This window comes from Vibrio sp. 1401 (genome assembly GCF_033340295.1).
Genome location: NZ_JAWOWF010000037.1, coordinates 1 through 52588, shown reverse-complemented (window position 1 = coordinate 52588; position 52588 = coordinate 1). Strand labels below are relative to the sequence as shown.

Here is a 52588-nt window from a genome sequence, read left to right as displayed (position 1 = left end):
CTGAAACTCAGTATATTGTATAAAAGTCGGTCAACTTTAGGAGGTTTGGTTTCTCGTCTGAATTACGCAACAAAGCCCATCGCACTATCAAAAATAATATCAGAACGCAATTAATGCACTCTGTAAGAATTATCTGAATCAAGCTGAAGTAAAGGCTGAATATAACGTCTAATTAAAACATCTCTCCTAATTAGAACCGTCAATACAATTAAATATTTTCTTTGTTTAGGTCGCCTTTTCTTATAAGGAAATTACTTTTTCCATGGAGGAAGGCGGAACAAACAAGGTGGAAACACCACTTCCTCCCAAGAAAACAAAATAGCTTTAAACCTTTGTTTTAATTGAATTTAATATACGGCACGCATCTTGCCACTGATAATTAAACTAAGGCGTAGCATTCAAAGTATTCAAGCCAATAAGAGATGAGAGGAGCACACCTCATGAGTTCTTTAGACCCAGTAAAAATGGCAACCCAATTCGCACAATTGGACACAAACCCATTCAAAAACCGTTACCAAGCGCAAGCTAATGTGTACCAGTCACAACTGTCAGCTTTTAATAAAGTTGAAAGCGCACTACGTGATTTTCGTACTGCAATGAAAGAGATGAATAACAGCACAAACAGCATCATCAAAAACAGTGCGACACTCTCTCAAGAAGGTAACTTTACTGCAAACGCGGATGCTAAAGCGCTAACGGGTAACTATCAGATTTTTGTAGAAAAAGTGGCAACGGCGCATCAAGTATCTACAGGAATGCCTGCAGACCTTGAGGCGACGACAGAAGTACCAACTACTGGATCTTTAGAATTCACCATCAACGGTGAAACAATGACTCTAGACTTGTCCTCCGTTGATGTTAATGGTGACGGCACTGCAACGATCAGCGATTTAGCCAGTGCGATTAACAATCACACGGACAACCCTGGCGTTAACGCCACTCTAGTTCGCTCGAATGGTCAAACACACTTTATGCTATCGAGCACTGAGACTGGTGTCGAAAATAAGATCAACGTATCTGCATCGGGTACTGGCCAAGCGTGGTTTGAAGACGCCTTCACCAACCTCAAGCAAATCAACGCTCCGCAAGATGCGGTTATGTGGCTAGGTGCAAAAGACTCAGGCCTGAAACTAACCAACGCAAGTAATACTTTTGAAGGTGTCATCGACGGTGTTGACATTACCGTATCTAAACCGCAAGCCGCGGGAGATTCTCCAATCGGTTTAAAAATTGGAGCTGATAGCGAAGGCACTAAAGAACAACTAGATAAGTTTGTGGAAACCTACAATGCCCTTGTTTCGACTATCGATCAGTACACCCAAATTGGCGGTGAAGATCAGAAACGCGGCGTGCTCGCTAGCGACTCGACATTGCGTTCTATTGAGAGTCAGTTAACGGGGTTAATCCGAGGTGAACACAATGGTATGCGCCTAAGCGAAATCGGCGTGAGCCTAGACCGCAACGGTAAAATGAAAGTTGATCAAGAAAAGTTCAAAGAAGCTCAACAAACAAACAGCGCAGGCTTAGAGGCGTTGTTTAATGGGGATGACGCTTTGCTAGATTCTCTTGACGCGATGGTAGAGCCTTTCTTGAAATTCTCATCAGGTACCTTCAGCACGCGTAAAGACGCAATACAGTCAAGCTTAGACCGAATCAAAGATAAACAAACCAATTTAGAGCGTAAGTACGAAATGTCGTACAACCGCTATCTCAAACAATTCACTCAAATGAATTCAATTATGACCCAAATGAACCAAACCATGTCCATGTTTAATGCTCAAAAATAAGACATTTGGTTCCAAATTTAGGAGAAATATTCATGCTTATGGATTCTGGTTACGATTCGTACCAACAAGTCGATCTCGACGCTCAAGCGGCAGCAGCAAATCCACACCAATTAGTCATCATGTTAATCGATGGCCTACTCGATGAAGTTGAACGTATTCGCGGCCACCTAGCCGCAAATCGTTTGGCCGAGAAAGGGAATGGAATCAACAAATGCATGAACATCTTGATTGGACTAACAAGTGCTCTAGATGATGAAAACGGCGGTGAAATTGCGGAAAACCTACGCCAGCTTTATGACTTCTGCCAAGTCGAACTTTATTACGCTAGCGTGCAAAACGATGCAAATCGCTTGGTTAACGTTGAGCGTGTAATGGGTAACATTCGTGAAGGTTGGATGAATTTTGGACAACAAGCATAAAGTATCGCCAGAGCGATTCCGTCATTTATCTCAGCTCATCCAGTTCGCCGCAAAAACGGCCGATTGGCATGCGCTCAAGCGGTACGACTTGCAGTTGCGAGAGCTTTTGATCAGTCACAAGCCTTTTTTGAAAGATCCTAAGCTTGCACCTGAAATCCAGCGAGCGAAAACAGTGCACGCTAATGCCTTCGCAGTATTAGAGAAGTCGACCAACGAGTTGAAAAAAGAGATGAACATGGTCAATGACCATCAAGAACGCGCTATGGCCTATCAATTAGCAATGACCATGGAGCTAACTCAATGATCATACCTTCTTCAACTCAGCACTCGGGTAATTCGCCAGCTAACAATGAGGGTCACATCAAGCAAGCGAACTCGGTACACGGCTTTTCTCATGGTTTTAAATCAGGGAACAAGCAGAATGGTGAGCAAGACTTTAACTCTGCGTCAGCGGTACCGAGTTTTCACCTTACGGCCTCTACTTTGAACAACGCAAACAAAGTACAAAGTCATGGTTTTGATACTGATGACCGCTCAGCTTCAGATCCGGATGCCAACTTGACCAGTACACCAGGGTTAACAGAATCGACTGATCTTGCAGCGCAAGCTCAAGCTTTAACCCAGGGTATGATTACCATGGCAGAGAAGCAGGCTGAGAAACTAGGAAAAGCGTCATCTTTAATTACTGCGAGCGAAGTTAAGTCTGTTACTCAAGATTCGTCTAACGCTATGTTAAACACATCATCAAAACAAGATGTGAAGCAAAGTCTGCCGACTTCATCGAGTTCGCGTTTGCCTATCTCCGGTGCTGAGTTTCAAACTCTTTTGAATCAACCTGTTCAAGGGCAACCAACCGCATCTCTACTTCAAGCACAAGCCCCTACAACACAATCTGCACATTCACCGGTTGCGACGAGTCATGTTCAAGCTCAAGGCTCTGAGTGGGCAGCGGTGCGTGTTGATACCACTGCCGGAAAGTGGGGGGAGCAAATGATGCAAGTATTACATGATCGCGTGACGCTCCAAGCTCAACAAAATGTACAAGAAGCAAAAATCCGCCTAGACCCACCAGACTTAGGGAAATTGGATTTACTTGTACGTGTTGAAGGTGACCGATTGAGTGTCCACATCAACGCCAATGCCGCAGCAACACGAGAAGCTTTAATGCAAGTTTCGGAACGATTGCGTACTGAGTTACAAGAGCAAAACTTCGTTCATGTCGATGTCAATGTTGGCTCTGATCAAAACCAAGGTCGAAATGACCCACATGCAAACGAAGAAGACGCCAATATTTTCGCCGCACGAGAATCTGGTGCATTCCAAACCACGACAACAACTAACTATTCAGAACACTGGCTAAGCACTCAAGCTTAGTAAATCTTCGAGGAAAAAGGTTATGACCAAACAACAAATGATCGCCCTGTTTATCGCCATGATCATCACCAGTGCCCTCGTTTCGGCCGTCACAATTATGGGCGGAATCTGGTACTTAAACAAACACGCTCAAGAGTCACCTGACTCTGGTTCACTGATCGAAGACTCTCCACTGTCTTTTTTGGTCACAGAACAACCGACAAGTAAAGGTCCTAGCTTCCATCCTTTGGACAAAGTCGTTTTGACCGTTAAAGGCAAGAAACAGACTCACTTTGTGATGCTAGAACTGGCAATTGAGACACGCCGTCCAGAGCGTATCAAAGAGATCGATGAATACATGCCTATGGTACAAAACTCTCTATTAAAACTGTTTAGCGACAAAACGTTTGATCAGTTACAGCAAGCGGGTGCCATCGATATTCTGCAAGACGAAGTGAAGCAAACGCTTCTACTCGCTTTTGCCAAAACAGACATCGTCCGAGAAATCGACGATGTTTTGTTGACTAAATATGTTGTGCAATAACGGAGCACAACCATGTTAGACATGAATGTACAAGACACTTACACCACAGAAGAGGAAGTGACAACACCGTCACGACCAATTGATGAAAACGCATTGCTACAACGTCATCAGGTCATGGTAAAACGCGTAGTTAACCAGCTGCGCGTTCATGCCACTTCTCACTGTAGTATTGAAGATATGCAGCAGATAGGCCTTATCGCTCTAGTCGAGGCTGGACGCCGATATGGCGATGTTGACGATCCTCACTTTCCTGCTTTCGCCGTTTGTCGAGTTCGGGGAGCTATTTTAGACGAATTACGCCGACTAGATTGGCGTTCACGTAAGACTCGTCAACAAGCCCACGAGCTCAACGACGTGACTCGAGATCTCACTCGAACGTTAGGTCGAATGCCAACGGATGCCGAAATCATCCAGGCTTTAGGGACGAATGAGCAAGATTATTACAACCGCCAAAATGCCGCTCTCGCAGGCGAGATGCAAAGCCTTGACCAACTGATGGAGAGCAGCGGTGATAGCTACATTGGCGGACAATACGATGGCATGGAACATGAACATATTCGTTATAGTTTAGACAGTGCTTTGGGTAAGTTACCTAAGCGCGATCAACTGCTCCTGACTCTGTTCTATCAACATGAACTCAACTTACACGAAATAGCTCTGGTATTGGATCTGACACCACCTCGTATATGTCAGCTTCACAAACAAGCGCTGAAACAACTCAACCAATTAATGTCCTCTTAGGAGTCACAAGATGCAAAAGTTTTTTGGAGTGCTCACTATCCTGGTGTGCGTCTTCGGTGGATATATGTGGGCCGGTGGTAGCTTAGGTGCTATCTGGCAGCCAGCCGAATTCCTTATCATTATTGGCGCCGCTGCTGGTTCTTTGATCATCGGTAATCCGCCTCATGTACTAAAAGAAATGCGTCGACAAGTGCCAGCGACCATTAAAGGTCCAACGGAAGAGCATGAGTACTACATGGAATTAATGGCACTACTCAACAACTTGCTAGAGACAGCGAGAAACCGCGGATACAAGTTTCTGGATTCTCATATTGAGGCTCCGGAGCAAAGCTCTATGTTCCTCGCTTACCCGACGATCGCAGAAGATCATCGCCTAATTTCTTTCATTACTGACAATTTACGTTTAATGGCAATGGGACAGATGTCGCCTCATGAATTAGAGGGACTGCTAGAGCAAGAAATCGAAGCAATACAGAACGAAATGCTTTTACCTTCACGCTCACTACAGCGTACAGCAGAAGCACTACCTGGCTTCGGTATTCTTGCAGCAGTTGGTGGCATTATTATCACCATGCAAGCTATTGATGGCTCAATCGCTATGATTGGGTATCACGTTGCGGCAGCTCTCGTTGGTACATTCATTGGTATTTTCGGTTGTTACTGTGGCTTAGATCCACTAAGTAACGCCATGGCTCAGCGAGTAAAACGTAATATGACTGCTTTTGAGTGCGTTCGTGCAACCTTGGTTGCCTACGTAGCGAAAAAGCCGACATTGCTCGCCATTGACGCTGGTCGTAAACATATTCAGCTAGACATCAAACCAACATTCAACCAAATGGAGAAGTGGTTAGCTGAACAGGAGGGATAATGCAAAAACAAGAGCATGTAGTGTTCAAACGTGCCAAAGTATACAGCCATGATGAGTCGTCTCATGGCGGCGCGTGGAAAGTCGCGTTTGCTGACTTCATGATCGCCCTAATGGCGCTGTTTCTTGTACTTTGGGTTATGCAGGTGGTAGACAAAGAAGAGCGTAAAGCGATTGTTGCCCACTTGCATAGTTCAAGCGTATTCGACAAGAGTTACGGCAACCCATTTGATACGTCACAAAGTATTTCTCCTATCGACTTGGCACAGGACTCTTCTGTGCCAAGTAAACACAACTCCAACCATGTGGTAAGCTCTTACTTCAAAGGTGATGGGGATGGACCAGAAATTGATTCTTTGATTCCTGGTAACTTCGATACTCAAGAGCAACTTGCCGCACTAGCGAAAGTAATTGAGCAAATGACTGCCCAAATTAATGCGCAGGGAAATGTAAACGTCACGGTGACATCACAAGGTTTGCGTATCGTCCTTCAAGATGATTACAAACAGCATATGTTCAGCCGTGGTGGTGCAGAACTTACTCCTTTTTTTGAAGATTTACTGCTCGCACTAGCACCTGTATTTCATCGTGTTAACAACCCTCTGATCATCAGCGGACACACAGATGCAATTCCATTTAAAAAGCGTTTTGGTCGTCAATCTAACTGGGCGTTATCAGCCTCTCGAGCAGACGTAGCAAGAAATACGTTAGTTGAAGGCGGTATGCCGGATGATAGAGTAATGCAGGTAACGGGTATGTCAGATAGAGCGCTGCTTAATCCTGATGAGCCAGATTCTAGCGAAAACCGTCGTATTGAGCTGTTTGTTTTAACGACTCCTGCCGCTAAAGTGCTTGAGACCCTTTTTGGCAACCACCAAGAAAGCGAACTGCAAAAAGCGAAAGATAAGGCTGAATTCAACCAACCAGTCATTCGTCAAGAAGTCATCAATTACTCCGGCGATACCGCCACCAGCGAAGTAAAAATTCAAGAATTATAATCTTAAAAGGTCACCACTCTGATGGTGACCTCTCTAACCAAAGCCTCTGTTACTGTGACTTTTTAGTTGAGTTCTATATGCACATAACATCATCCGAAAAAAGAAAAAGCGACTTACTGAAGAAAGCCTTTTTATGGCTCATTGTCTTCGATTACCTTTTATTGGCGTTTTTCTTAACTCAGCTATCAAGTATGACATTAAACAGCGGAACCATGATCAGCTTGTTACTTGTAGTTTATAACGTCTTACTTGTTTCGCTATGTTTTCAACGAACCAACAAGCAGGACTCTTACATTATCTACCCTGTTTTGTCCGCAACGTTATTAGCATTTGTCTGCTTTCTTTACTTCTTTTTTTTAATTTAGCTCCCCGACTCGACCATTGATTTTACTTTTACTGCTTTTTCGAAGTGGTCGAGCTGATGAGTCTGAATCCACCACGTAGCCGCTTCCATCAACAGCTCTGGGTCGTCATTTTTATTAGCGAAAAACGCATAAAATGAGAGACCAACCAATTCACCTTTACTCGCGAGCTTTTTGTCACAGACCTCTATAATTTTGTCTCTCAGCGAAGCTCTCATTTCTAATCCCTTAACCTAGTACATACTCACTAACCATACGGTTGAAAGAAATCAAATCAAACGAGCCTTTAATTTCAAAACGCACTCTTCCCACCTCACTCATGAAGAACTCGATTTCACAATCCAAATCAAAAGTACCAGAGGTCTCGATAGAAAATGCATTGATCTTACTGTAAGGCAAAGAAGTGTAATCCACTTTTGAGCCGGTAATCCCTTGCACATTTGCCGCTATCACTCGCTTGTTCGTAAACACCACTTGGTCACGAACTGTTTTAAAAGCAGCGAAAATAGTCTCACCATCAATCAAGAACTTAAGGAAGTCTTCTCTGGCATTAGAAACGTCAATCGGCTTAAGCTTAAATACAGAGGAATTGTCGAAATCAATCATAATTAATCCTTTGAGTGGGCGTTAGAACGAATTATCAACGTATCAGATAGCACCACTTTTGCCTACTCGCAACGCACGTTTCTGCTTGATTCGCCCAACAACGAAGCGTCACTCACTTCCACCCTTGCATCCATTGCTCAGAGTCTTTTAGGTCTTGCCAGTTCATCTCTCGGTCGCGTTTACTCATGACTGCCTCGATGACACATCTCACAACGTTACCATCTTCATCTAGTTCCATTTCTGTCACGACAAAATGCTTCTCTTTGTTTTTAGGTGAAATTGCCGTCCATTTACTGTGCAATAGTTTCTTAGGGTGGATTCTGTTCATCGCATTGTACCAATTTAACTACCATGTTGATGTATACGACTGAATACCAAGAGAGAATCAGATTTTGTTTTTGCAAACCGACAAAAGATAAAACCGCAAAAGAGATCACTCCCTTTCGCGGCTCTAACTACAATCCGACTAGGTCTTCTGACCATTCAGTCGAGGGTTTAAGTACTGACTTTGTAGCAACTGTAACCCTTTACCGACCAGAACAATCACTACCGCGCCAATCAGGACAGGCGTGAAGAGAAAACTCCATCCCTGCCCAGACGCCATGATCAAAATTGGATTTGCCCCCGCAGGTGGATGAGTGGTCTTCGTAATCAGCATCGCAGACACACCTAGCCCCGTCGCAATCGCGAGCGTGACCGGCGTGACGTCAACATACTGGCTAAACGCAATACCGATAGATGCCGTAATGAAGTGACCAATGATCACGTTTTTTGGTTGAGCGAGAGGGCTGCTAGGCACCCCAAACACCAGTACTGCGGTAGCACCAAATGGTGCCATCAGGAGTACAACCTCAGTCAGTGATACCTCAGCGTAGGACAATACGCCAATAGCCAACGTAGCGCCAAGCCCGGCAACCAACGATAAAATTAAATTATTCATAAACACCTCAAAGTAGACCGAATTGTCTACAAAATAAAATAGACAAATCTGTCTACCTTTGTCAATATGTGTTTATGGAACTTTTTGAGGACGTAGTTATGAACAAAAAGAAACAGTTATTGATCGACACAGCTTTGTCACTGTTTTATAAACAAGGCATCAACTCTATTGGCATCAATGAAGTCCTCAATGTTTCCGGCGTGGCTAAACGCACGCTATATAACCATTTTGAGAGCAAAGAAGCGCTTATCATCGCCGCATTAGAACAACGCCACCAAGTATTTATGGAATGGTTGGAGGAAAAGCTTTCTTCAGCACAAACGTGCGCGGAGGTGATCGATCAGTTATTTACAGCACTCAACGGCTGGTTTCATGGCTCTGAAGAAAAGTTGGGCGAGTTTCGCGGTTGCTTTTTCATCAATACGTCCGCGGAATTCAGTGACGACAGTGGCGAGATCGCAACGTATTGCCGCTACCATAAGCAGCAAGTCAGAGAGCTAATTCAACGCTATCTCAAATCAGACAACGCTGCATTACTCGATGCCATTTGCATCATGAAAGAGGGCGCGATCACTACCGCTTACATGACGAAAGAGTACGACAACGTCACGAAAAAATGCGTGACCATTTTGCACAAGCTGTAATGCGGTCAGGTATAGTCATTTGCGGATTAAGTATTCAAACCAAAGGCACCAATCGGTGCCTTTTGTTTTACTTAGTGAGTCTACTTACAGCTCGTGCTCGGTGCGTGCGATGATGTCGTCTTGCGCGTCTGGTGATAGCGCGGTGAAAAACGCTGAGTAGCCTGCAACTCGCACAACAAGATCACGATATTGTTCAGGGTTCTTCTTCGCAGCTAGCAAGGTCTCACGAGAGACGATGTTGTACTGCACGTGCCAACCTTTGTGGTGGTTGAAGAAGGTACGAATCAACATAGAAAGCTTGAGCTTATCCCCTTCAGACTCAACCGCTGCAGGGCTTAACTTCTGGTTAAGCAGCACGCCACCAAGGATCTTATTCGCTTGAATCTTACCAACCGAGTTGTACACTGCCGTTGGACCTAAACGGTCTGAGCCAGATGACGGGCTTGCACCTTCTGCCAATGGCGTTTTCGCTTTACGACCGTCTGGCGTTGCCATGGTTGAAGCACCGAATGGGACGTTTGCCGAGATACTTGATGTACCTGCGTAGTAACCGCCGCCAATTGGACCACGCCCATGACGTGTATTAACGAACTGCTCTAGCTCATCAATGTACACTTGGTACGCGTCTGCCAGTAGTTGGTCTACTGCGTCATCATCGTTACCGTATTTTGGTGCAAAGTTGATAAGACGTTGGCGAAGCTGCTCGTTCTCCATGCCGTCGAAATCTTCAGCCAATGCTTTTGCTAGCTGTTGTTGTTGTGAGATAAGGGGTTGGGTGATTTGCGCATCATCGAAAACAAGGTGCTTGATGGCGGCTAGGCTGTTACCCAAGTTTGCGATACCGACTTGCAAGCCAGATACCCAATCGTATTTCGCGCCACCTTCTTTCACGGTTTTACCGCGAGCTAAACAGTCATCCACCAGCGTTGAACAGAATATGTCTTGCGCTTGCTGTTCAAGCACGCTGTCGACGACTGTATCAATCTCAATCGATTTACGGGTGTAGTAGCGGATTTGCTCTGCCCAAGAAGCTGTCACTTGCTCAAAGTTCTCAAAGTTGCCTTTTGCTAATGACTTATCGTGCGGCAAGAAAGCTTTACCCGTTGTTGCATCCACACCTTCGTTCAATGAAGCAAGCAAGATACGAGCGAAGTTAATGAAGCTCATGCCCGTACAACGGTACCCCCATTTGCCCGGAACCGCCGTTTCGATACAGCCGATAGATGCGTAGTTGTAAGCGTCTTCTTTCTCTACGCCAAGCTTGATGAATTCAGGAATGACAATCTCATCGTTGTTGAACGCAGGCATACCGAAGCCGCACTTAATCACTTCGATACAACCCATTAAGAACTCTTGGTTCAAACCTTCGTGGTAACGCACACTTAAGTTAGGTTGCGTCGAACGTAACTGGCCACAAGATTCCAGAATCGCCCAAGAAAGTGGATTCACTGCGTCTTCTGGCTCACCCTTTTCATTCAACTTCTGACCGCCAATACACACGTTTTGGTACAGCGGAGAACCTGCGGAGGCTTTAGAGTGCGCACCAGAGCGAATCTTGTTAACTTCAAGCAGCTTCAACCAACAGCTTTGTAAAAGCTCTAATGCAAAGTCTTTCTCAATTGTGCCGTTTTCGATATCACGAACATAAAATTCGTTGAGGAACTGGTCCATACGACCGAAAGAAACCGAGTGACCATTCGATTCGATTTGTAGCATCAACTGAACGAAGTAGCTCAATTGCAGTGCTTGCCAGAAGTTTTCTGGTGCGTGGCTCGCGACATGACGACAGTTTGCCGCAATGCTTTCTAACTCAGCTTTGCGTAGCGGGCGCGTCTCTTCTAACGCCATTTTTGCCGCCAATTCAGAGTAGCTCACTATGTGGTCTTGAATCGCAAGCAGCACGATTTCGACCGACTTGTAGAACTGCTCTTTCTTCAAGCCTTCAAAGGTCGAAACATCATTGTTAACACGGTGCTGACGAACATCCTCTAACAAACCGTTCATGCCTAGCTTAAGGATTTTCTCGTTATCCACCGCAAGGTGCGCGTCACCCGAAGTCATGTTGCCTTCAGCTTTAATGATGGTGCTGGCTAAGATTTCTTGCTGCTCATCAGTGAACAAGCCGTAACAACGGTCTTGAACGGTTTTACCACGCCAATACGGTGTGATGCTGTGGATGCTTTGCTTATCTTCTTCAGTGACAGCAAAGCCAGCACCTGGTCGGTCGGCTAGCTCATCAATTTCCGCTTCAATCCAACGCACTGTGTATTCTGGGAAAATAGGCGCAGCGCGCACTTTGCTTGCTTGGTTACCGACGATCAATTCATCGTGTTTAATCCAAATCGTTCGAGTGCGTAAGTGCTCTTGCAGTGCTAGCGCACGTTGGACAATTACAGGTTTGTCTTCGTTTGCTTGATAAGCACGAGTGTATGCCTCTGCACGCTCGGTACAGACAGGTGGCGTTACGATATTTACCAGTGCCGATTTGTGCGCTTTGATACGCTCAGGAAGGTAATTCAGGTCCATAGTTAACCTCTTACAATCACGTTAAATTGGGTGTTTTCGCTTGCGTATTGCATGGCGCTTTCTAGCAGTTCTGGTTTGTTTAATGGCTTGTCAGAACACTCGTAAGGCATATCGAGCAAACGGTATTTATTGATGCCGAGCGTGTGGTACGGCAGCAAGTGAAGTTCTTGGCAGCTTTCTAGTGAAGCCGCAAAATCGATGATGTCTTTCAACTCTTCGATGGTGTCATTGAACCCCGGTACCACTGGAACGCGAATCACAATGCGTTTCGCGATAGGTGCCAGTTTTCGGAAATTGTCTTTGATGCGTTTTAGTGAACCTTTCGCCCAGCTAAGAAACTTCTCTTCATCGGTATGTTTTAAATCCGCCAACCAGCAATCAATATGCGGCGCGGCTTTTTCGACGTTCTTCCACGGCACATGCATGCACGATTCAATAGCGGTAGAGACTTGGTTGTCATGCAGACGCTGCGCGAGTTCTGCCACCAAATCCGCTTGCATGAGAGGCTCACCACCTGAGAAGGTCACGCCACCTTGGCTTTGGTCGTAGAAAGGTTTGTCTTTCATCAAGGTGTCGAACAGCATGTCTGATTTTGCTTCTTCACCGCAGACAGTCAGTGCTTGCGTAGGACAGACGTTTCGAAGCGCGATCAGTTGGTCTTCTTTGATGGTTTTGCGATTAATGATGATCTGGTTGTCGATACGTTGAATACCATCACCCACCGTTTCACTATCCGCTGTAGATTGAGTTGTGGCTTGATAAGCAGAAACGCACAGCTGGCAATCTTCCATGCAGCTTCGCTGATCAAACAACAGTGAATGCTTTTCGCTGCGGCTTTCTGGGTTTTGACACCAAGGGCAAGACAAGCTGCATCCTTTAAGAAAAAGAATGGAACGAATGCCATCGCCATCATGGGTAGAGAATCGTTGGATATTGAAATACATCTCTGCTTGCCTCTTGGTCTGTGCTACCGCTGTGTACCTAATTCGTTTCTTTCTTACTGGTTAAGTCTTATGAGCGGTTTTTCTTTGTTCGAACTGAAAGCTTCATTTGAGCGTTTACAAGTTTCACTCAGCTTTCATTTAATGAAATTATTATAGCTTCAAATGAAATTTCAATTGATCAAAATCAAGATCTCGTTCGATTGTCAGATCTATAGTGATCCCATCATCAAAACGAAGATTTTGTTTAAGGTAGAAACCATGATTGAACTTTATTTAGATACTGCTGATGTGGCAGAAGTAAAACGCTTTAACCAGTGCCTACCGCTAAAAGGCGTGACGACAAACCCAAGCATTTTGGCGAAGTCAAAACAGGGACTGAATGAAACCCTAGCAGGCATGCAAGAAGCACTTGGCGGTACACCTCGCTTTCACGCTCAAGTCGTGAGTTCAACCGTCGAAGGTATGGTGGCAGAAGCGCGCCAACTGAATGAATTGCCTTACGACATAGTGGTAAAAGTGCCAGCAACAGAAACCGGCTTAGCAGCAATTAAGCTAATGAAAAAAGAGGGAATTCAGGTTCTTGCTACCGCTATCTATTCAGCTCAACAAGGTTTCCTAGCGGCACTGTGCGGTGCTGACTACCTAGCACCTTACGTAAACCGCATTGATGCGATGAACGGCAACGGTGTTGAAGTGGTCGCGGATCTTCAATTGTTGCTCGATCAAAACCAACTACCAGCGAAGATTTTGGCAGCCAGTTTCAAAAACACTCAACAAGCGATGGAGGTGATGAAACTAGGCATCGAAGCCATTACATTACCAACCGATGTGGCGGCACAAATGTTCGCTCACCCAGCAGTAAAACCGGCGGTTGAACAATTCGATAAAGACTGGAAAGAGACGTTCGGCGAGAAACTTTCATTTGAAAGCTAATTAAAAGTAGCAGCTAGACTTCTTAGTTAACAATAAAGGGAATCTGAACTCACCCTGTGCGCCGGTGAGTTTAAGATTCCCTTTTGTATTTCATATAAAGAGGTGAGGTTTACAGCAGTTCTCTATTGGTCAGTGACCAAAGGTACACGCGCTTGAGTAAACTGATTTTGAGCCTCTTACGAATACCTCGTTTGGAATGTCGAAGTCGGTCTGGTAGTACAATGGCTTTCATCTCGGTTTTCATTTCTTTTCCATCCACCAACACAGTAGACCTCCGATGCAGTAAGCCAGCAGATCTTTCCAATCAAATGTAGCGCCCAAAATTACAGCCAGAGGCGATGAAGATTCGATACCAAGCCAAGCTGCGACCTGAAGCAATTGCCCCAACTCGACAGCAAACGCAATCAACACCACCAATGAAACCAGCCAGTTAACGGGCATAGATAACATACTTGCAAGAAAGTAGTAGAGCCAAACCACAACGAGAACATCACCAACTGTCGGACGAATAAAGCTGTCTCGAACATAGAGCGCAATAACGACCAATGCGATAAAACACACCAAGCTTTTCAGTCCATTTTTTACCGAAAATCGCAGGTGGATAGCGCACGTTTCTTCCACCATATTGCTTGGTTGACCAGTAAGAGTGACTCGTTTAAAGATCTTCATGATTCGCCTTTGCACTTTCTTCTGCTTTCTTATTTCGTGCGTACCAGTCGATGTTGCGTGTAATAACCATAGTGAAGCTCAAAATCGCAAAACACAGTAATGTACCCATGACCAATGCGTAGCTTTCTGCTTGTAGCAAGCCAAACAGTAATCCGTAGAGAGTAAGTAAACACGCTCCGAATATCGCGCCGTGTTTGGTGTTGCTCAACATACCGCTCACATACACACTTAAAAGCCCCGTCGATGCGACTGCTGACACCACATACGCCCAGTTAAAGCCGAGGTGTTCACTCATCGAAATCAGCAATAGATAGAAAAGCGCTAAAGCCAGACCAATAAAACCGTATTGTACTGGGTGAACCGGACGCGCTTGGAACAGCTCCAGCAAGAAGAAACTCGCAAACACTAATGTGATAACCAACAGTGAATAGTTCACAGCTCGATGAGATTTCAAATAGTGGTCCACGGGGTCAATCAAATCTACGCCCATTTGTCGCTGTTCAAGCTCGTGACAAGCGTGATTCGATGACAAACAGCTTTGGAACAGCTGCGCGATATTGGTAGAGAAGTTATTGCTCGCCCACTGTGCATTAAATCCATCTTCAGATACCTCTGACGACACCGGTAAGTAATCACCGATAAAGCTTGGATGCGCCCAAGTTGAAGAGAGTTCAACCGTTGTTTGGCTGCCGATTGGTATGACTTGAAGCTGACCCATCCCTTGCAGCAAGAAGTTAAGATCGAAAGCCAAAGGTTGTGCTGGGTTTAGGTCTGCAAGTGTCAGATCACTATGGAAGCCTTGTGGTAACTGATTTAACCCCGTTCCCGGTGCGACTTCGATATCAGAGCTCGCCATGGTCATGTCATCCAAACGAATCAATCCACGGCTGTCTTCAATGCCAACGACTAGGCTCATGTTGTCAATATCAAGCCCCTGCAACGCCGCGAGTTCGTCTGCATCAAAAGTGCCTTTCAGTGCCACTTGTGCTTTGTATAAACGCGCGCGGTAAATGCCTCGGTACTTTTCAAAACTGTCCAGATTCGCGCTCATATCAAAAGTGCTAGGTAGGAGGAATTTACGACGCTCTTTAATCTGTACTTTGTCATCTCGGTAACTGGTTTCGGTGTAGTTAACCATGATGAATGGACCAATGATGCGCTGTTCGCCGCTGCTGCTGCGTGCGATGTCGTTTCTGACTTCATCTTGGCGATATGAGCGTTCTGAGATCAGCCCTGTGACCATTGAAAGCGGGATTTGCAGTAAGACAAACAAAAACAGCACGAAGGCGAACTTCGTGCCGAGTTGGTTATTGAGGATCTTTTTCATGTTTCATTCTCCATTTGCTGATGGGAGTAATCTAAATCAGCAATTTGGAGAATGAATGGAGCTAATGTGGAGTTTCTATGGAGTTGGTAAAATCAGGGTCACTTTCACGCCAGCATCGACGTTTTCGACTTGCAACTGACCTTTGTGCAGCTTGATCACTTGCTCAACAAAATTAAGCCCGAGCCCAGTGCTCTTAACACCATTTTCCCGAGCGAGGGAGTAGAAGCGCTCGGTTAAACGAGGCATTGCATAGTCGGGAATGTGAGGACCTGAATTGAAAATCGACAGGCACACCTTTTCTTTCGTGACCTCAGTTTTCCATTCAATGCATCCCTCTGAATGAACAAAATCCAGCGCATTGTCCATCAGGTTAAAAACGGCTTGTTTCAGTAAGAAGGCATCACCAAGTACGGAGAGATGGTCATCAATTTGGATGTTGGCAGTGACCGACTTAGCACTCAAACGCGCATCCGCCGACTCAACCACTTCATTGACCATTTGTTCTAGCGAGATAGCTTCGACTTGCTCTAGCTCAGGGCGCTTTTCAAGACGAGCAAGTTCTAGCAACTTATCAATCAATGACTGCATGCGATCGCTCTCTCGCTCAATGTTGCCAGCAAAGCGCGTGACCTTTTCTTCAGGCAACGGCATTTGCAATATTTCACTCGCGCCTTTAATCGCTGATAACGGGCTTTTCAGCTCATGAGTCAGCGTCTGTACGTACTCTTCCACATATTGTTTACCATCGAGCTGATTGCGCATTTTCTCCAATGCGTCGCTTAGCGTGCCGTACTCATAAAAGATACGAAATGTCGGCTTAGAGACCTTTTCACCCTCACCCATTTTGGTCGCGTAGTCTTCTAGCTTGTTCAATGCCGAGTGAATTCGCCAAGCAAATAATGCTCCTGCCAATAGCACTAAACCACTCATCCACACCATCCAAAACAATACATTGCGTTTAGAAAGATCGATGAAAGGTTGTACTGAGCGATTGGATTTTGCCACCGTTACGCTGCCAATGATTTCACCTTTGTGGTAAATGGGCGCAGCCACGTGCATAACGGTTGAGAGCGGATCTTTCGGGTCTTCGATGGTACTGCGCGCGCCGTATTGACCACGCAACGTGAGATAAACATCGTTCCATTGCGAGTAGTCTTTGCCTACGTCTTGCTGCCAAGAATCCGCAATCACAATGCCTTGTTTATCGGTGATGTAAATTCGATGGTTAATCGCTTTTTTACCGATTTCCCAAATGCGCGCTTGAGGCTCTCGCTGTCCATAAGCCGTTAATAGTTTGGAGAAGCGACTCTCAGACAACTTGTCATTCGCGACGTCTTCTTCCGCCAATACCGCGAGTAAGTTCGCCATATCCACTAGCGTCTCTTCGGTGGTTTGGCGCACGGTTGGCTTAAGTTCTTGGACAACCGTTTTGCTCACCATGTAAGCCGTCATCCCGACTAAGATGAAGTAGAGAAAAAACAGTCTGAGTCCAAGCGGGATCTTCGGCCAGCGATTCATCATTCACCTTTAATGCAGTAAAAGTAACCAAAGCCACGTTTGGTACAGATGCGTTCAGACATCTCAAACGGCTTCAACTTATGGCGAATGGCTTTGATGTGGGTATCGATATTACGCTCGTATGCAGCTTCCGGCGCCATGTCAGCAGCGACCATAAGTTGCTCTCGGCTCAATACATTGGAAGAGACAGAAATCAGTTTATCGAGGATTTTGAACTCCACCGCGGTCAGCCCAAGCATTTGCCCGCCAACACCGTAGTCGAAGTTCTGCGCAACTAAATCATGGTTCAATGGAGGTTGTTCTGGAACAGCTACAGGCTCTGGTTTGTCCTCCATCATTGGCGCTTTAGCTTTGATTCGAAGTTTAATGCGAGCCAACATTTCGCGCGGGCTAAATGGCTTAGTCACGTAATCATCCGCGCCAATTTCCAAACCGACTACGCGGTCAATTTCATCGCTTCTTGCGGTGAGAAAGATTATGGGAATATCAGAAAACTCACGGATGGTTTTGCATAATTCAAAACCATTGCCATCCGGTAAGCCTACGTCTAAGACAAGTAACGCTGCGGAGTTGTGCTGCAAAAAAGCTAAGCCCTCTCCTGCTGTTGTAAACCACTCTGCGTGGTAGCCATCCATCTCTAATACATGAATCAGGTTCTCTGCGATAGCAGATTCATCCTCGATAATAAGGACGGTGGGTTGTTCGCTCAATGTCTTAGCCTCATTGACGGTGTTTATCTTTATGTTGGTATTATCACTTAATTTGGGGCCAAGGCTAGTGGATTGATGCAGCAAAGGCGCAGTTCGTGGATAATACTAATCAAACACACTTCTATTCAGCATAATAAATTTATCACTTAGATTAATGAGTCACCACAATTGTGAATACAATGATTTCAACCATTGATATGAACAGTGTTCATTTTAAACTCAAGTTATCAATTCGATTTTATTTAAAGGACAGTCACTGATGAAAAGAGCGCTAATCCCCCTGGCTTTACTGACTTTGCTCTCAGGTTGCGCCAGCATGTCTCCGGATGAGTGCAAAACGGCGAACTGGTACAACGTAGGTTATCAAGATGGCCGAGATGGCAACGATCCAAACATTATCAATAGCTATACCGAAGACTGTGGTGAAGCGGGTGTGACACCCGACCGAGCGAAATGGAAAGAAGGCTTTGATAAAGGCACTATCCAATATTGCTCACCAGACAATGGGTACACTGTCGGTATCGAAGGCAAAGAATATTACGGTGTATGCAGCAGCAAAGAGTTTATTGAGAACTACCAGTTAGGTCATCAAGAATATCAACGCCAGCAACGCATCCAACAAATCGATACTGAAATCTCGGTCATCGATAATCAGCTTGATGGCAATCCAGACAAAGATAATGCCAAGAGACTGAAAGAGAAGAGAAAGCGATTGGCTGACGAGCGTTCAAGCCTCTTGTCGCCAACCATCAACTTGAATCTGAATTTCTAAATCGATTGGATTTAGCTTCTAAAAATTCATGGCCCTAGCTCAGTTCTAGGGTCATGAATTGACTGTTCGGATCGAGTTCGTAATCCCCGAACGGCTCGCAGTACACAAAGCCATGCTTTTCATACAACAGGCGCGCTGGTTTAAAAAACTCCATCGAGCCCGTTTCTAAACTCAAGCGCTGCAAACCTTTTTGCTTCGCTTGCTCAATCACATGAATCAATAATTGAGATGCCACACCTTGGTTTCTTGCCGTAGGCGTGGTGCGCATGGATTTCAGCTCCGCGTGTTGGTCATCCAACTCTTTAATCGCCGCACACCCAAGCAGTTGCTCACCTTTCCATCCGGTCCAAAATGTCACTTCTGGCGCTTTGAGCTTATCTAAATCTAACGCATGCACGCTTTCTGGTGGTGACGTGGCGTACATGTCCTGTAAATGTCCTTCCAACAGCGCTATCACTTGCGGCCGTTCTAAATTGTCGATTTCAATCCTCATCTTTCCACCCTTGGTTTTTCCTAGCTAAAGCGGCTGTCTCATAATGTGTTGCGGTCCAACGGGGCCGCCGTGGTAAAGCTCATTGGTATCTTCAAACCCTGATTTTAAATAGCACTGATAAGCGGGTATGTTGCGGCAATTCACAGTGAGATAAAGCGCATCAAACTCGGGATAATGGCGTTTGGCGAAATCGGCAAACTGTTGAATGGCTTGCTTGGCGATACCTTTGCCTTGATGACGGTGATCCACCAGCAAAGCACGTACGCCTAAGCTGTTTTTCGGGCAAAAATCGTATTTCTCACTGTAAGCTGCATCAAATAGAAAAAAGCCAACCACATCATCGTCTGTCAAAATCAGATGCGGAAGTTCTGTAGGTTCAAGACGCGTAAGCATTTCACCCACATCCGCGACCGTAAACTGCGATTGCTCTTCTAGCACGCTAAGTTCGCAAGTTTGTTCATGTCGCTCAGGCGAATACTTTTCAATGGTAATCATAATCTTCCTTGTTGTTTTTACGCTCAATTCATACAGGGTATGTCGTAAATAGAAATACCTGGTGTCGTATTTCCCACTCGCAGGCAAACGTTTAGCACTCTATTATCCTCCCCATTCGATAGAGAGGTTTCCATGTCCCGTTTTTTACTTTGCAGTTTTGCACTCGTCTTACTCTACCCTACTGCCATTGATTTGTATCTTGTTGGTTTGCCTCAAATTGCGTCAGATCTCAACGCCAGTGAATCTCAGTTGCATATTGCGTTTTCGATCTATTTAGCTGGTATGGCTACCACCATGTTATTCGCGGGAAAAATTGCAGACTCTGTGGGACGAAAGCCTGTTGCCGTCGGCGGCGCGATGATCTTCGTGCTCGCGTCTTTTCTCGGCGGAATGGCTGAACAACCAAACGCTTTCTTGATTGCTCGCTTTTGCCAAGGCATCGGTGCTGGATCTTGCTATGTCGTCGCGTTCGCGATTTTACGCGACACGTTAGACGATGAACGCCGCGCGAAAGTATTGTCGATGCTCAATGGCATCACCTGTATCATTCCAGTGATCGCACCCGTGATTGGTCACTTGATTATGCTGAAATTTCCTTGGCCGAGTTTGTTTACCACGATGGCAGGAATGGGCATTCTCGTCAGTGTATTGGCCATTTTTGTTCTCAAGGAATCACTACCCAGCCAACAAGGTGAAGAACAGACAACGCCAGAGAGCCATCAAGAGACTTTCTTCGAGCGATTTTTTATCAGTAGGCTGATCATTACTGCGCTTGGAGTGACCACCATTCTGACCTTTGTTAACGCTTCACCAATTGTTGTGATGGGTATGCTTGGTTTTGATCGCGGTGGCTATTCTTCCATCATGGCGGGGACTGCGACGATCAGTATGTTGATTTCGTTCTCGGCGCCATTGGTATTGGGGATTTTTAAACAGCGAACCTTAATGATAACCTCTCAAGTATTGCTCGTTTGTTCAGCCATCGTGCTCAGTGCAGCCCATTTCCATGATGGACAACCTTTTTACTATGTGTTCGGACTTGGGCTGATTTGCGCTGGCTTCGCTTGTGGCTTTGGCGTGGCCATGAGCCAAGCGCTCAGCCCATTCTCTCAACAAGCTGGCGTGGCGAGCTCAATACTGGGCATTGCTCAAGTTTGTAGTTCCGCGTTCTATATTTGGTTTATGGGTTTCATCGGCGTTAGTGCACTGAATATGTTGGTGTTTATCTTAGTGTTAGGTAGCGTAATCAGCCTTGCTCTAATACTATTGATTCCAAAGCCTGTTCACGATACCCATTATGAAGAAATCCCTAGCGCGACTTGATTTAAACTTACTGTTCACTCTGCAATTATTGTTGCAAGAGCAAAGCGTCTCGAAAGCCTCGAAAAAGCTGAACGTTACGCCCTCTACCGTAAGTAAGTCGCTCAACAAACTTCGTCATTGGTTCGATGATCCTTTGTTTGTCAAAACACCTAAAGGTCTTGCGCCAACGCCCTTGGCGCAAAGCATGGAGCAAGATCTTGCAGAATGGCTGCAAATTGGCTGCCAGATTGCAGAAAAACGCAGCGATATTACGCCTAAAGGAGTGCGTTTTGATATCACGATTGAGTCGCCATTAGTGCTCACAATGCTGGACAGACTCATCGTCGCTATCCACCAGCGATACCCTGAAGCGAAAGTAAAAACCAGTAACTGGGATTACGACTCACTCGACGCCATCATTCGAGGCGAGGCGGATATCGGTTTTACCGGCCGAGAAAGCCACCCTAGATCGAAAGAGTCGTTGGATCTTCTGCCTTATTTCTTGGATTTTGAGATTCTATTTTATGACCTGCCGATGGTGTATTTACATAAAGATCATCCGGCATTACAGCAAGAGTGGAATCTCGAGACCTTTCTGAGCTACCAACACATCAATATTGTTTGGGAAAAAAGTGAAACTTGGGCGTTGGATGAAGTATTAACGGAACTAGGGCTACAGCGCTCTATCGGGCTGACGATGTCCAACTTTGAGCAATCTCTTTTTATGGCAGCGCAGCCGACGCATGACATGATCACCACCGCGCCGCACTATTGCAAAAGTTACACAGAAAAGCTGCATCTCGATTTGGTGTGCTTGCCAATTCCATTAGACCAAGCTCAACAAGACAAGTTACTGATTCCATTTACCATGATTTGGCATAAACGCAATGCGTACAATCCCAAATTGCTATGGTTGAAAAACACCATTAAGTCATTGTACAAACAACCTTCCCAACCACAGTAAGACTCAGGCTAAGGTCAGGTTTTCTCTGGTTATTTTTAATGACTTTCTTGCTCTGATAGCTATAACTAATCACTTTATCAACTAATAAAAATGTTCTTTTGGATCTACACTAGCTGTTCATTTACACGCTAAGGATCAAGGATGTCGACCTTTTTACTCACTGCCATTGCAATGCTGGCGTTCGCTGCCAATTCATTATTGTGTCGAATTGCCTTGGCAGAAGGGTTAATTGATGCAGGAAGCTTCACGCTCGTTCGATTGATATCTGGCGCGATTACCTTAATCGCAATGCTTGTCGTGAGAGGCCAGTGGAAAACCGATCGGCCAACTTCTCGCTTTCGCTTTTTTGCTGGCGTGGCGTTATTTGGTTACGCTGCCCTTTTCTCTTTCGCGTACTTACAACTGGCGACAGGAACCGGTGCTTTGCTTTTGTTTGGTGCCGTGCAACTGACGTTACTGGCAATCTATTGGTGGCAAGGTGAGCGCTTTCAGTTTCTCGAAATCATCGGTATCGGCCTTTCGATTGTTGGCTTTGTTTGGTTAATGTTGCCATCTGCCACTCGCCCCGATATCAGTTCTGCACTTCTCATGTTGATTTCTGGCGTTTGCTGGGCTGCGTTTACTGCGCTCGGCAAACAAGCGCCTTCTCCAAGTAGTGGCATCACGTGGGGATTCATCGCTGCATCTATAATTGGCATACTCCTATCACCATTGATGCTTTCCTCAATCCACCTTTCTTTGAGCGGAGTGTTGCTCGCTATCGCATCTGGTGCCATTGCCTCTGGCCTTGGTTATACGCTTTGGTACCAAGTCGTACGTAAGCTCTCTTTGCTTCAAGCCGCCGTCAGCCAACTTTCCGTGCCAGCCATTGCTTTGCTACTCGGCAGCATCGTACTCCACGAGCCTCTTTCACTGCATATTCTTTTAACCAGCGGCATCATTCTTGGTGGGATCGCTTTGGTTTTTTTATCTCGATCCAAAAAAACAAACGAACAATCGGCAAGCCGATAAAAAGTAATAACTTTCCCTCTCAAGTACCCATTCATCATCTATGCTTTTTAAAGCAGTAAAGCTCATTGCATATGGTACAAGTGGTCTGCTTTGGTACCAGGCGAAGAATATAAGGTGAGAATTGGCTCACACAATGCAGCGATTTTGTTTCAAAAGTGAGAATCATCACAGATCGCGCATTTGCTCGTTTTAGGCGTTTCACCAATAACGCCAAGGGCTAGCACGAGATCAAGCCAAATACGCACTTTTTGTTTTGACAAAGGGTTTACAAAGCACACTTTTTCACCCGCTATATTCCGCCCCCCGAATTTATTCAGAACAAGATTCTGATTATTCATATAAGAAATTCATCAACTTATAACGATAAGCCTGAGCAAACTTTGACACTATGAACGACAAAATAAAATTCGCTATTAAAGTATCGCTTAGCCTGACTCTGGCTTATCTGATCCCGTTTGCCATGGGTTGGCCGCAAGCATCGACGGCCGCAACTACTGTAATGCTGATTGCATCGACAGGCAGTCGTCGTGAATCACTCGCCAAAGGTACCTTACGCGTGTTAGGTACATTGGTTGGTGCCGTGGTTGGCTTGTTACTGGTGGGGTTGTTTGCTCAAGACCGCTTGCTGTACATGCTGAGCGTGTCGGTTGTGGTCTCTTTCATTTTTTACTTCCGTAATGCCTATCAAAAAGATCCAACGCTACTCATGCTGACCGGTGTGATGACGTTGATGATGTCCAATGGCGGTGACGCAGAGGGTGCGTTCCTTTATGGCGTTGACCGCGCCTATATGACGGTGTTTGGGGTGGTGGTTTACACACTCGTGGGGACTTTCTTATTCCCGACCAAAACAGAACAAAACCTAAGACAGCTCATCGAACAACTCAACCAAGCACAACGCGCGTTGTTCACCGCTATCTTGCAAAATTTCGAGCAAAAATCGGCAGGGCAAATCTCTCCTCAAGAAGGCGGAGAAGAAAATCCAGAAACGGAAGAGCCACAACCTCCTAGCGTGGACACTCTCATCGAACAGATGTTTGCCGCTCAAAATGCGCTCGAACAGCGTTTTGCCACGGTCAGTGTGGAATGCAGTGACGTGTCGGCCTACATGAAAGAGTGGCGCTTGGCAGTTCATTTGAACAAGCAGGTAACGCAACAATTGACCGTCGCGGCGCACAGCCACTTTAGCCACCAGCAAGACCGTGAAAGCATCAGCAACTTTGATCAAGCCGTGGCGGAAATTGACGCGCTATTTGATACCTGCCAACAAGTCTGGGACGAAAAAGAACCCGCTTATCGTGCTCAGGAATTCAAAGTCAAATACAACCAAGCGTTGCTAGAAAACGCAGCGCACCTAGAGAAAGGCTCTGCGCTTACGCTTGGTCACCTATTGGAACTGATGCATCAAAACTTGTCGCGTTTAGCGGAGAGCATTAGCTGTATTGACTCTGTGACGAACAATGTCTCCTTTGACGTGCCACTGCCGAAACCGAAAGGCAAGTTTCTATGGTGGGACGCAGAAAACTTTAAAACTGCGGTCAAAACCTTTGTTACCTATTGGATTGCAGGACTGATTTGGATTTATTTCAATCCACCAGGCGGCTACTCGTTCGTGGTCTTCTCGACCATGTTTATGTCTTTGCTGTCGTTCGTGCCTGTGCACCCAATTTTGTTGCTTGTGCTGTTCACTTTCGGCTTCTTGTTCGCGGTGCCTTCTTACGTCTTCATTCTTCCGCAATTGGATCTCGGGTTAGAACTTGGCCTGTTCATCTTTATCTACACCTTTATCGGCTATTATCTGTTTAACGGGCCAGTGACGATTTTCTATATGATTGGCTTGTTTGTTCTTGGTTTAGACAACAACATGTTTTATCACTTCGGGATCCTCATGACGATCATGCTGTTGTTCTACATGGTGGTGTTCATGATTATTTTCGCGCACTACTTCCCGTTTAGCTCACGACCAGAACACCTCTTTTTGACCATAAAAGAACGCTACTTCCGACATACCCGAGAGCTGTTCACTACCTATCAACAGCAGTCCAGCTCGGTTATTACGCCGCTCAAACGGGCCTTGCACTTGGTGACGCTCAATGTCTCATCGAAAAAGCTCAAAGTCTGGGGTTCGAAAATCAACCACAAACACTTTGATAAAACCACGCCAGAAGTGATTGGCGCGTTTAGCAAAGCGTGTGATGTACTCAGTAATCACATCAACATCTTAATGGCCGCCGAGAAAAAGTTGATGGCCAATCCGCTGATTACTCAGCTTCGTCAACAACACCGCGATTCCATCATTCCTTTGATGGCAGGCGCTTTAGCCAGCCATCAAGCAACACAAGAACTCGACTCCGTATTCGACCAATACAGTCAGGATTACCAAACATTCGAAGATAAACTGGAAGATTTTTTTAGTGAGTTGGATTTATCTGACTACGCTTATTCAGAGATAGCCGGTTTTTATATCTTGCTGAATTTAAAACGGAACGTGTTCGAAGCAATCAAGCATTGCAAGCAAACCTACGAGGATATCGATTGGGTGAACTTACAACAGAAGCGTTTTTAAAGGTGGGGATATGATGCTTCCAAAACTAACCAAACCAAGCCTCGCCATACTTTCTTTGCTCGGACTCAGTGCGTGTACCACGGTAGGACCAGATTATGTTCATCCAAAGCAGGCGCCACTGCCAAGTGACTGGTCGGTGCAAAAAGCAGCCAAAGATACGCAGCAATCAGAGCAACAGCTACAACAATGGTGGCAGCAATTTAATGACTCAACTCTTAATCAGCTGGTTGAGTTGGCGAGCAAACAAAACCTCGATTTAGAAGCCGCAGGGCTACGAATTGTCCAAGCACGTTCATTGCTTGGTATTTCGACTGGCTTGCAATACCCACAAGTTCAAACCGTGTCAGGAAACCTAGCGCGTGCCTACGTAAATGATCAGGGCGTGAATAACGCCACTTTGTCGTTTGATGCTGCTTGGGAAATGGATGTTTGGGGCAAGTATGCTCGCGGTATTGAGTCGGCAGAAGCGGGTTACTACGCATCCATCGCATCGTATCACGACATCATGGTCACTATAACCGCCGAAGTGGCGCGCAATTACATCAACTATCGCACATTCCAAGAACGTATTTTGCTGTCTCGCCGCAATATCGAGATTCAAGAGCGTGTCGTACGTATTACTCAGGTGCAGTTCGACTCTGGCAACGTTACAGAATTGGACGTTCAACAAGCTAAAAACCAACTCTACACCACCAAAGCAGCGTTACCGAGCCTCGAAGTGGCAATGAAGCAATCACGTACTGTGTTGGCTTTGCTACTGGGTCTGTTACCAGAAGAAGTAGATCGACTGCTACAGTCGGATGGGATGCACAAGCAAATCGCTGAGTACGAAGCCCAGTTCAAATCGACGGGCAGAAAATCGGCGCTATCGGGCACCGACGAGCGTTCCATTGTGCCACGTCCACCGCTTTTGGATACGCAAGTGGATGCTAACTTAGTGATGCGACGTCCGGATTTGCAAGTCTCTGAGATGCAAGCTCGCGCGCAAAGTGCGCAGATTGGCGTGGCAGAAACCGCTCTGTACCCAAGCTTTTCGTTGTTCGGTTCCATCGGTATCGACAGTACGGTTCCCGATGGCAGCAGTTTCAGTTTTAGCGATTCGCTCACCATGGTGGTTGGCCCAACGTTCAGTTGGAACATTTTCCAATACGGACGCGTGAAAAATAACATTCGTTTCGAAGATGCTCGCTTCCAAGAAACGCTGACGAACTACAACAAAAAGGTACTACAAGCCGTTAATGAAGTCACCAATGCAATCGAAGCATATGACCTGTATTTGCAGCAAAAAGATTTACGCTTGCAATCGGTCAACTCTTCCATTCGTGCGTTCAACATATCCATGACACAGTACGAAAACGGACAAATTTCATTCGAACGTCTGCTTAACTCGGTAGAAAAAATGACCCGCGCAGAAGACAGCTACGCAACGATCAAAGGTAATGTTGCGAACCAAGTTGTTGCACTCTATAAAGCCCTCGGTGGAGGCTGGCAAACCCAAACAGGCAAACCCTTCCTCAGTGAATCGATTGCCAAGCAAATGACAGAACGAACTGACTGGGATGGTTATTTAAATGAAGAAAACCGCGTATTGCCGCCTTTGCCTATCGAAACACCGACGGAAAACGGCGATAAGAACAAAACGGAGGATCGGTAATGCCTCATGAACTCTCTTGGGGAGACGTTTACTTTTCTCCTACGCTACTCGTGCTCTTTCTCGCCGTCACGGCCACGTGGATAACGGTGATGATATTGAACAAGACACGTTTGTCTCGCTTCATCGCTTTTCCGTCTCTGACGTTTATTGCCATCATGGTCGGTTATGTGGTGGCCATCGACAGCTTTTATATTCAATTTTAGGTGCCAAACAAGATGAAAAAACTATTAGTAATCGCACTCAATCTTGTCATTCTTGGTGGCGCAGCTTGGCTCGGCTATCAAAAGTTTGAGGAATACTTTAATAACCCATGGACACGAGATGGGCAAGTGCGTGCTAACGTCATCAAAGTGGCTCCTCGCGTATCAGGCCCAATTGTAAATGTCGCGGTGCAAGACAACCAAGAAGTAAAAACGGGGGATTTACTGTTTGAAATCGACCCTGCGACTTACCAGGTTGCGTTATCTCAAGCCGAAGTAGCACTGGAGCGCTCCATTGTTAGCTCTCGCGGTAAAAAAATCGAATATGACCGCTTAAAAGACATTCGTGCCAAAGACCGTGGCGCGGTTTCTCACAAGGATCTGATTCGTCGTGAAATCGCTTACGAAGAGTCGCTACTGCAAATCAAATCTGCAGAAGAGCAACTAAAATCAGCACGCCTTAATCTCAGCTTTACCAAAGTTTATGCGACCGTCGATGGTTTTGTATCTAACCTCGATATTAGAAACGGTACGCAAGCGGTCGCAAACCAACCACTGCTCGCACTGATCGACAAAAACAGCTTTTGGGTATTTGGTTTCTTCCGTGAAAACCAACTTGCGCAAATCGAACCTGGCAGCCAAGCGCGTGTCACTTTGATGTCTCACCCAGACACGCCAATTGACGCGACGGTTGACTCGATTGGTTGGGGTATTGCGCCCAAAGACGGCACGGTCGGCTACAACCTTCTTCCAAACGTAAACCCTGTTTTTCAGTGGATTCGCTTAGCACAACGTATTCCGGTGCGAATCTCCCTACAAGAACTTCCTGAAGATGTTGATCTTCGATTCGGGCTTTCTGCGTCCATCATGGTGATGAAAGAGTCATCCGCAGAAAGTAAACAATAACTAAGTGAGAAGAGCCATGGTCATTGGTAAAAACCTCAAAAACATTAATGAAGAAAACAACTTCTTCTATCTAACCTTAGCGCTAGTGATTTTGTTGTTAGGAAGTGCGATGGCACAAGTCGTAGGTGAAGGGACGATTGAACACATACTTCAGGCTTTCACGGTTCTGACGTTTATCGTCTGTTTTGCGAGCCTTCGCTTTGACAAAACCTGGTCTCGTTTCCTCTACAGCCTGTTTGGTGTTTGGGTTCTTGTGATTGTGATCAAGACCGTTTTCGACATCAGAGAGATGAATGTGGTGATGCTTGCCCTTACCTTTGCGTTCTTTTTCGGCACTTTTAAATCCATCGCAAGACAGATTCTTTTCACCGGCCATGTCAACAGCAACAAAGTCATTGGCTCGGTCGCGCTTTTCTTGCTGCTTGGTCTGATGTGGGCGATTGCCTACCTCATTCTGCTTGAGTTTTCGCCTGAAGCCTTTACCGGTATGGAAGCGATTTCTTGGGGGCAGAACTTCTCCAATGCAGCGTATTTCAGTTTCGTTACCTTAACCACGCTCGGTTATGGCGACATTAGTCCTCTAACACCACTGGCTCAAGTCGTGGTGTATTTAGAGGCCATCACAGGTGTTTTTTATATGGCGATTGTTGTTTCAAGTCTCGTCAGTTCTAACATTGATCATCAGGTAAACAAAAATGGATAAACAATCGGTAAAAATCGACAGTAAGCTTTTCATCAGTAATATGGTGGAATCGGCAATACGCATTGGCTTGATCTTTGTCTTGCTGATGTTTACGTACGACATCATCAAACCCTTCATCCTTCCGGTTATTTGGGGCGCTATTATAGCCGTCGCTTTAATGCCGCTTACCCAAAAATTGCAGCGTGTATATGGTGGTCGCAGAGGTCTGGCAGCCACAACCATTGCTTTACTTGGTATTGCCCTCCTTGTCACGCCACTTGTTATGGTATCAGGCTCCATTGTGGATGGTGCAACGCACGCGCTTGAAGTACTACAAAATGGACAAGTGAAAATACCAGGGCCAAAACCTTCCGTAGCGGATTGGCCTATCGTGGGTGATAAGCTCTACGAAGTGTGGACCCTATTCGCTACTAATCTTGAGCAAGCGATTCAAACCTTTATGCCACAAATAAAGGCAGGACTCACATCTTTACTGGGTACACTTGGGGGCGTATTGGGAAGTTTACTGCTTTCAATCTTGTCACTTGCGATTGCAGCAGGTTTCATGACGTACTCTGAATCTGCAGCATCAGGCCTAAGAACCATCGCGATTCGAACCGCTGGTGAAAACGCAAAAAGCTGGACCACGCTTATCGCTGCGACAATTAAAAGCGTACTGCTTGGCGTAGTCGGTGTAGCGGCGATTCAAGCACTGTTGATCGGTGCTGGTTTCTTCGTATTTGGCGTTCCCGCAGCAGGTTTACTCACACTGCTTCTAATGATCTTGTGTATCGCTCAGCTCCCGGCGTTGCTCGCTGTGCTACCTGTGATTGGCTTCATGTACATGACCCAAGACACCTCAACAGCAACCATGTTTACTGTTTGGGTCGTAGTTGCTGCTCTTTCTGAAAACCTGTTCAAACCAATGTTAATGGGACGTGGCGTCGACGTGCCAATGCCTGTGATTCTGCTCGGTGCCATCGGTGGTATGCTTTTCTACGGCATCGTTGGTCTGTTCTTAGGTGCCGTTATCCTAGCAATTTGGTATGAGTTATTTGTTTGGTGGTTGAGCATTGAGAAAGCACAACAGCAAGAAGAAATGGCAGAACAACAAGACGCTTCTGATGACCAATCAGAACCTGGACACGGTGCTGGCATTTAATAAATCAATAAGTTAGAAAGAAATTTAATCCATAACTTATGATATCAAACCGCTGCATTTCAGCGGTTTGATTCTATTTGGATCACAGTTTCGTCGTAATAAATGCGATAAAAATGACGTTCTTGTTAAATTTTCATACTTATTACACTTGGGAGTTGCAATCGGGCAATGAACGATGCACTCTCGATGACCACTAATTTGCTTAGGATAAAAACAATGAAATTGATCAAGCCTTTAACTTGTGCGCTTGCTCTCGCAATGAGTGGCATGGCATTCGCAGATGTAACCGTGAGTGTTCCTGACAACGTTTCAGTATTAGCGGCTAACGGTGAAAAAGCAGATCTTTCGGGTGGTTTTTTCGCCTCTGAAAGAACACTGACGTTACCTGATGGCCTTAACCAAGTCGTATTTCGTTTCGCCCCTTACTTCAACCAAGGTAATGACCGTTTAAGTGTTGAAAGCGATGTTATCGTTACACGATTTGACGCGACCAATGCCGAACTCACTCTACAAATGCCAGAATACCGCAACCTACGTGATGCGGAAGAGAAGATCAAAGACTTAGATTGGAAACTGGTTGATGATTCTGGCAACGCAATCGCGGTTGACCAAGACAAGTTGCTCAAACCGGGTATGCAAATCGGTCGTGATTACGTACGTGAAATCGAAGATTATAACCAAGCTGGCGGTGCAGCAGCCGTGGCTTTTGCTGGCGCAGCAACCATGCAGCCAGTCACGCTTCCTGCAAAGGTTCCTGCGGATATGAAGCAAGTGAGAGCAACTGCGGTTAAAGCGGATTCGACAGCTGAAGAGATGCTGCACTTCTGGTACCAAAAAGCAGACGCAGAAACCAAAGCTCGCTTTAAGAAATATGTTAATCAACAGTAAATCTGGTTAACTTTATCGATATTAAAAAAGCCACTTCACGTGGCTTTTTTGATCAAAAATTAGGAAGCTTGGACAACTTTAGTATTGGCGATCAAGTCATGCAACAATCGTCGCTCCGGATGAAAGAACAACAATGCCAAATTTACCAACGGGATCCCCGGAATGAGCATCTCCAGCAAGTAGCTAATAACAAGCCTTAACCCTGCTGTAACTTTCGTTGCCTTACTATCATTTTTCATTACAACTTTAATACCAATCATGCGCATACCAATGGTTTGCCCATGACTCAATGCATTCCAGTTGATCATTAAAACCGTTGGTAAAGAAAGCAAGTAAAACGCCTGAGTTTCACGAACAAGCGTGAGGTTATCTGCTAAAGAGAGCTGAAAGTCGTTAAGAAAAGAGTTAATACTCAATGCAATTATTAACACGACCACCATCGTAAAGAGCAGGTCGATAAAACCAGCAATGATTCTCTGTTGCTTGCTCGCGATAAAAGCATACATGGACTTCAGTCACCTCAATGTAATTGGTTAAGCGAGAATGACTGAGTGTACAGACGCGCAATGGTGAGCGCAGTTTAGGTATTGCCAACATAATATTCAACTAAGAACATACTAAATCGCGGTCGTATCTCAAAAGTAATCATTACATCTTGAGCATAACCGTATCAATTTAACAAAACGCTACCAGTAACGTTCGTAAATGATATTTCCCCCAGTTTGATGGCGATACTTTTCCAAGCCTAGCTCTTGTAAAACGGGCACGGTATCTTTGATCATTTGTGGATTCCCACACATCATGACAAAGCTACGCTGAGCTGAGAATGGCGCATCAGCGGCGTTGGACAGTAAACCCGATTCGATGAGTTCAGGAATTCGGCCTTGTAATTTACCATCAACCACTTCCCTGCTGACTATCGGTATATACTTTAATCTGCCTTCATATCGTTGCTGAAGCTGTTCAATTAGGTATTTATAAACCAGATCTTTTTCGAAACGAACGGCATGAACCAGCACAATGCGCTCATTGTGAGGCGGTAAGTTTATATCATCCAGCAGCGACAAAAACGGTCCAATCCCCGTACCTGTAGATAGCAGCCACAGGTCATGAGCCTGTTTAGGAATAGAATCATGGATTAAATCGCCATGTGCGGTGGTACCGACATAAATGCTATCACCAGATTTAAGCTTTTGGAGCCGTGGAGAAAGTTGTCCTTGAGGGTCGGCTACTATTAGAAACTCCAACCAATCGAATTGCTCGCTTGGCGCATTAACCACAGAGTAAGCGCGGCTGATCGGCTTACCTTCATCATCAAGCAAAGCAAGCTTGGTGAATTGGCCAGCTTTAAAGGAAAGAGGCGCGCCAGATATTCTCAAACTGAACAGCTCACCTGTCCAATCGATGCGTTTCTCAACTCTTGCGAGGTTGAAACCTTTGAGTTCAATCATGAGACACCTCCTATCTGGTTACTCTTAGTTAAACTTACGCCTTCAACTCGATTATGTAAAGTTTCTGGTTTACATAATCAAACCACTATTTCATTTCACATTTTAAAAACAATTTTATTACATATTAAATGATTACATCTAGAATAAATGCTCAAAGTGATAAGTCGCGTCGCAATTTGTGGCAAAGCAGATGAAAAAGGAGCAATAGAAATGGACACACTGTTAAAGGACTTTCCCGTTATCACAGAGATAAAAGTCGCATGGGGTGAAATGGATGCTCTGCAACACGTTAATAACGTGGTCTATTTTCGCTACTTCGAGACCGCACGTTTAGATTACTTCAACAAAATTAACCTGCTGGTCGACCTGCAGACCTCGCAAATTGGGCCAGTACTGAGCGAGACTCAATGCCGCTACAAATTGCCTGTTACTTACCCAGACACGCTATTAGTCGGTTCTCGCGTAATCGACATGCAAGAAGATCGCATCACGATGGAGTACCAAGTGCTGAGTAAGAAGTGGGGTAAAATTGCGACCATCGCGACCGCCACTGGTGTGATGTTTGATTTTAAGAACAACGTAAAAGCGGCGATTCCAGACCACGTTCGCCAGTCGATTTTAGATTTGGAAGGAACTGTGGGTAGCACGCATCATTTAGAGTAGCAAGAAATGAGAGATTAAAGGCGAGGTTCCCGACAGCGATTCTTCATCGCTGTCGGGAATAACGTATGGCTAATCTTCCAACCTACGCGATAAGAGAACTAGCGTCATTCTAATGAGCCTAAGTGAATCATTCGAAACCTCGCTAAACGTAACAGCAGCGCGACTCTTCCAGCCTACGCGATAAGAAAAGCTGCGTCATTCTAGCGAGCCATAGCGAGACTAAAAATCTACTTACCGCTTGCTGCAGACCATAGTGCCATGAATAAACTCAATACAATCTGAGGGTAGATTCTGAATCACGCTCGTTCCTCGCTGTTCAGAATGACGGTTCGAGATTGGCTCTGAGCTCTACAAAACCATCTAAAAAAGCGATTCCAGATAAACCTATGTGACCATCCGGAATCTCGCTTTAGACGCATCAGCAGAGCGACTCTTTCAGCCTACGCGATAAGAAAAGCTGCGTCATTCTAGCGAGCCATAGCGAGACTAAGAATCTACTTACCGCTGCTGTAGGCCCATAGAGCTATGAATAGACTCAATACAAGCCTGAGGGTAGATTCTGAATCACGCTTTAAACGTAACAGCAGAGCGACTCTTCTAGCCTACGCGATAAGAAAAGCTACGTCATTCTAACGAGACTAAGAATCTACTTGCCGCTTGCTGCAGACCATAGAGCGGTTAGCAGAACGTCTCGATGTACAGCGCTTCGACTTTGTCCCGCGCCCATTGCGTTTTGCGCAGGAACTTCAGCGACGATTTGATTGAAGGATCTTTCTTGAAACAGTTCACACGAACGCGCTCATACATGCCATTCCAACCAAAGTGTTCAACTAGTCGGGTGACGATTTTCTCTAAACTCAACCCGTGAAGTGGGTTATTCGGCTGCTGTTGGCTCATGCTATTGATCCGGTAAAGTGAAGTTGCGCGCTAATCTAACTCAAACTCGCCGTGCAACCTAATGTTTTAACCTTGAATTGGCCTACGACTCTCCCCTATAGTAGCCCAAACTTCTTAAAAGCCCTTTTCATTATGAAAGCCCTCAACGACCTCAATATTTTTGTCGAAACCGCGCGCCAAGGCAGCTTTTCAAAAGCCGCTAACAGTATGGACATGACACCTGCCGCCATTAGCGCATCGATTAAGCGTCTTGAAGGGCAAATCGGTTTCCCGTTGTTTGTGCGTTCCACCCGAAGCCTGCGTTTAACCTCAGAGGGCGAACTGTTTTTAGACAAAACCACGCAAGCGTTGGCAACATTGCAAGAGGGGTTGGATCAGATCTCAAGTGCGCGCGGGGAGTTGTCTGGTCAGCTGCACATTACTGCACCCTCCGATTTTGGTCGCAATATGTTGCTCGATTGGGTGGATGAGTTCATCGATCTCTACCCAAATGTTTCCATTAAACTAGAGCTGTCCGATAGCTTGACGGATATGTATACCAAGCCTGTCGATATTGCGATTCGCTACGGCGAACCGGCCGACTCCAATCTGGTCGTATTGGCATTGTGTGGGTCAAACGAACGGATATTATGTGCATCGCCAGAGTACGTAGCTACACATCCAGAACTCACCTCTCCTGCCGATTTAACGCAACACAATTGCTTGTGCTACATGGTCGCGGATTCGGTCTACAACAAATGGACGCTCACGCGTGGCAGCGAGAAAGAACAAATCGTGGTCAGCGGTAACTTGTTGAGCAACGATAGTGACTTGCCACACCGGTTAGCGATCAAAGGCAAAGGCATTGCGAATAAATCATTGATGGACATTAGCCGAGACTTAATCGAGGGAAGATTGGTGCGAGTGTTACCAGAGTGGGATTGCGGCCCAGTGCCGCTCTACATGGTATGTGCCGATCGTCGATTATTGACGCCAACGATTCGGACTTTCCGCGACTTTATCCAACAAAAATGCTGCCAGCAACGCGCCAACGTGCTGGCAACCTTCTGTCATTAGGCGATAAATCGAAGAGGACGAATCTGGGTATATTCAACCCAATCATTCTCTTCCAATGTTTCAAGAAACGTCGCCATATGCGGGCTTTGCAAATGCTTATCCAAGGCCTCTTGCGATGCCCAGATTTCTTGGAACATAAATAGGCCATCAACTTTTTCGTCGAGATACAACTCGTATTGGCAACAGCCTTCTTCTTTACGAGTTGGCTCTAGTAAACCAGCAAGCAAATTCACCACCTGATCCTTACTATCTGGATAGGCTTTCACTTCTGCGACTAAGTGGATCATCGTTTTATCACTCTTTTGCGATTTATATATTGATTACGGGGTTCTACGTCACCTGTAAGTAAGCTCGAATTAGATCTCGGTGAATACGGTTTCTGCGTCCCAGCGAGACTTTGGCGTTTTCGCGTTGAAGTCATCTTCCGCGTGGTAGCCAAGCGGCACGATCACAACACTGGTATAACCTTTTTCACGCAAGCCAAATTCTTCATCCAGCACTTTTGGATCAAACCCTTCAATTGGTACTGCATCGATTTCTAACGTCGAAGCACCCAACAGCAACGTACCCACGTTGAGGTAAACTTGTTTCTCCATCCAATGGTTTGCATCTTTCAAATCAAAACGGTGCATGTTCACAAAGTAGCTACGACCACCGCGCACAGCCGCTTTCGCTTCTTCAGTTGGGAATCGACCATCTTTTTCTTCTTGCACCATTAGCGCTTCAATGTAGTCGTTATCAATGCCTGTTTTTGCACAAAACACCAATACGTGAGAAGCGTTGAGAATCTTCGCCGCGTTAAACGCGTAATTCTCTTGCGCCGCTTTAGCGATGCGCTGCTTGCCTTCTTCTGTGCTTGCCAGAATGAAATGCCAAGGCTGGGAGTTCACACTCGATGGACTAAAACGAATCAGCTCTTTAACTGCGTCGATTTTTTCTTGAGGTAGCTTGCGCGTTGGGTCAAACACTTTCGTTGAGTAACGAGATTTTGCAGCTTGTACGATATCCATGAGGTTCTCCAATTAATGAATTTAAGCTGTGTAACAGCATAACCTCATGAGATAAAGGGAAAAACCGATTTCGATTAAAAACATTTTCAAAATAAATTTGAAAATAAAACGATAAGAAAGGCTTTGAGCGTTCTCACTGAACTTCTTCATCTTTTCAGCAATAATGCATGTTTGCTCGCAACCAAACTCAACTCATGCTGCCTCAAGATAACGTTATTACATCCTTTCTGTGCAAAAAGCTCGGTCACAATCACCTTCGAATTGCCGGCGAATATTGGCACATTGAGAAGTTGGTGGCCTTGCAATGCATGATGTTGAAAGAAGCGCCTAACCTCCAAGAAGGGCTGCTTTGGTGGAGCAAAAGTGTCTCATTATTCGACCGCCGTTTGTACGTCACATTGCAACATGGTGATGCCCAAATCCATCTGCAAGTAGAATGCAGAACAGCCGATATGCCAAATTGGGCGGAGTCGGTGTTTGGCTTGCTCAAAATGCAGTTGGAGACGCTTGAGCTAAGCGAATCAATACAAGTACAAGTTCACGCCAACAATCCACTCACGGCCGATATTTTTCTAAAGGAAACGCGAGATTCTAAAACGAGTTCAAGCGTGTTTGAACTGGTGAAACATGTTTATTTGCTACTTTCTCACCAGCCAATTGAACAACCCGAATTGCTGAGTGTTTTGAACGCCTTGTTCATCAAAAACAGCAATTACGCGCTCAAGTTAGAGCAAGCGGCAAGGCAACTGGGCGTCTCCAAACGCACCTTGCAACGTCGACTGCAAGAGAAGCAAATGAGCTACTCTCAATGCGTTGATTTCGCTAAAAGAAAGCAAGCACTCACTTTGCTTGCCGACACCCAACTCACAACGCAGCAAATCGCCTATCAACTTGGTTATGAAGAACCTTCGAACTTTCACCGCACTTTTCGTCGTTGGTATCCGTTTTCACCCATGCAATATCGCCAGCAGTGCTTAGATAACCGCACTCATCTCAACAACCAACCCATCCGCTTGTACTACGCCAAAGCGAATACTTTAGCCGATAACGACATTGACCAACCCGTCGGTAAAATCTGGATGGAAGTGGATAATATTGCGTTTGAGAAAGTGGTCTCGGTAGAATGCCGTGACCGTGATGGCGCATGGCGGCGCTACCCCGCTTTCTTCGAGCGTTTTTTAAGTCATGGCACCGAACTATGGGCAACGACCGAACTTCCGGTAGCGCACCCCCTTACCTTTCGCCTTTGTTATGAAGTCGATGGGGAACGTTACATTGAGAATAACCACCAGCGTGACTATGTGGTCTCCAAGGGGCTTTTAATTGGCGCAACGGAATACATTGTCCCGACAAGACAACTTATCCAACTCGGCACTCAGTACACCTTGTTTGTGGAACTCGCGTGTAGATTAAAAGACGTAGCGAAGATCGATTGCTACGTGGGTGACGCGCCAGCTCTGCACGCAATGAGCCAAACTCAGAATGCAGAAGATTACACATGCTGGGCGCTACAACTTCCCCTCACCCAAACGGCTAAACAGTGTCGATTCCGACTCTATGATCATTCTGGTAATGAGTTAGCCAAAGACCATTACCCGATTCAATACCCAATTGTGCAACCACTCAGTTAAATATGTAGCACAGTTCAAATTCAGCACTTCGTGACATCATTTCACGTCTCTTTTGGCGTGAAATGACACTCTCAATTTCAAACCTTTGATTTATCGTTTCCGCATTGCTGCACAACGGAGACAAAAACCGTGTTTGAAACCTTACCTAACCCTATGAATAAAATAAAAATACTCCCTATAGCGATCGCCCTAGCTCTTTCTGGCTGTGGTAGCGATGAAACTACGCCAACCGATACAGGAAGCCACGTGGCATCTCCTGATTGGCAAGATCAAATCATTTACTTCCTGATGATCGACCGTTTTAACGACGGCGACAGCGCTCTTAATGATCAAGGGCAAAACGAATTCGATCCGACTTCGGATAAAAAGTTCAGCGGCGGCGACCTCGTTGGCGTGAGTGATAAGTTAAGCTACATCGAAACTCTCGGTGCCACATCGATCTGGATTACTCCGCCAGTGGCAAACCAATGGTGGGATGCAGAACAAAACTATGGTGGCTACCACGGTTACTGGGCGCGTGACTTCCAAAAAGTGGATGAGCACTTTGGTGACATGGAAAGCTACCAAGCGTTAGCGCGAGAAGTGCACGCTCGTAACATGTTCTTGATTCAAGACATCGTGACCAACCACGTAGGTAACTTCTTCACTTACGATGACCCATACAATTACGATCCTAGCCTACCTTGCCAAGGTTTCCGTTTGATTGAAAATGCGCTACCAGCAGGACAAGAACTGCCTTACCCGCTCAACAAGAATGAGTGTAAAGAAGATGGCACAGGCAGCTACCACTGGACGCCAAGCATCACCGACCACAACGATCCGGTACAAGAAAAAACCTGGCAGCTCTCTGATTTGGATGACCTTAATACGTCCGATCCTGAAGTACGCGCTTATCTAAAAGAGAGCTACCGAAAATGGATTCGCGAAGTCGGCGTCGACGGATTCCGTATCGATACGGTGAAGTTTGTTGAGCACGATTTCTGGAACGACTTCCTGCACGCCGACGATGGTGTGATGACTCAAGCGGTTGATACTGGTCGCGATAACTTCCTGACCTTTGGTGAAGTCTTCGAAACATCTACGCCTTACAACACAGAAGGCGAAGAGAAGATGCTGACTTACATCGGCGAAAGCGGCTCGCCGGAGCAGTTAACCTCGGTACTGAACTTCCCATTGCAAGCGACCATGACGCGCGTATTTGCAGCAGGGCAACCGACCGATTACTTACGCTTCCGTCTTGAGAAAATGATGGAGATGTTCCCAAATCCATACATCATGCCGAACTTCATTGATAACCACGATATGCCGCGTTTTCTATCGCAAGGCAGTGTCAACGATATGAAGCAAGCTCTGATCACCATGATGAGCGTACCCGGTATTCCTGTGATTTACCAAGGTACAGAGCAAGCGATGCCAGCAGCGCGCGATGCGATGTTTGCTGGCGGTTACCGTGAAGACGGCGACTACGTAGATTCATTCGACCAAAACAGCGAGATGTACTTGTTCATCCAAGAGCTTGCTAAGTTACGTACCGAAAACAAAGTCATGACACGCGGCGAAATGAAAGTCATTGGCAGCGATAAAGCTGGTGCAGGTGTGTTCGCCTTTACCCGCACTTTGGATAACGACGAAGTCTTAGTGGTAATGAACACATCTAACTCTCCAATGTTGATGAACCAACTCGATGTAGAACAAGTTGGTGGCACCGTCTTCAAACAACAAATCATGTCGAACTGGGTAGACGCTCCAGAGCAGTTAATCGCAGATGAAAACGGTCACGTAACCCTTGAGCTACCAGCCAAATCTGCCGTGATTTACTCAAAAACTAACGATACCCAATCGGTAGATACCCCAGACCTCAACATACAACTGGCGCAGGATTGGGAAGGAAAAACCATCACTGGTGATATTGTTATCGCGGGTAGTGCGAACGCCAACGAGAAGTTGAACCTTGTCGTCGATGGTAACTTAGAAACAGCGCAAGCCATTACTGCAGGCGCTGATGGTCAGTTTAGTGTCACGCTGTCGACTCGTCACTTTGCAATTGGCGAACAACAACACCGCTTCGCGATTTATTCTACTGAGAAAAAAGCTGGCATTGAAGATGTTAACTTTGTGTCGGACTTAAGCTGGTCAAACACGCCAGACGACACTATTGATGACGCGGGTGATGCGCAAGATGGCATGGGCGGTCCTAACGGTAACTATTCGCTACCAACGGATCCAACATTCGATAAAAACAATAGCCAACTCGCAATCAACAAAGCTGAGGTATTTACCGTTGGCAGTAACGTACGTTTGACCTTCACTATGGACAACATCACCGACACTTGGTTGCCACCAAACGGCTTCGACCACGTAGGTTTCACCATCTTTATTGATTTACCTGAAGAAGCCGCAACTAACTTGTCTGAGCTACCGAAGATCAACGCTTCTATGCCAAGCGGAACCTGGAGTCGTAATGCGGTTGTTTTTGGCTGGCAAAGCTCGATTTACAACACCAAAGGAGCAAATGCGACGACATGGGGAGAAGCGGTCACGCCAGCACCAACAGTGACAGTAGACAAAGCCAATAACACTATTTCGATGGACTTTGCGAGTGACGCGCTGGGTCGACCTGATTCACTGGATGGCATTCGATTCTATGTGACGACTTGGGACTTAGACGGCCTTTCGGCAACTTACCGTCCGCTAGAACAAAACAAAGGCCCTTGGAACTTCTCCGGTGGCGCATCGGATGAAAGTAAGATTTGGGACGATTTACCAATCATCACCTTGTCGGAATAAACCGTTAAATAAAACACCGCCCAGCGTTTAGCTGGGCGGCCATCAACAAAAAAATGCAGAAAGACACTTCTGCTCGTTTTTATTCTAGTTAAAGAACGATTTCACCCACAGCACCAGACTGTCCCAAAGCTGAGCGAACCACGAGCCCTCTTCTACCGCTTGGCTGCTGACCAAGGGATAACTCGCCACGGTACTGTCATCGCTTTTCCAAACGACCTTACCAATCTCATCCCCTTGCGCGATCGGCGCAATCAACGGTTCATTTAACACCACACTCTTATCAAGCCCAGCCGTCATTGAACGAGGTAGAGTGAGATAGGCATCTTTAGCGAAGATCGCTTCAACTTGATTAGCATTTCCCTTCCAAACGCGAACTTTAGACTCAACTTCCCCCTGTTTAGCAACTTGCTTGGTGTCATAAAAGCGAAAACCATAGCTGAGTAGATTCTTCGATTGGCTGATCCTAGCCTGTTTACTTGGCGTACCCATCACCACCGAGATAAGGCGCATTCTTCCTTCTTTGGCCGAGCTCACCAAGCTGTATCCGGCATTGCTGGTGTAGCCGGTTTTGCCCCCGTCGACATCAATGGAATTATCCCATAACAACTTATTGCGGTTGTACTGCGTAATGTCGTTCCATTTGAAGACTTTCTCGCTGTATAGCGCATACACATCAGGAACATCGCTGATGATCGACTGCATGAGTTTTGCCATATCGGTTGGTGAGGTTTGGATGCCATCACTATCAAGACCATGGGAGTTCACAAAATAGGTGTCTTGCAGTCCTAATTTCTCCGCCCAACCATTCATCAAGGCAACAAAGCCGCGTTCACTGCCTGCAACATGCTCAGCCAGTGCAACGCACGCGTCATTTCCTGATTGGATGATCACGCCGCGCATTAAGTTCGCAACACTAATTTCATCTTTCGGTTTGATGAACATTTTAGAAGAACCGGGAAACTTGGCCGACCACGCGTTTTCGCTCACGGTGACAACATCATCCCATTTCAAACGCCCCGCTTTGATTTCTTGTCCAACTACATAAGCGGTCATCAACTTGGTTAAACTCGCCGGAGCAAGGCCTGCTCGCCCGTTATACTCGGCAATAATGGCACCGGATTGAAAGTCCATTAATACGTAGCCTTTTGCCTGTAACTGAGGTGGGTTGGGCGTAACAACGGCAAAAGTAGGTACGCTTATTAAACAAGTCACTATTGTCCATCTAGCCAGTGACACTTTCATCCGACTTCCTCCATGCTCTTACTTTGTCGCAACTCTATTGAGCATAGCTCACTCAACCAGTTGCACCAGTCGCTAATCGTTTCATTTTCTTAAACTTACATTGATTTGACCAAGGTATAGAACTGAAGAGGCAATTGGGAAATAGCGTTGGTTCTTCGCGCCATTCGCAGTAAAGTAGCGCTACCCCTCAATAAGGAAATAAAGATAACAATGAACGCTCAATCATTTATCGACGCAGGATTGCATTACACTCCCCACAGTTTTACCGTTCCTCTGGATTACCAAGACGCAAGCAAAGGCACCATTGAAGTCTTCGCCCGTTCGGTTTGCCTAGTTGGCGATGAAGAATCGACCAAACCTTGGTTGGTTTACTTTCAGGGCGGGCCTGGCTTTCCCTCTCCACGTCAAAACGGCAATAGTGGCTGGGTAAAACGCGCGCTGCAAGAGTACCGAGTTTTGCTTCTCGACCAGCGCGGTACGGGCAACAGCAGCGTAATTAATCATCAGACGCTTGCTCACCTCACGCCAGAGCAACAAGCAGACTACTTGAGCCACTTCCGAGCGGATAACATCGTGCGCGACGCGGAATACATTCGTGAGCAATTTGTCGTCGAAAAATGGGCGATCTTAGGTCAAAGCTTTGGTGGGTTTTGCTCCCTCACCTATTTGTCTTTGTTCCCAGACAGCTTGCTACAAAGCTACATCACAGGTGGCGTGCCATCAGTCTCGCGTCATGCCGACGATGTGTATGAAGCCACCTTCAAACGCACCATAGAGAAAAACCAAGCGTTCTTCCAACAATTTCCAAGTGCGCAACAACTTTGCCAAAACATTGCGAATCATTTGCTGGAAAATGAAGAGTACCTACCAAATGGTCAACGCTTCACGGTGGAGCAATTTCAACAAATCGGCATCAACTTTGGTGTGAGTGATACTTTCTTGCCAACTTACTATTGGCTAGAAAGTGCGTTGATTGAAGTGAACGGCAAACCACAACTTCGCTATGAGTTCTTGAACGATATGTTGGCGCAGCAAAACTTCCAAACCAACCCGATCTACGCCATTTTGCATGAATCGATTTACTGCCGAGGCTTTGCGTCGAATTGGAGTGCGCACCGTGTTCGCCAAACCCGAACAGAGTTTAATTATGAACCTGGCCAGCCGTTTTACTTTACGGGGGAAATGGTCTTCCCATGGATGTTCGACCAATACGTTAACCTCAAGCCACTAAAAGACGCCGCAGAAATATTGGCAGCGAAAGAAGATTGGACTGCGCTGTACGATCAAACACAACTGGCTCAGAACAAAGTGCCTGTCAGTTGCGCCGTTTACGCCGATGATATGTTTGTTGAAATGGATATCAGCCGAGAGACGCTCGCGTTAATACCAAACTCAAAAGCGTGGATCACCAATGAGTACGAGCACAACGGTTTACGTGCCGACGGTGAACGTATTCTCGACAGGCTCATTGCCATGGGCAAACAGACCGCAGCTACGTTGAAATAAGCACGGCAGACGTTAGAAAAACGCCTTTTCAGTATGTGGTGAAAAGGCGTTTTATAGCGGTTTATGAACAATGGCGATCAGTCATTCACTCTTTGTCCCCAAACCTTTATCCCTCACCACCTCATGTATAAAACTGCGATATGTCCTTTCCTTGTCAATGACTCCGGTGATTATTTGGTGCTTCTTGCGCCTAACTTTTTTGAAGGGCCTAAAACAGAATAACAGCATAAATTTAAGCCAAAAGTATCGGCTCCAACCTACCTAACTCACTATAATTAATGCTTATAATTTGAACACATAGCGGCTTCACCTGCGGACATGCTCCCCCTATCAAAGACCGCCAGGCCCCGCCTACTCATAATATCCGTATAATTTGTCCGTATTTCCGACTAGTTTAGTCAGGTATACTTCGTGCCGCTAAAATTTTAAGGTCGTTGACCACCTGTATTTTTAAAGGAAACCTCATGAGTCAGTATGTAGTTTGTGCGCTGTACAAGTTTGTTGAGCTGAATAACTATCGAGAGCTACGCGAGCCATTACTTGCGTTGATGGAAAAACACCATATTCGCGGAACATTACTACTGGCAAGTGAAGGTATCAACGGTACTGTTGCATCTGATCGTGCAGGTATTGATACGCTACTGGAGTGGCTAAACAACGAACCTCGTTTGACTGGCACCGTATACAAAGAGTCGTATTCTGAGACCCAGCCATTCAATCGCACCAAAGTGAAATTGAAAAAAGAGATCGTAACATTAGGTGTTGAAGGTATAGACCCTCGCCACGTAGTGGGTACTTACGTGAAACCTCAAGAGTGGAACGATCTTATTGCTGATCCTGAAGTGTTTGTTGTCGATACACGTAATGATTACGAAATCGAGATCGGGACATTCAAAGGCGCTGTAAACCCAAATACTGAAACCTTTCGTGAATTCCCAGACTATGTAAAAGAAAACATGGACCCGGCAAAACACAAGAAAGTTGCGATGTTCTGTACCGGTGGTATCCGCTGCGAAAAATCAACGGCTTACATGAAAGAACAGGGCTTTGATGAGGTCTACCACCTAGAAGGCGGCATTCTTAAATATCTTGAAGAAGTTCCTCAAGAAGAGAGCATGTGGGAAGGCGATTGTTACGTATTTGACGGGCGTGTTGCCGTGAACCACCAGCTAGAAAAAGCAGATTATGATTTATGCAACGCTTGTCGTCTACCGATAACTGAAGAAGACAAACAGTCAGAATTGTTCGAGCAAGGCGTGAGCTGTCCAAAATGTCACGGCACACACTCAGAAGAACAAATTGCTCGATTCCGCGAGCGTGAAAAACAAATTGTTCTTGCAGAGCAGCGAGGCGAGCAGCATGTTGGTGGTGAAAGTGCCAAGCAAAGAGAAGCTCGACGTGCCGCTAAGTACGCGCAAAAAGAAGCGCAGCGTAAACAAGACTAAGCCCAACTCTCCTTATATTTAGCGAGCTGCCGTAAGGTGGCTCGCTTTTACTACGCACCAATACTCTTTCAATACAATTTTGTATCCCTCACCAATACCTCTAGTTGATTGTCTCTTTTGCCTTCGGGTAGCCCCACCATTTCATCATAAGCACTTTGATGCACTAGAACCTGCTTGTTTGCTTTGATATTCCTGCACTTCTTTTGCATCTCGATCAGGGAATGAGCCCTCAAAAAGATACCGTTGTCATCAGTGATAAATTGCGCTTCTCCATCAATCACGACAGATGCCTGGTACAATGCGAAATCAAGCGAATGAATGACCAATTTGTCTACATAGAAGTATTTTTGTAACTTACTCAATGGTATTGCCATGTGTCACCTCCCTAAAAGTTACCTCTACGTTTTGTGGAATAAAACCGATCATTGGATGAGATTTCTTCGGTTTACTTGCGTACAACATCGGAAACAAAGAGGATTCCGATGCAAACAATCAATGTCGTGTGGTTAAAACGAGATTTAAGGCTGACTGACCATCAACCACTAACTCAAGCATTATCAACAAAGCACCCAACTGTGCTTTTATATATTGTTGAACCATTGCTATTGAACAACCCACACTATTCTGAGCGCCACTGGCGATTTGTTTGGCAATCACTGCAAGACATGGATGAGACGCTCAAAGCGTATGGGCATCGAATCACGGTGCTGTATGACGATGCCTTAGCATGTTTCCAATCAATTCAAGCGCAATATCAAATCAACGCTGTTTTTTCTCACCAAGAAATAGGACTCAACTGCACCTTTGAGCGCGACAAACAAGTTGCCGCTTGGCTGTATGAGCAGAACATCGACTGGTTTGAGTTCGAACACGGTGCTGTTATCAGAGGTGCAAAAAACCGGCAAGGTTGGGACAAACATTGGGACTCTGTCATGAGAGCCTCAATAAACCCTATTGAGCTCCAAACCGACTTATTGCATTCATTGGATGCAGAAACTCTCGGCTGTTCGTTTTCGCCACCACCATCCTGGCTATCAAAATGCAAAGGAATGCAAACGGGAGGAAGCCGGCTCGCTTGGAAAACACTAGAGGACTTTTTTCATCGTCGAGGTCGTGATTACTATCGAAGCATTTCTAGTCCCACAGCCTCACGCACAGCCTGTACTCGACTTTCTCCATATCTCGCTTGGGGTAACATATCCTTGCGTGAAGTTTATCAATACCTTTTGAAACACTGGAAAGTCGCTGGGTTTCGTCGCAGCTTAATTGCATTGTCTTCACGGCTTCATTGGCACTGTCACTTCATCCAAAAATTCGAATCGGAATACGACATGGAGTTTTACTGCGTTAATCGGGCTTACGAACCATTGATTAAACAAAGTAGTACTTTCGATGAAGAAAAGTTAGCAGCATGGAAATCCGGGCATACTGGCGTACCTTTGATTGATGCCTGCATGCGCTGTTTGCACCACACTGGTTACATTAACTTTCGCATGCGTGCCATGCTGGTTAGCTTTCTTACTCACCACATGAACATGGATTGGCGAGTAGGTGTAACGCATTTAGCGCAACTGTTTCTCGACTTTGAGCCTGGAATTCATTACCCACAATTCCAAATGCAAGCAGGAGTAACCGGGACTAACACAATCCGTATTTATAATCCGATCAAGCAAGCCCAAGAACATGATCCTAACGGTACGTTCATCTACAAGTGGGTGCCTGAGTTACAAATGGTTCCTCCCCCTCTTTTATTCGAGCCCTGGACAATGACCCAGATGGAAGCTGTCATGTATCAGTTGCAGCCAGATAGCCGTTACCTTGCACCTATTATCGCACCAGACAACACAGCTAAGGCAGCAAGAGAGCGCTTATGGGCGTGGCGGAAACGAGCCGATGTGAAACAAGAAGGCAGACGAATTCTTGCGCGACATGTTAGGCCCTCAAAAGAAAGTAGGACGCGATGATCATCTTTCAATCACGATGCGTACAAATGCAAACACACTCCAGGGAACCCGTTGTACCCTCAACTAGTAAGGAACACACTGTGTTCAAACGTATCTTAGTTATCGCGGCTACACTGATGGCGACATTATCTTTTATGCTTCCCGTTCAGGCTCATGAGCATGGCATGATGAAAGCCGATATTGTCGACGTTGCCGCTGAAAATGGCTCTTTCAATACGCTTGTTGCTGCGGTGAAAGCAGCGGGCCTGGTTGACACTCTCAAAGGGGAAGGCCCATTTACTGTTTTTGCACCAACGGATGACGCTTTTGCAAAACTGCCAGACGGCACAGTCGACATGCTCTTAATGCCGGAAAACAAAGACAAGTTAGTATCTGTTTTGACTTATCACGTCGTCCCAGGGAAAGTGATGGCTGCCGATGTTGTTAAGCTAGACAAAGCGACTACGGTTCAGGGGCAAGATGTGATGATTAAAACCATGGGCGATAAAGTCATGGTTAACGATGCAAATGTCATTGCAACCGATGTGAAAGCTAAAAACGGTGTCATTCACGTGATTGATACTGTCATCATGCCGAAATAACACCATTCAAAGGGCGGTACACTCCGCCCTTTAGACAGAACTTCTTCCACCCTTAGCACGATTCCTCTCCACTTATCCCCAACAAACCTCCACCCATTCACCGTGACTATAAAAAAGATAAAAACAAAATTAAAATCAATGCCTTGCAAGACGACACTGCACAATATTGACGAGGTTAAGATATCGTTATCTTTCAATTTGAGAACAGGATTCCATGTCAGTGACGTTTACTTTTCCACATGTAAATTCTTAAGCTAAATTTTGGCTGCTCAATCACATTTCGGCAAACCATTCGAAAGGGTGGGACGCAAAGCTTCCGGTCTGTCTGCATTTAAAAATCTAAAAGAATGCTCATGATAGCGGGGTTACCATGACGCAGTGTTACAGAAGTCCAATTTCTGTAGCGTTGCTTTATGCTCAGCATGCGCCGGGGTGTGACACTAGTTTGTCAGCCATAACAGAGGACATGTGATGAAATCATTTCCAACCAAATCCGTACTCGCGTTAGCACTTGCAAGCATTAGCTCAGGTGCTGCGGCTCACGGTTATGTATCAGAAACCAATGGTGGTGTCGCTGCAAGTCGCTCGGCACTATGTAAGTATCCAACGCCAGATACTAACGAAAAAAATAATAACTGCGGTGCGATTCAATATGAACCGCAAAGCGTTGAAGGCCCTGATGGCTTTCCCGAAACAGGGCCTCGCGATGGTAAAATAGCGAGTGCCGAAACCGCTTTAGCAGCTGCCCTTGATGAGCAAACTGCCGACCGTTGGGTAAAACGCACTATTCAAGCAGGTACACAAACTTTTGAATGGACATTTACCGCTAACCACGTGACGCGCGACTGGAAATATTACATCACCAAGCCTGATTGGAACCCAAACGCTTCACTATCACGAGACTCTTTTGATCTAACTCCTTTCTGTGTCGTCGACGGCAATATGGTTCAACCCCCGAAACAGGTAAGCCATCAATGTAATGTGCCTACTCGCGAGGGATACCATGTCATCCTGGCAGTATGGGATGTTGGCGACACTGCAGCCTCATTTTATAACGTGATCGATGTGAAATTTGATGGTGACAGTCCCGTAATTCCAGATTGGAAGCAAGGCGGTCAAATTATTCCTACAATGGATTTAAATATTGGGGATTCGGTTTATACGCGCGTATTTGATCAAGCAGGTGAAAACGTGGCGTATAGAACTGAACTAGAAATTACCGATGCAGCAATGGGCCAAGCGAAAAACTGGTCTTACGCACTCGCGACTAAGCTAAACCAAGAACAAGCAAAACTGCAAGCCGGGCAGTATGCAGAGGATAAATTCACTCCTGTTTATGGTACTAATCCGGTGTATCTGCAAGCAAATAGCGGCCTTGAGCGAGTAGAGATCGGTTATAACATTGAAACTCCTGTTCCAGAATACTCACTCACAGTAGATGGCTTAGCAGACGAGTATATCATTGAGTCAACACCGACAACGTTGGATCTGACACTAACTGCTGAAGGCGATTTAAATGCAGAACTCACCGTTTACAATCACCATCGCGAACCACTTGCAAGTTGGGCAAACGAAATGAAAGACGGCTCGGTAGAGGCGATATCGCTCGCTTTAAGTAAATCGGAGCCGGGTCACCATATGCTCGTAACACGTATTAAGGATAAAGATGGCAACTTGGTGGATCAGCAAACACTCGACTTTCACTTAAAAGAAGAGTCAGTTACTCCACCACCATCTGATGAGTACGATTTTGTCTTCCCTGAAGGACTATCTAGCTACACGGCGGGCACAAAAGTGCTTGCCAGCGACGGGGGCATTTATCAATGTAAACCTTTCCCATATTCTGGTTACTGTATGCAGTGGAAAGAAAGCGCAAATCATTACGAGCCTGGAATAGGTTCACACTGGGAGATGGCTTGGGATAAAGTCAACTAAATCACCCTTTGAACGTTACGCAAAAGAGCCTCACTATGAGGCTCTTTTATAATCAAATGCAAAAATGACAATTTTCCCGGTCTAAACCATGAACACCAGATAAACTAGTGAGATGCGCTCGCCCCTCAATCAGTCCCATTTCATACCCTTCTAGTAAAACGGATTGTCGCATTGATAAGCGCTGAACATGAAAATTATCTGGTGGGGCAATCACCCTAACATGTGTTCCTGGTGGAGGGTTACGAATAAACTCTAATGATTGATTATAGTTATCTGCACGTCTTAACATCGCATCCGCCATTTTGGGGTGCTCCGCAAAAAGTTTCTTCATCAGCCATGTGGTCTTAACTGGCTTTTTGGCATAATTCAGTGGGTGAGAGAGTACTACGGTTATGTCGCGAGCCCCTCGACGATAAGCCTCACGCACTGGGATAGAATCAGCGACCCCACCATCGGTATAACAACCGCCAGAAAAACAAGGGGTATGCTTGTAGGCAATCGGTAATGCTGTTGTCGCTTCAATCGCATGGTGAAAATTATCACGTGTCACGCGGTAATAATCTGCCTGCCCTGTATCTACATTTGTTGTCGCTGCGAGAAAAGGAACGCCATTAAACAGTTTATTTTCATCGACGGGATACAAGCGATTAGATTCTTCAAACAGCCACTTCACATCGATGAGGTCCCCACCTTTAACGAAGCGAGTTGGGTCAAAAAAGCGTTTGCTTGTGGCCAGCTTAGTAATGACGTTAATACTGCGATGCGGGTAGTCGGTCAAATACCCAATCAAATTTGATGCACCAGCAGATACACCGATTGCAAAATCAAACGGTTTATAACTCTGCTCTAAAAACGCATCTAACACTCCGCTTGCGAAGACGCCTCGCATCGCGCCACCTTCTACTACAATTGCTTTTGTTGCCATATTTCCCCCATTCTCCTTGCCAAAAGAGTAATGAAATTCGTGCAATCACAACAATTGAATATTCTTATTATTGAAATAGGTGAAGTCTATTTATTTCTCTCTTAGAAAATGAAAACTAAAGTTCAAAAAATCCGTACCCGTTAGAAATGTAATTGCGGGCTTAACCAAGGTGGCAAGGTCTAAGAGAAATCTAGGAGAAAACCGTTTTATAGGCTTCGCCCGCGCCATCAATGAACATTTGAGTACCAATAACCGCTAGAATTAAGCCCATCATTTTAGTCACAACATTTAGAGCACTTGGTCCAACCGCTTTGACCAATTTGTCTCCAAATAAAAACAGTACATAGGTGATCACACAAAGGACAGCGAAAGAAACGATAGTAATAATGGTTTGATCGAAACCACCCGCTGTCGCAAAGTTCATCGCGGTAGCAATCGTTCCAGGCCCAGCTAATATTGGCATCGCCAGTGGAGACACTGCAATACTCAATGCCGCCCGTTGCTGAGCTGGTGAATACGCCTTCTCTTTGGTTTTCTGATGCGTCGAATCACCTTGAAGCATGTTAAAACCTATCAAAAACACCAAAATACCGCCTGTTATTCGCAATGCATAAAGCGTGATACCAAACAAATCAAAAATTAACTTACCGGCAATAGAAAATATCGCGATGATAATAAATGCAATAAAAACCGAGCGAAGCGCAATGGAACGGATGGTTTCTTTATCTTCATCAGCAGTTAAACTCAAAAAGATGGGAATATTGGCGATAGGGTTCATGATGGCAAAGAAGCCCATAAACACCGTAACTGTATGAACAATGAGTTCTTTCATATTTTCCACTGCATTTAAATTATTGATTCTAAAAACAGTATATACGCTCTCAAACAGAACGAGTGGTGTATTCTCGATTCGCCTTCACACTTATGCGCCAAGCATTGTTTTTCTTTTGAGATAGTTTACCGACTCATCAAATGTCGCTAAGGTGAGTCTTCAGCCTTTACACGTAACAGGGGATGTTAAGTCACCATGAACAGCACGATTCAAACAATTCTCAATCACCGCTCAATTCGAAAATTCACCTCACAACCGATTGAGAGCGAACAATTAGATGCCATTCTTCAAGCCGGCCTTGCGGCGTCCTCATCAAGCATGTTGCAAGTCGTTTCAATTATCCGCGTGACCGACAAAGAAAAACGTACGCTATTAGCTCAATATGCCGGAAATCAAGGGTACGTTGAAAGCGCGGCTGAGTTTTTGGTGTTTTGTATTGATTACCAGCGCCACGCCAGTATCAACCCAGATGTTCAAGCTGATTTTACCGAGTTAACGCTAATAGGCGCTGTAGACTCGGGCATCATGGCACAAAATTGCTTGCTTGCGGCGGAGTCGATGGGACTAGGAGGTGTGTATATTGGTGGTTTACGAAACAATGCCCAAAAAGTAGACGAATTATTAGGTTTACCTAAAAATACCGCCATTTTATTTGGTATGTGTCTTGGTCATCCAGATCAAGCCCCTGAAGTAAAACCTCGCCTACCTAAGCATGTCGTGGTGCATGAAAATCAGTATCAAGACCTAAACTTGGATGATATTCAGACGTATGACCAAACTATGCGAAACTACTATGCAAACCGTTCGAGCAATCAAAAACAGAGTACTTGGTCGCAAGAAGTCACCAGTAAACTGGCTGGCGAATCACGTCCTCATATCCTTCCGTATTTGAATGGGAAGGGGCTAGCGAAGAAGTGACCATGTCGAAAGACAACAAAACAAAAAAGAGATCCGAATCACACTTTTGATAATCCTATTTAATACAACGAGATAATTAGTCGGTAGATTTTCTTGGTTGTATTTTAGAAAGAAAACACTACATATAGAGCTAATAAACAAAATTTGAGCTAATTGAACAAGTTTTTTATCCGAAATATGAAATCTTGTAAGTGAAAACATAAAAATACGATATTTATCTGGACACTTGCTGCATTATTGTCTATTGCTCTAATCATTGAAATTCATTAGAGTTCATGCCTCCAGATGCAATCAATCCCTTATTGAGCACTTTATAAATAGAAGAAGGTGGTGCTTATAAGGTTATGTTGTGAAGTCTTTTCTGGAAAAGAATGTTGCTACCAGCAACTCGCTCTTTACGTCAGATGAATGAAAAAACATGAATTTCAAACATAAAAAGCTAGCTAGTTTAGTGCTCTCCTCAGTACTTCTTTCTGGATGTACTGTACCCGGTAGTCACCTTTCCACAGATGGAAAAAACTTCGTCGAAGACAGCAATGTTAGTCGCACTTCTGATTTCAATGTTTTTCCACTTACACTTGATAAAGTATCTCAACTTAAAAGTTTGGGGATAGAAGCCAAATCCAACCCTGAACTAGATCGCCAACTTAGCGCTTATGAGTATGAGGTTGGCCCTGGAGATATACTACCGAGATTCCGCAGCCAATTTAGGAATAAACTGCTTCATACAGAACACCAAGAAGCTTAAGCAGCCGAGTCTGATG

Annotated in this window: 54 protein-coding genes, 1 pseudogene and 1 riboswitch; of the genes and pseudogenes, 33 read left to right on the top strand and 22 right to left on the bottom strand. The window is 45.5% G+C overall.

Annotated elements, in window-relative coordinates; all coding sequences use genetic code 11:
• The first annotated feature begins 440 nt into the window (after positions 1-440).
• The 9 genes from fliD to R7Z77_RS17390 all read left to right on the top strand — a co-directional run bounded on the left by fliD (position 441) and on the right by R7Z77_RS17390 (position 7072).
• The gene (gene fliD / locus R7Z77_RS17430) at positions 441-1787 is read left to right on the top strand and encodes a flagellar filament capping protein FliD (RefSeq protein ID WP_005375015.1); all 1347 of its coding nucleotides are present in this window, start codon (positions 441-443) and stop codon (positions 1785-1787) included.
• Positions 1788-1819: 32 nt separating this feature from the next.
• Positions 1820-2206, top strand: coding sequence for a flagellar export chaperone FliS (fliS, locus tag R7Z77_RS17425; protein ID WP_005375014.1), 387 nt, complete (start codon positions 1820-1822; stop codon positions 2204-2206).
• Positions 2190-2510, top strand: coding sequence for a hypothetical protein (locus tag R7Z77_RS17420; protein ID WP_005375013.1), 321 nt, complete (start codon positions 2190-2192; stop codon positions 2508-2510). Before fliS ends, R7Z77_RS17420 begins: the two co-directional genes overlap by 17 nt.
• The gene (locus R7Z77_RS17415) at positions 2507-3580 is read left to right on the top strand and encodes a flagellar hook-length control protein FliK (protein ID WP_213967596.1); all 1074 of its coding nucleotides are present in this window, start codon (positions 2507-2509) and stop codon (positions 3578-3580) included. The genes R7Z77_RS17420 and R7Z77_RS17415 overlap by 4 nt, the downstream gene beginning before the upstream one ends.
• Positions 3581-3602: 22 nt before the next feature.
• Entirely contained in the window at positions 3603-4103 is a 501-nt protein-coding gene (gene fliL, locus R7Z77_RS17410; protein WP_005375011.1) for a flagellar basal body-associated protein FliL, read from the top strand.
• A 12-nt stretch (positions 4104-4115) separates the two neighbouring features.
• Positions 4116-4844 (top strand): FliA/WhiG family RNA polymerase sigma factor, encoded by a 729-nt coding sequence (locus R7Z77_RS17405; RefSeq protein WP_318136774.1) that lies wholly within the window; start codon positions 4116-4118, stop codon positions 4842-4844.
• 10 nt (positions 4845-4854) lie between these two features.
• On the top strand, positions 4855-5712 hold the full coding sequence (gene motA, locus R7Z77_RS17400) for a flagellar motor stator protein MotA (RefSeq protein ID WP_005375006.1): 858 nt from the start codon (positions 4855-4857) through the stop codon (positions 5710-5712).
• Positions 5712-6707 (top strand): flagellar motor protein MotB, encoded by a 996-nt coding sequence (locus tag R7Z77_RS17395; protein ID WP_213967594.1) that lies wholly within the window; start codon positions 5712-5714, stop codon positions 6705-6707. The genes motA and R7Z77_RS17395 overlap by 1 nt, the downstream gene beginning before the upstream one ends.
• Positions 6708-6784: 77 nt before the next feature.
• Positions 6785-7072, top strand: a complete 288-nt coding sequence (locus tag R7Z77_RS17390) for a hypothetical protein (protein ID WP_005375002.1) — start codon at positions 6785-6787, stop codon at positions 7070-7072.
• Here the strand turns inward: R7Z77_RS17390 and R7Z77_RS17385 are convergent.
• The 4 genes from R7Z77_RS17385 to R7Z77_RS17370 all read right to left on the bottom strand — a co-directional run bounded on the left by R7Z77_RS17385 (position 7069) and on the right by R7Z77_RS17370 (position 8615).
• Positions 7069-7287 carry a DUF6500 family protein gene (locus R7Z77_RS17385; protein WP_154204019.1) on the bottom strand — a complete coding sequence of 73 codons (219 nt, stop codon included), beginning with the start codon at positions 7285-7287 and terminating at the stop codon, positions 7069-7071. The genes R7Z77_RS17390 and R7Z77_RS17385 overlap by 4 nt on opposite strands.
• A 10-nt stretch (positions 7288-7297) precedes the next feature.
• The gene (locus tag R7Z77_RS17380) at positions 7298-7675 is read right to left on the bottom strand and encodes a PH domain-containing protein (protein WP_005386881.1); all 378 of its coding nucleotides are present in this window, start codon (positions 7673-7675) and stop codon (positions 7298-7300) included.
• Between the two features lie 112 nt (positions 7676-7787).
• Entirely contained in the window at positions 7788-8003 is a 216-nt protein-coding gene (locus R7Z77_RS17375; protein WP_005374999.1) for a TIGR02450 family Trp-rich protein, read from the bottom strand.
• A 138-nt stretch (positions 8004-8141) separates the two neighbouring features.
• A complete protein-coding gene (locus R7Z77_RS17370; RefSeq protein ID WP_005374998.1) occupies positions 8142-8615 on the bottom strand; it encodes an HPP family protein in 474 nt (157 codons plus the stop codon).
• Between the two features lie 98 nt (positions 8616-8713).
• Here R7Z77_RS17370 and R7Z77_RS17365 point away from each other — a divergent pair, with 98 nt between their 5' ends.
• On the top strand, positions 8714-9259 hold the full coding sequence (locus R7Z77_RS17365; RefSeq protein ID WP_053303877.1) for a TetR/AcrR family transcriptional regulator: 546 nt from the start codon (positions 8714-8716) through the stop codon (positions 9257-9259).
• Between the two features lie 84 nt (positions 9260-9343).
• Here R7Z77_RS17365 and R7Z77_RS17360 read toward each other — a convergent pair whose 3' ends face one another.
• Both R7Z77_RS17360 and R7Z77_RS17355 read right to left on the bottom strand, forming a co-directional pair.
• A complete protein-coding gene (locus R7Z77_RS17360) occupies positions 9344-11785 on the bottom strand; it encodes a formate C-acetyltransferase/glycerol dehydratase family glycyl radical enzyme (protein WP_318136773.1) in 2442 nt (813 codons plus the stop codon).
• A gap of 2 nt (positions 11786-11787) precedes the next feature.
• On the bottom strand, positions 11788-12729 hold the full coding sequence (locus R7Z77_RS17355) for a glycyl-radical enzyme activating protein (protein ID WP_171344811.1): 942 nt from the start codon (positions 12727-12729) through the stop codon (positions 11788-11790).
• A 258-nt stretch (positions 12730-12987) separates the two neighbouring features.
• Between R7Z77_RS17355 and R7Z77_RS17350 the strand changes: the two genes are divergently transcribed.
• Entirely contained in the window at positions 12988-13662 is a 675-nt protein-coding gene (locus tag R7Z77_RS17350; RefSeq protein ID WP_025768603.1) for a fructose-6-phosphate aldolase, read from the top strand.
• Between the two features lie 109 nt (positions 13663-13771).
• On the opposite strand, the gene R7Z77_RS17345 is transcribed toward R7Z77_RS17350, so the two are convergent.
• The 5 genes from R7Z77_RS17345 to R7Z77_RS17325 all read right to left on the bottom strand — a co-directional run bounded on the left by R7Z77_RS17345 (position 13772) and on the right by R7Z77_RS17325 (position 17886).
• A complete protein-coding gene (locus R7Z77_RS17345; protein WP_255201262.1) occupies positions 13772-13906 on the bottom strand; it encodes a hypothetical protein in 135 nt (44 codons plus the stop codon).
• Entirely contained in the window at positions 13903-14331 is a 429-nt protein-coding gene (locus R7Z77_RS17340) for a DUF2809 domain-containing protein (protein WP_171344810.1), read from the bottom strand. The genes R7Z77_RS17345 and R7Z77_RS17340 overlap by 4 nt, the downstream gene beginning before the upstream one ends.
• On the bottom strand, positions 14318-15658 hold the full coding sequence (gene creD, locus R7Z77_RS17335; protein WP_171344809.1) for a cell envelope integrity protein CreD: 1341 nt from the start codon (positions 15656-15658) through the stop codon (positions 14318-14320). Before creD ends, R7Z77_RS17340 begins: the two co-directional genes overlap by 14 nt.
• Before the next feature lie 75 nt (positions 15659-15733).
• Positions 15734-17176: a two-component system sensor histidine kinase CreC gene (gene creC / locus R7Z77_RS17330; RefSeq protein WP_213967488.1), complete on the bottom strand. Its 1443-nt coding sequence runs from the start codon at positions 17174-17176 to the stop codon at positions 15734-15736.
• On the bottom strand, positions 17176-17886 hold the full coding sequence (locus tag R7Z77_RS17325) for a response regulator (protein WP_213967489.1): 711 nt from the start codon (positions 17884-17886) through the stop codon (positions 17176-17178). The genes creC and R7Z77_RS17325 overlap by 1 nt, the downstream gene beginning before the upstream one ends.
• 259 nt (positions 17887-18145) lie before the next feature.
• Here R7Z77_RS17325 and R7Z77_RS17320 point away from each other — a divergent pair, with 259 nt between their 5' ends.
• The gene (locus tag R7Z77_RS17320; protein ID WP_005374970.1) at positions 18146-18658 is read left to right on the top strand and encodes a DUF2799 domain-containing protein; all 513 of its coding nucleotides are present in this window, start codon (positions 18146-18148) and stop codon (positions 18656-18658) included.
• A 34-nt stretch (positions 18659-18692) separates the two neighbouring features.
• Here the strand turns inward: R7Z77_RS17320 and R7Z77_RS17315 are convergent, their stop codons facing one another.
• Together R7Z77_RS17315 and R7Z77_RS17310 are read right to left on the bottom strand one after the other, a co-directional pair.
• Positions 18693-19151, bottom strand: a complete 459-nt coding sequence (locus tag R7Z77_RS17315) for a GNAT family N-acetyltransferase (RefSeq protein ID WP_005386911.1) — start codon at positions 19149-19151, stop codon at positions 18693-18695.
• Positions 19152-19175: 24 nt separating this feature from the next.
• Complete coding sequence (locus R7Z77_RS17310; protein WP_005386917.1) at positions 19176-19646, bottom strand: GNAT family N-acetyltransferase; 471 nt, start codon at positions 19644-19646, stop codon at positions 19176-19178.
• A 132-nt stretch (positions 19647-19778) separates the two neighbouring features.
• Here R7Z77_RS17310 and R7Z77_RS17305 point away from each other — a divergent pair, with 132 nt between their 5' ends.
• From R7Z77_RS17305 to R7Z77_RS17260, 10 genes are all read left to right on the top strand, one after another.
• The gene (locus R7Z77_RS17305; protein WP_213967490.1) at positions 19779-20969 is read left to right on the top strand and encodes an MFS transporter; all 1191 of its coding nucleotides are present in this window, start codon (positions 19779-19781) and stop codon (positions 20967-20969) included.
• On the top strand, positions 20944-21912 hold the full coding sequence (gene yidZ, locus R7Z77_RS17300; protein WP_047102388.1) for an HTH-type transcriptional regulator YidZ: 969 nt from the start codon (positions 20944-20946) through the stop codon (positions 21910-21912). Before R7Z77_RS17305 ends, yidZ begins: the two co-directional genes overlap by 26 nt.
• Before the next feature lie 141 nt (positions 21913-22053).
• Positions 22054-22923, top strand: a complete 870-nt coding sequence (locus R7Z77_RS17295) for a DMT family transporter (protein WP_137283012.1) — start codon at positions 22054-22056, stop codon at positions 22921-22923.
• 388 nt (positions 22924-23311) lie between these two features.
• Positions 23312-25489, top strand: coding sequence for an FUSC family protein (locus tag R7Z77_RS17290; protein ID WP_213967491.1), 2178 nt, complete (start codon positions 23312-23314; stop codon positions 25487-25489).
• Between the two features lie 10 nt (positions 25490-25499).
• Positions 25500-27143: a TolC family protein gene (locus R7Z77_RS17285; protein WP_158155509.1), complete on the top strand. Its 1644-nt coding sequence runs from the start codon at positions 25500-25502 to the stop codon at positions 27141-27143.
• Positions 27143-27346, top strand: a complete 204-nt coding sequence (locus tag R7Z77_RS17280; protein ID WP_005374946.1) for a DUF1656 domain-containing protein — start codon at positions 27143-27145, stop codon at positions 27344-27346. The genes R7Z77_RS17285 and R7Z77_RS17280 overlap by 1 nt, the downstream gene beginning before the upstream one ends.
• A gap of 12 nt (positions 27347-27358) precedes the next feature.
• Positions 27359-28249 (top strand): HlyD family secretion protein, encoded by an 891-nt coding sequence (locus R7Z77_RS17275; RefSeq protein WP_158155511.1) that lies wholly within the window; start codon positions 27359-27361, stop codon positions 28247-28249.
• A gap of 16 nt (positions 28250-28265) precedes the next feature.
• The gene (locus R7Z77_RS17270) at positions 28266-28952 is read left to right on the top strand and encodes a potassium channel family protein (protein WP_017634413.1); all 687 of its coding nucleotides are present in this window, start codon (positions 28266-28268) and stop codon (positions 28950-28952) included.
• Positions 28945-30093 carry an AI-2E family transporter gene (locus tag R7Z77_RS17265; RefSeq protein ID WP_005386936.1) on the top strand — a complete coding sequence of 383 codons (1149 nt, stop codon included), beginning with the start codon at positions 28945-28947 and terminating at the stop codon, positions 30091-30093. Before R7Z77_RS17270 ends, R7Z77_RS17265 begins: the two co-directional genes overlap by 8 nt.
• Before the next feature lie 216 nt (positions 30094-30309).
• Positions 30310-30981 carry a DUF2057 domain-containing protein gene (locus R7Z77_RS17260; protein WP_017634411.1) on the top strand — a complete coding sequence of 224 codons (672 nt, stop codon included), beginning with the start codon at positions 30310-30312 and terminating at the stop codon, positions 30979-30981.
• Positions 30982-31040: 59 nt separating this feature from the next.
• Here R7Z77_RS17260 and R7Z77_RS17255 read toward each other — a convergent pair whose 3' ends face one another.
• Entirely contained in the window at positions 31041-31487 is a 447-nt protein-coding gene (locus R7Z77_RS17255; RefSeq protein WP_047102393.1) for an RDD family protein, read from the bottom strand.
• Positions 31488-31667: 180 nt separating this feature from the next.
• Positions 31668-32432, bottom strand: coding sequence for a ferredoxin--NADP reductase (locus R7Z77_RS17250; RefSeq protein ID WP_017820554.1), 765 nt, complete (start codon positions 32430-32432; stop codon positions 31668-31670).
• A gap of 210 nt (positions 32433-32642) precedes the next feature.
• Between R7Z77_RS17250 and R7Z77_RS17245 the strand changes: the two genes are divergently transcribed.
• On the top strand, positions 32643-33095 hold the full coding sequence (locus tag R7Z77_RS17245; RefSeq protein WP_005374933.1) for an acyl-CoA thioesterase: 453 nt from the start codon (positions 32643-32645) through the stop codon (positions 33093-33095).
• 678 nt (positions 33096-33773) lie between these two features.
• Here the strand turns inward: R7Z77_RS17245 and R7Z77_RS17240 are convergent.
• Positions 33774-33992 carry a VF530 family DNA-binding protein gene (locus tag R7Z77_RS17240; protein WP_005374929.1) on the bottom strand — a complete coding sequence of 73 codons (219 nt, stop codon included), beginning with the start codon at positions 33990-33992 and terminating at the stop codon, positions 33774-33776.
• 132 nt (positions 33993-34124) lie between these two features.
• Between R7Z77_RS17240 and R7Z77_RS17235 the strand changes: the two genes are divergently transcribed.
• Positions 34125-35048: a LysR family transcriptional regulator gene (locus R7Z77_RS17235; protein ID WP_025768616.1), complete on the top strand. Its 924-nt coding sequence runs from the start codon at positions 34125-34127 to the stop codon at positions 35046-35048.
• On the opposite strand, the gene R7Z77_RS17230 is transcribed toward R7Z77_RS17235, so the two are convergent.
• Positions 35045-35335 (bottom strand): putative quinol monooxygenase, encoded by a 291-nt coding sequence (locus tag R7Z77_RS17230; RefSeq protein WP_005374925.1) that lies wholly within the window; start codon positions 35333-35335, stop codon positions 35045-35047. The two genes, R7Z77_RS17235 and R7Z77_RS17230, sit on opposite strands and share 4 nt — an antisense overlap.
• 69 nt (positions 35336-35404) lie before the next feature.
• Positions 35405-36058: an oxygen-insensitive NAD(P)H-dependent nitroreductase NfsB gene (locus R7Z77_RS17225; RefSeq protein WP_005374924.1), complete on the bottom strand. Its 654-nt coding sequence runs from the start codon at positions 36056-36058 to the stop codon at positions 35405-35407.
• Between the two features lie 167 nt (positions 36059-36225).
• Between R7Z77_RS17225 and R7Z77_RS17220 the strand changes: the two genes are divergently transcribed.
• A complete protein-coding gene (locus tag R7Z77_RS17220) occupies positions 36226-37689 on the top strand; it encodes a helix-turn-helix domain-containing protein (RefSeq protein ID WP_186585076.1) in 1464 nt (487 codons plus the stop codon).
• Positions 37690-37818: 129 nt separating this feature from the next.
• Positions 37819-40476 (top strand): alpha-amylase family glycosyl hydrolase, encoded by a 2658-nt coding sequence (locus R7Z77_RS17215; protein ID WP_213967493.1) that lies wholly within the window; start codon positions 37819-37821, stop codon positions 40474-40476.
• Between the two features lie 84 nt (positions 40477-40560).
• On the opposite strand, the gene R7Z77_RS17210 is transcribed toward R7Z77_RS17215, so the two are convergent.
• A complete protein-coding gene (locus tag R7Z77_RS17210) occupies positions 40561-41718 on the bottom strand; it encodes a D-alanyl-D-alanine carboxypeptidase family protein (RefSeq protein WP_213967494.1) in 1158 nt (385 codons plus the stop codon).
• Between the two features lie 210 nt (positions 41719-41928).
• Here R7Z77_RS17210 and R7Z77_RS17205 point away from each other — a divergent pair, with 210 nt between their 5' ends.
• Both R7Z77_RS17205 and R7Z77_RS17200 read left to right on the top strand, forming a co-directional pair.
• Positions 41929-43224 carry an alpha/beta fold hydrolase gene (locus R7Z77_RS17205; RefSeq protein WP_213967495.1) on the top strand — a complete coding sequence of 432 codons (1296 nt, stop codon included), beginning with the start codon at positions 41929-41931 and terminating at the stop codon, positions 43222-43224.
• Between the two features lie 464 nt (positions 43225-43688).
• A complete protein-coding gene (locus R7Z77_RS17200) occupies positions 43689-44669 on the top strand; it encodes a rhodanese-related sulfurtransferase (RefSeq protein WP_054574886.1) in 981 nt (326 codons plus the stop codon).
• A gap of 68 nt (positions 44670-44737) precedes the next feature.
• Here the strand turns inward: R7Z77_RS17200 and R7Z77_RS17195 are convergent, their stop codons facing one another.
• A complete protein-coding gene (locus R7Z77_RS17195) occupies positions 44738-45043 on the bottom strand; it encodes a DUF6482 family protein (RefSeq protein ID WP_213967496.1) in 306 nt (101 codons plus the stop codon).
• A gap of 108 nt (positions 45044-45151) precedes the next feature.
• Between R7Z77_RS17195 and R7Z77_RS17190 the strand changes: the two genes are divergently transcribed.
• The 3 genes from R7Z77_RS17190 to gbpA all read left to right on the top strand — a co-directional run bounded on the left by R7Z77_RS17190 (position 45152) and on the right by gbpA (position 49149).
• Entirely contained in the window at positions 45152-46633 is a 1482-nt protein-coding gene (locus R7Z77_RS17190) for a cryptochrome/deoxyribodipyrimidine photo-lyase family protein (protein ID WP_213967497.1), read from the top strand.
• Between the two features lie 80 nt (positions 46634-46713).
• The gene (locus tag R7Z77_RS17185) at positions 46714-47214 is read left to right on the top strand and encodes a fasciclin domain-containing protein (RefSeq protein ID WP_005374896.1); all 501 of its coding nucleotides are present in this window, start codon (positions 46714-46716) and stop codon (positions 47212-47214) included.
• A gap of 272 nt (positions 47215-47486) precedes the next feature.
• Positions 47487-47587, top strand: a riboswitch (cyclic di-GMP riboswitch).
• Positions 47588-47685: 98 nt separating this feature from the next.
• On the top strand, positions 47686-49149 hold the full coding sequence (gene gbpA / locus R7Z77_RS17180) for an N-acetylglucosamine-binding protein GbpA (protein ID WP_064369594.1): 1464 nt from the start codon (positions 47686-47688) through the stop codon (positions 49147-49149).
• Positions 49150-49201: 52 nt separating this feature from the next.
• Here gbpA and R7Z77_RS17175 read toward each other — a convergent pair whose 3' ends face one another.
• Both R7Z77_RS17175 and R7Z77_RS17170 read right to left on the bottom strand, forming a co-directional pair.
• Entirely contained in the window at positions 49202-50074 is an 873-nt protein-coding gene (locus R7Z77_RS17175) for a patatin family protein (protein ID WP_213907546.1), read from the bottom strand.
• 190 nt (positions 50075-50264) lie between these two features.
• On the bottom strand, positions 50265-50906 hold the full coding sequence (locus tag R7Z77_RS17170; protein ID WP_005374889.1) for a MarC family protein: 642 nt from the start codon (positions 50904-50906) through the stop codon (positions 50265-50267).
• Positions 50907-51101: 195 nt separating this feature from the next.
• Here R7Z77_RS17170 and nfsA point away from each other — a divergent pair, with 195 nt between their 5' ends.
• Together nfsA and R7Z77_RS17160 are read left to right on the top strand one after the other, a co-directional pair.
• A complete protein-coding gene (nfsA, locus tag R7Z77_RS17165; protein WP_213967498.1) occupies positions 51102-51824 on the top strand; it encodes an oxygen-insensitive NADPH nitroreductase in 723 nt (240 codons plus the stop codon).
• 418 nt (positions 51825-52242) lie between these two features.
• Positions 52243-52512: pseudogene (locus R7Z77_RS17160) on the top strand (sugar transporter); the annotation flags it as partial.
• Positions 52513-52588 lie beyond the last annotated feature (76 nt).

Excerpts from the sequence above, each read along its gene's own strand:
- R7Z77_RS17305 (WP_213967490.1), top strand. The coding sequence starts at position 19,779 with ATGTCCCGTTTTTTACTTTGCAGTTTTGCACTCGTCTTACTCTACCCT.
- R7Z77_RS17190 (WP_213967497.1), top strand. The coding sequence starts at position 45,152 with ATGCAAACAATCAATGTCGTGTGGTTAAAACGAGATTTAAGGCTGACT.
- R7Z77_RS17370 (WP_005374998.1), bottom strand. The coding sequence starts at position 8,615 with ATGAATAATTTAATTTTATCGTTGGTTGCCGGGCTTGGCGCTACGTTG.
- R7Z77_RS17245 (WP_005374933.1), top strand. The coding sequence starts at position 32,643 with ATGGACACACTGTTAAAGGACTTTCCCGTTATCACAGAGATAAAAGTC.
- R7Z77_RS17265 (WP_005386936.1), top strand. The coding sequence starts at position 28,945 with ATGGATAAACAATCGGTAAAAATCGACAGTAAGCTTTTCATCAGTAAT.
- R7Z77_RS17295 (WP_137283012.1), top strand. The coding sequence starts at position 22,054 with ATGTCGACCTTTTTACTCACTGCCATTGCAATGCTGGCGTTCGCTGCC.
- R7Z77_RS17405 (WP_318136774.1), top strand. The coding sequence starts at position 4,116 with ATGTTAGACATGAATGTACAAGACACTTACACCACAGAAGAGGAAGTG.
- R7Z77_RS17250 (WP_017820554.1), bottom strand. The coding sequence starts at position 32,432 with ATGATTGAACTCAAAGGTTTCAACCTCGCAAGAGTTGAGAAACGCATC.
- R7Z77_RS17290 (WP_213967491.1), top strand. The coding sequence starts at position 23,312 with ATGAACGACAAAATAAAATTCGCTATTAAAGTATCGCTTAGCCTGACT.
- gbpA (WP_064369594.1), top strand. The coding sequence starts at position 47,686 with ATGAAATCATTTCCAACCAAATCCGTACTCGCGTTAGCACTTGCAAGC.
- R7Z77_RS17310 (WP_005386917.1), bottom strand. The coding sequence starts at position 19,646 with ATGATTACCATTGAAAAGTATTCGCCTGAGCGACATGAACAAACTTGC.
- yidZ (WP_047102388.1), top strand. The coding sequence starts at position 20,944 with ATGAAGAAATCCCTAGCGCGACTTGATTTAAACTTACTGTTCACTCTG.
- R7Z77_RS17375 (WP_005374999.1), bottom strand. The coding sequence starts at position 8,003 with ATGAACAGAATCCACCCTAAGAAACTATTGCACAGTAAATGGACGGCA.
- R7Z77_RS17355 (WP_171344811.1), bottom strand. The coding sequence starts at position 12,729 with ATGTATTTCAATATCCAACGATTCTCTACCCATGATGGCGATGGCATT.
- creD (WP_171344809.1), bottom strand. The coding sequence starts at position 15,658 with ATGAAAAAGATCCTCAATAACCAACTCGGCACGAAGTTCGCCTTCGTG.
- R7Z77_RS17340 (WP_171344810.1), bottom strand. The coding sequence starts at position 14,331 with ATGAAGATCTTTAAACGAGTCACTCTTACTGGTCAACCAAGCAATATG.
- R7Z77_RS17255 (WP_047102393.1), bottom strand. The coding sequence starts at position 31,487 with ATGTATGCTTTTATCGCGAGCAAGCAACAGAGAATCATTGCTGGTTTT.
- R7Z77_RS17205 (WP_213967495.1), top strand. The coding sequence starts at position 41,929 with ATGAACGCTCAATCATTTATCGACGCAGGATTGCATTACACTCCCCAC.
- nfsA (WP_213967498.1), top strand. The coding sequence starts at position 51,102 with ATGAACAGCACGATTCAAACAATTCTCAATCACCGCTCAATTCGAAAA.
- R7Z77_RS17260 (WP_017634411.1), top strand. The coding sequence starts at position 30,310 with ATGAAATTGATCAAGCCTTTAACTTGTGCGCTTGCTCTCGCAATGAGT.
- R7Z77_RS17280 (WP_005374946.1), top strand. The coding sequence starts at position 27,143 with ATGCCTCATGAACTCTCTTGGGGAGACGTTTACTTTTCTCCTACGCTA.
- R7Z77_RS17385 (WP_154204019.1), bottom strand. The coding sequence starts at position 7,287 with ATGAGAGCTTCGCTGAGAGACAAAATTATAGAGGTCTGTGACAAAAAG.
- R7Z77_RS17285 (WP_158155509.1), top strand. The coding sequence starts at position 25,500 with ATGATGCTTCCAAAACTAACCAAACCAAGCCTCGCCATACTTTCTTTG.
- R7Z77_RS17320 (WP_005374970.1), top strand. The coding sequence starts at position 18,146 with ATGAAAAGAGCGCTAATCCCCCTGGCTTTACTGACTTTGCTCTCAGGT.
- R7Z77_RS17380 (WP_005386881.1), bottom strand. The coding sequence starts at position 7,675 with ATGATTGATTTCGACAATTCCTCTGTATTTAAGCTTAAGCCGATTGAC.
- R7Z77_RS17230 (WP_005374925.1), bottom strand. The coding sequence starts at position 35,335 with ATGATCCACTTAGTCGCAGAAGTGAAAGCCTATCCAGATAGTAAGGAT.
- creC (WP_213967488.1), bottom strand. The coding sequence starts at position 17,176 with ATGAATCGCTGGCCGAAGATCCCGCTTGGACTCAGACTGTTTTTTCTC.
- fliL (WP_005375011.1), top strand. The coding sequence starts at position 3,603 with ATGACCAAACAACAAATGATCGCCCTGTTTATCGCCATGATCATCACC.
- R7Z77_RS17195 (WP_213967496.1), bottom strand. The coding sequence starts at position 45,043 with ATGGCAATACCATTGAGTAAGTTACAAAAATACTTCTATGTAGACAAA.
- R7Z77_RS17345 (WP_255201262.1), bottom strand. The coding sequence starts at position 13,906 with ATGAAAACCGAGATGAAAGCCATTGTACTACCAGACCGACTTCGACAT.
- R7Z77_RS17270 (WP_017634413.1), top strand. The coding sequence starts at position 28,266 with ATGGTCATTGGTAAAAACCTCAAAAACATTAATGAAGAAAACAACTTC.
- R7Z77_RS17365 (WP_053303877.1), top strand. The coding sequence starts at position 8,714 with ATGAACAAAAAGAAACAGTTATTGATCGACACAGCTTTGTCACTGTTT.
- R7Z77_RS17395 (WP_213967594.1), top strand. The coding sequence starts at position 5,712 with ATGCAAAAACAAGAGCATGTAGTGTTCAAACGTGCCAAAGTATACAGC.
- R7Z77_RS17415 (WP_213967596.1), top strand. The coding sequence starts at position 2,507 with ATGATCATACCTTCTTCAACTCAGCACTCGGGTAATTCGCCAGCTAAC.
- R7Z77_RS17235 (WP_025768616.1), top strand. The coding sequence starts at position 34,125 with ATGAAAGCCCTCAACGACCTCAATATTTTTGTCGAAACCGCGCGCCAA.
- motA (WP_005375006.1), top strand. The coding sequence starts at position 4,855 with ATGCAAAAGTTTTTTGGAGTGCTCACTATCCTGGTGTGCGTCTTCGGT.
- R7Z77_RS17175 (WP_213907546.1), bottom strand. The coding sequence starts at position 50,074 with ATGGCAACAAAAGCAATTGTAGTAGAAGGTGGCGCGATGCGAGGCGTC.
- R7Z77_RS17220 (WP_186585076.1), top strand. The coding sequence starts at position 36,226 with ATGTTTGCTCGCAACCAAACTCAACTCATGCTGCCTCAAGATAACGTT.
- R7Z77_RS17210 (WP_213967494.1), bottom strand. The coding sequence starts at position 41,718 with ATGAAAGTGTCACTGGCTAGATGGACAATAGTGACTTGTTTAATAAGC.
- fliD (WP_005375015.1), top strand. The coding sequence starts at position 441 with ATGAGTTCTTTAGACCCAGTAAAAATGGCAACCCAATTCGCACAATTG.
- R7Z77_RS17170 (WP_005374889.1), bottom strand. The coding sequence starts at position 50,906 with ATGAAAGAACTCATTGTTCATACAGTTACGGTGTTTATGGGCTTCTTT.
- R7Z77_RS17390 (WP_005375002.1), top strand. The coding sequence starts at position 6,785 with ATGCACATAACATCATCCGAAAAAAGAAAAAGCGACTTACTGAAGAAA.
- R7Z77_RS17225 (WP_005374924.1), bottom strand. The coding sequence starts at position 36,058 with ATGGATATCGTACAAGCTGCAAAATCTCGTTACTCAACGAAAGTGTTT.
- fliS (WP_005375014.1), top strand. The coding sequence starts at position 1,820 with ATGCTTATGGATTCTGGTTACGATTCGTACCAACAAGTCGATCTCGAC.
- R7Z77_RS17350 (WP_025768603.1), top strand. The coding sequence starts at position 12,988 with ATGATTGAACTTTATTTAGATACTGCTGATGTGGCAGAAGTAAAACGC.
- R7Z77_RS17275 (WP_158155511.1), top strand. The coding sequence starts at position 27,359 with ATGAAAAAACTATTAGTAATCGCACTCAATCTTGTCATTCTTGGTGGC.
- R7Z77_RS17360 (WP_318136773.1), bottom strand. The coding sequence starts at position 11,785 with ATGGACCTGAATTACCTTCCTGAGCGTATCAAAGCGCACAAATCGGCA.
- R7Z77_RS17315 (WP_005386911.1), bottom strand. The coding sequence starts at position 19,151 with ATGAGGATTGAAATCGACAATTTAGAACGGCCGCAAGTGATAGCGCTG.
- R7Z77_RS17240 (WP_005374929.1), bottom strand. The coding sequence starts at position 33,992 with ATGAGCCAACAGCAGCCGAATAACCCACTTCACGGGTTGAGTTTAGAG.
- R7Z77_RS17200 (WP_054574886.1), top strand. The coding sequence starts at position 43,689 with ATGAGTCAGTATGTAGTTTGTGCGCTGTACAAGTTTGTTGAGCTGAAT.